Source organism: Burkholderia sp. 9120 (assembly GCF_000745015.1).
GTDB lineage: Bacteria > Pseudomonadota > Gammaproteobacteria > Burkholderiales > Burkholderiaceae > Paraburkholderia.
Window position 1 is genome coordinate 172,714 of sequence record NZ_JQNA01000001.1, and the last position, 57,083, is coordinate 229,796.

Consider the following 57,083-nt stretch of genomic DNA (forward strand, 5'->3'; position numbering starts at 1 on the left):
CGCCCATACGCACCTCGTCGATGTCAAAGAAAACCGGATCAAACTGATAAAAGATTGACCCCGACATCAAGCAAGCGTTGCAAACCGTACCGCCACAATTCGCCGCACCGGTCAAAGAAAACCACGACGGCGCGCGCAGCGCCGCCGGAAGAATGACTGCTGTGCCACAAGAGCGGAATGTGTGAGGGCACGGATTCCAGATGAGCCACTACCGTGACTGTGCGGGGGACCCGCTTAAGGATTAGCGGTGTGAGCGGCTTTCTCTTGCCAATAGACCACCATGAAATCAAGGAGAGGCCAACACCCCACGATCACAGCCCAAAGCCCCGCAAAGCCTAAACCGCCATAACAGCCTTCTTCCTCTCAGCCCGCTGCATAAGATAGTTAGCGACAACAACCCCAACCGTAACCACAGCAATAAACAGAGTAGCCAGCGCATTCATCTCAGGATTAAGCCCAAGCCGAACCCGAGAGAAGACGACGAGAGGCAAGGTAGTCGACCCAGGCCCGGACAAGAACGCAGACAGCACGAGATCATCGATCGAGAGAGTGAAGGACAGCAACCACCCGGAAACGAGTGCCTGAGAGATCAACGGCAGGGTAATAAAAAAGAACACCCGAATCGGCGTAGCCCCAAGATCAAGCGCGGCCTCTTCGAGAGAGGGATGCAACTCCTTAACCCGTGACTGCACGATGATCGCGACATAGGAGATACACAGCATGACATGGCCGATCCAGATGGTGAAGACCCCGCGCCCGGCGGGCCACCCCAACCACTTGGCCATCTCGATGAACAGCAACAGCAGCGAGATCCCCTGAATGACCTCAGGAATAACCAGAGGCGCATTGATCATCCCGGTATAGAGCGTAAACCCACGAAACCGCCCCATACGGGCCAACACAAACCCAGCCCAGGTGCCAATAACCACCGAAGCAAACGCCGTCATCAAAGCCACCCGCAACGACAACCACGCCGCCGCGATCAGTTCATCGTCCTGCAACAAAGCCGCATACCACCGCGTAGAAAACCGCGTCCAGACGGTGACCAACTGCGACTCGTTGAACGAATAGACGACAAGACTAACAATCGGAATATACAAAAACAGAAACCCAATCCCGAGGAACACAAACAGCAAAATCCGGTTCGGCTTCATCAGCGCCTTTCCTCCATCGCCTTCGCCTGCGCGTATTGGAAGAACGCCATCGGCACCAGCAGCAACAACACCATCGCACACGTCACAGCGGACGCCATCGGCCAATCGGCATTGTCGAAGAACTCATTCCACATCACTCGCCCGATCATCAGCGTGTTCGCGCCACCGAGCAGTTCAGGAATCACATACTCCCCCACCGCCGGAATGAACACCAGCAAACAGCCCGCGATAATCCCGTTCTTCGACAGCGGCAAGGTAATCTGCCAGAACGCCTTCCACGGTTTCGCGCCGAGATCGTAGGCCGCCTCGAGCAGCGTCATGTCCATCTTCACCAGATGCGCGTACAGCGGCATGACGAGAAATGGCAGATACGAATACACCATGCCGATGTAGACAGCCGTATTCGTGTGATACAGCTCGATCGGCGAATGAATCAGGCCGATCGACATCAGGAAGTTATTCAGCAAACCGTTGTTCTTCAGAATCCCGATCCACGCATACACGCGAATCAGAAACGACGTCCAGAACGGCAACATCACGGCCATCATCAGCAGGTTGCGGCTCGCCGGATTCGATCTCGCGATGTAATACGCCATCGGATAACCGATCAGCAGACACAGCAAGGTCGAGATCGCGGCGACCACCACCGAATTCACATAGGTCGCGAAATACAGGCTGTCCGTCAGCAGAAACGCGTAATGCGACAGGTCGAGCGTGATATGAACCGCGCCATCCGCGAAAGTGCTCAGCTCCGTATAGGGCGGAATGCCGAGTTGCAGATCGGCGAAGCTGATCTTCACGACCAGCAGGAACGGCACGAGGAAAAACAGCAGCAGCCAGACGAACGGCCCGGCCACCACGGCGGTGCGGCCGGTCAGATTAAAGCGCCGCACCGGCCAGTTGGCGAGGGAACTGAACGAACGCTTCATGACGTCAGCACCACACCGGCCGACGCGCTCCAGCGCACGTACACTTCGTCGCCCCAGGTGGGCGTGTCGATCTCCGTCAACGCGAGACTGGTCACGTTCGCAATCACCGTTTTGCCGGCTTCGAGCTTGACGTGATAGAGCGAATAGCCGCCCATGTAGGCGATATTCGTGACGACGCCCTTGCCCCAGTTGTACGCGCCCTCGGGCGGCTTGCGCGTGAGCGCGATCCGTTCGGGCCGCACCGAGATGGTCACCGGCATGCCGAGCGGGCCGGTAATGCCGTGGTTCACATACAGACGGCACGGCAGATCCGGCGTGTCGATAAACACGTGATCGGGTTCGTCTTCGACAACATGGCCGTCGAACAGATTGGTCGAGCCGATGAACTCCGCCGAAAAGCGCGTGTTCGGATACTCGTACACCTCATGCGGCGTGCCGAGCTGGATGATCTCGCCTTCGCTCATCACGGCGAGGCGGCTGGCCATGGTCATCGCCTCTTCCTGATCGTGCGTGACCATCATGCAGGTCACGCCGACCTTGTCGAGAATGTTGACCAGTTCGATCTGCGTGCGCTGACGGATCTGCTTGTCGAGCGCGGACATCGGTTCGTCGAGCAGCAGCAGTTTGGGCCGCTTGACCAGCGAGCGCGCCAGCGCCACGCGCTGTTGCTGGCCACCCGAGAGTTGGTTCGGCTTGCGCTTCGCGAAGCGGCCCATCTGCACGAGATCGAGCACGCTTTGCACGCGGTCTTTGAGTTCGGCCTTCGGCACGCCTTCCTGCTTCAGACCGAAGGCGACGTTCGTCTCCACGTTCATGTGCGGAAACAGCGCGTACGACTGGAACATCATGTTGACCGGCCGGCGGTACGGCGGCAATTGCGCGAGGTCTTCGCCGTCGATCAGGATCTTGCCCGACGTAATGGTTTCGAGCCCGGCGAGCATGCGCAGCAAGGTCGACTTGCCGCAACCGGAACTGCCGAGCAGCGCGAACAGTTCGCCCTTCTTCACCGACAGGTTGACCCCTTTGACCGCCACGGATTCGCCGAACTTCTTGACGACGTCGACGATCTGGACGAACTGGTCCGCGGCGTCGCCCGACACGGCGCTCATACTGAGGGACGGCGCGGCATTCCCCGCCGCTGCGCCCGACTGATCACTACTCATCACAATGCTTGACTCCGGCGTTTAACGTACAAAGCCCCCGGTGGATACCGAGGGCTTCATGATGATGCATTACCCGTTCACATTGACGGCGTTTTAGCGGCCGGACTTGAATTCAGTCCACAGCCGCGTTTGCAGACGCTGGATTTCCGGCGGCAGCGGCTTCAGCAGGAACAGGGTCTTGATGACTTCCGGCGACGGATACACGGCCGGGTCGTTCGCCACGTCCTTATCCACGTACTTGCGCGCTTCGAGGTTGGCGCTCGGGTAGTAGACGGCGTTGGTGATCGCGGCGTGCACCTGCGGCGTTTCGATGTAGTTGATCCACTCGAGCGCGGCTTCCTTGTTCTTCGCGTCTTTCGGAATCGCCATCACGTCGAACCACACCGGCGCGCCGCCCTTCGGAATGTAGTACTCGATCCTGAACGCCTTCTTCGCTTCGACCGCGCGATGCTTGGCGATCACGACGTCGCCCGACCAGCCGTACGCGAAGCACACGTCGCCGCCGACCAGGTCGTTGATATAGCCCGACGAATTGAACTGCGTGATGTACGGACGGATCTTCTTCATCATCTCGAGCGCGGCGCGATAGTCGGCCGGGTTCGTGCTCATCGGATCTTTACCGATGTAGTGCAGCGCGGCGGCGAACATCTGGTCCGGCGCGTCGAGCACGGACACGCCGCAAGCCTTCAGCTTCGAGATGTTTTCGGGTTTGAAGAGCACGTCCCAGCTATCCAGCGGCACGTTCTTGCCGAGAATCTGCTGCGCCTTCGTGACGTTGTAGCCAAGGCCGGTCGTGCCGTACGCCCAGGGCACCGTGTACTTGTTGCCCGGATCCGCGCCGGCTACGAGCGCCATCAGCGACGGGTCGAGGTATTTGAGGTTCGGCAGTTTCGATTTGTCGAGCGGGGCGAAGATGCCCGCAGCAATCTGCTTGCCGGCGTAATTGCTGGTCGGCACGACGATGTCGTAGCCGGAATTGCCGGTGAGGAGCTTGGCTTGCAGCGTGTCGTCGCTGTCGTAGTTGTCGTACTTGACCTGAACGCCGGTCTGCTTGCTGAAGTTCGGAATGGTGTCCTTGGCGATGTAATCGGACCAGTTATACACGTTCAACTGCGTATCTTTCGCAGCGGCCGTCAACCACGGCGTTGCGCACAAGACCAGCGCCGCCACCTGCCCCACTACCCGTCTTTTCATTCCGTTCTCCGATCCTGACCGGCCTGAGCCGACCGTCATCTCTCACGCCGCGGCACCGCGCGCACGGCTCCCCTGAAAAACCCGAAAACTACCATTAATTATTGCGCGCTCCAAAAAAAATCCCGGGCTGTCGCGCAAACGGTACAGCGCAAGCCGTACCGCTGGAAAATTGGCCGCAATTTTAGCGGGTTATTCGCGCCTGTCTACCCGAAAAAAACACCGTCGGCCGGGCGCTGTCAGCTTGTTGTCAAACTGGCGCTTCCGGCCTGCGCCGCGTGCGGATCGGCAGCGGCGAGGCACGGCCGTTTTGCGCGAATCCTATGCTGTCCGGCTAACGTTGCGGCCAGCGTCAGCCGCGGCGCGTACGACGGTGCACAATAGCTGACGAAGCGTCGAAGCGCAGCGCACCGCGCGATGTGCGCTCCGGCAGGATCGCGTCGCGTGCCGCCAGCGAACGGGCACGTGGCTTGCACAGGCATGCAGTCTTGAACCTCGGGTATCGATGAACACCAATCCGTCCGCATTGCGTCCAAACCGCCGCCGGCGTCTGCCGGGCGATGGGCCGGTACGTCCCGCTCACTGGTTCTCTTTCGTCGGCGCGGGCGCGCTGATCGCGGTCGGCTATATCGATCCCGGTAACTGGGCCACCGCGCTGGGCGCCGGCGCGGGCTACGGTTATCAGTTGCTCAGTATCGTGTTGCTGGCCAGTCTGATTGGCATGCTGATGCAATGGCTATCGTCGCGCCTTGGCGTGGTAACCGGGCGCGACCTCGCGCAGATCTGCCGCGAACGCTCGAGCCCGCGCGGCACGCTGTTGCTCTGGCTGACCAGCGAGATCGCGATCATTGCCTGCGACGTCGCCGAGGTGGTGGGCAGCGCCGTGGCGTTGCAACTGCTGCTCGGCGTCTCGCTGACGGTCGGCGTGCTGATGTCGGCGGTCTGCACGTTCGCGTTGCTCGCGATTCAGCAGAAAGGCGGCCGCAAACTCGAAGCGGTGATCGCCGCACTGATTGGTTTCGTCGGGCTGTGCTTCGTGGTCGAACTGGCGCTCGCGCGGCCCGACTGGCATGCCGCGTTAGCCGGCACCGCACCGAGTCTCGAACTGCTGCGCAATGCCGGCATGGTGTGGCTGGCGGCGGGCATCGTCGGCGCGACGGTCATGCCGCATAACCTTTATCTGCATTCGGCGCTCGTCAAGCACCACGCGCCCGACAGCAGCGACGCGCAGATCAAGGCCGCGCTGCACGTAGTCAATCTCGACACCATCGGCTCGCTGAGCTTCGCGTTCGTGATCAACGCGGCGTTGCTGATCGTGGCGGCCGCCGTGTTCTATTCGAGCGGTCATCGCGACGTCACGGATCTCGCGGATGCCCACCGGCTGATCGCGCCGCTCGTCGGCACGCACTGGGCCAGCATTCTGTTCGCGGCGGCGTTGCTCGCGTGCGGGTTGAGCGCCACCGTGACCGGCACGCTGGCGGGTCAGACGGTCATGGAAGGCTTCCTGCAAATCCGCCTGCCGCGCTGGAAGCGCGCGTTGCTGACCCGCGCGCTCGCGATCGGGCCGGCGCTCGTCGCCGTGGGTCTGTTCGGCCAGCATGGCTCGAATCAGTTGCTGGTGGCGAGCCAGGTGGTGTTGAGCCTGCAACTGCCGCTCGCGGTCGTGCCGCTGATCCGCTACACATCTGACGCGGAACTCATGCGCGGCTGGCACGTGCGCGGCACGCGGCTTGCGTTGGCGTGGTTGTCCGCCGCTTTTATCGTGGTGCTCAACGTCGCGTTGCTGTGGCAGCTGGCGTTGGGCGCGTGACGATGTTTTGTCGCAGGTTGTCGCATCTACCTGGTAATGAAGTGATTTTGTAAGTATTCTCGAATAAGTGGTCGTGACCGGTTTGCTGGCCCTTCGAGGCGGTGCGCCGGTTATGCATCCTGTTTCGACGCGGCTGCCGGGTTTCTACGGCAGCCGTTTTTGTGCCGCCAGCGTCCCACTACATCACCGTTTCCCCCTTGGAACAATCGCCTATGCGCTTTCCCGCCACGCTGCTGTTCCTGCTAATCGCGTGCGCCGCTGGCTGGTCCGGCGACGCCCGCGCGACGGTCGCCATGCTGCAACCGGCCCGCGTGGCCGCGGCGAACGAGCCGCTGCAGATCACTCTGCTCTATTCCGCCGACGACGCCAAACCGCTCACCGTCACCGTCCCGCCGACGCTGCGCGTGACGCTGAGCGCGGCCGAACAGTCGCCCCAGCCGCTCGATCTGCAACGCGAGCCCGGCGTGCCCGACACGCTGCATCTGCAGCCCGGCCAGTTCCGCAAGGTGCGCTTCTCCGCGCCGTGGCCGCAATACGCGCGCGGCGAGGTCCGGATCGACCCGGTGGGCTTCGATGCGTCGCCGGCGCTCGTGGCCATCAATCGCGGGCCGCAGCAGGACGCGATCGCCCAGGCGGAGCGCTCGGAAAGCCACGCCAGCACCCCGGCGCAGGCCGCCGCGACCGCTGCGTTGGTGGACGGTCCGACAGGCGACGCCATGTCGCCACCGGGCGACTCGCTGGCCACGACCGGCCGCAGCGTGCTTTCGCACGTGTCCTACTACGAGCCGATGTACTTCGCCGCCGGCCATAACGGCGACACCAACGCCCGGCTGCAACTGAGCTTCAAATACCGGCTTCGCATCCCCGACGATCTGCGCTCGAAGGCTTTCACCGACAACCTGTATTTCGCGTACACGCAGACTTCGATCTGGGATCTCTCCGCCGATTCGCGGCCGTTCCGCGACACCACCTATTCGCCGCAACTGTTCTACTACGTGCCGGACACCGGCTGGCGCAGTTCCTGGTTCACCCGCATGGGGTTCGCGGCGGGCTTCGCGCATGAATCGAACGGCAAGGCCGGCGCCGACTCGCGCAGCATCAACCTGCCCTTCATCCGGCCGACATGGGAATTCGGCGATCTGACGGCCAACCATCTGACGGTGTCGCCGCGCTTCTACTACTACATCGGCACCAGCAACAACCCCGATATCGCCGACTATCGCGGCTACGTGGACCTGCTGATCAAATACGGCAGCCCGGACGGCTGGCAACTGGCCACCACGCTGCGCAAAGGCACCAAACACTGGTACGGCAGCGTCGATTCGCAATTGACCTACCCGCTCGCGAAACTGCTGGGCAACGCGTGGGGCGGCTATCTGTGGGTGGGGTATTTCAACGGCTACGGCGAGGACTTGCTGGACTACAACAATCGCCAGCACTGGATGGCGCGGATCGGCTACAGCATCGCGCGTTGAGGTTCACCCGCGCCGCCGTGTATTGCGGCGGTCCCGCGGATGCTGCCAACCGTACGCGAACCGCGGCCACGCGGCCTGGTTCGGCGAGTCGCGGGCCGCGCATCGGTTAACATAGCGGCACTTCGCTTTTCCGCTCAAGGTTTCCGATGGCTTCGAATCTCCACGATCTTCCCGACAGCCCTTGCATCGGCGTCTGTTCCACACTGTTCGACGACGTCTGCAAAGGCTGCGGCCGCACCGCTACTGAAGTCTCCAACTGGGTGTTCCTGAGCGACGAGGAAAAACGCGCGGTGTGGGTGCGTATCGAGCAGGAAGGAACCGCCATGCGGTTCAGGAACGACAAGCTGTAGGCTGCCGCGTCGGCGTGACGGCAACCTGCCGTCGCGCGTTCGCGGCAAAAGTCCGCAGCAAAAGTCCGCAGCGAACTTCGCGGCAAAAATCAGAAGCGCATCCCGACGCCCAGTCCCACTACCACCGGATCGATATTCAAGCGTCCGAGCGACTGACCTCCGAGCGACGCGTCCGTGTGCATCCAGATCTTCTTGATGTCGGCATTGACGAACAGCGACCTGGTCACCTGCACGTCCACGCCGGCCTGCAGCGCCGGGCCGAAGCTGTGATTGGTGACCGAAATCGGCGCTGCGCCGGCATGCAAACCGTCGTTATAGAACAGCGTGTAGTTGATACCCGCGCCGACATACGGACGGATCTTGCCCGCGTGGTTGAAGTGATATTGCAGCAGCAGCGTGGGCGGCAACACGTTCACGCCGCCCAGGTTGCCGAGGCTCGACGTCAACTGATGCCGCGACGTGCCGAGAATCAGCTCGACGCCCAGGTAGTCGCGGATCATGTAGGTGAAATCCAGTTCCGGCACGATTGCGTTGTTGACGCCCACGTTGAGCGCCTTCAGCGACTGGTTCGTGCCCACGTTCGGCATGATGCTGATGGCGCGCAGACGCACCAGCACGTCGCCGGCGTGAATGCCGCTCATCTCGTCGTCGCCGGCGGCATGCGCCTGCGTGGTCATGACGCTTGCGCCAAGCAGGCTCGCCGCGATCGCGAAGGCCCGGATTCTGTTTCTGTGTGAGAGCTTCATCTGCTTCCCCGAATGTTGTTTGCGTGCGGGGATTGTCGAAGTTCTCGCCACAAAACACGTTGATACGCATCAACCGAGCGAAAACGCCCATCGCCCTGCGACAGCTGGTCGCGTTGCGCCCGTCAGCAAAAGCTCGATCAGATCGTGAACGCTGCGAATCGCGGTGCCGAACGGCAACGCTTCGCGGCCGCGAAAGAACAGGCCGTTGGCCACGTCGCCACGCAATGCCGCCGCGAGTCGCGTGTCGATGCAGAAGTGGCCGAACTTCTCGATACCGTCGCGCCAGCCGCACGCGCTGAGGCATTCGAGCGCGGTCGGACACGCGTGTTTGAGCGCGCCGACCCGCTCGCGGATCTTGTTTTCATGGCGCAGATAGCGCATCAGCCAAGGGGTTTTCACCGCGCGCGCGGGCAGCCCCGTCACGCTCACGAATTCGACGATGTCGTCGGGCGTCGCTTCGGCGAGTACGCGCTTGAAATTCGGATGCGCGTCGCCTTCCTCGGTGACGGCGAACGGTGTGCCGAGCTGCACGCCGCTCGCGCCCGCGTTCAGCAGGTCGCGCACGGCCTCGTGACTATTGATGCCGCCCGCGAGAATCAGCGGCACCTCGCGACGTTGCAAGCCGAGCGTCGTGAAGACCGTGTCGAGTTCATCGAGAATCCGGTGAAAGTCGAAGCGCGGGTCCTGCATGTCGGCCACGTTGTTGACGCCGAGATGGCCGCCCGCATGCGCCGGATGTTCGATCACCACGGCGTCGGGCAAGCGGCCTTTTTTCATCCATTTTTTCAGGATCAGCGCGACGCCGCGGCTGTCCGACAGGATCGGGATCAGCGCGATGTCGTGGCCTTGCGTCATGTCGGGCAGATCGAGCGGCAGGCCCGCGCCCATCACGATCGCGTCGGCGCCGTTCTCGCAGGCGGTGCGCACGTAGTCGGCTTGCGCGCTGACCGCTTTCATCACGTTCACGGCGATCATGCCGCGGCCTTTGCTGAGCGCTTTGGCGGCGTGGATTTCGCGTGCCAGCGCGGTGAGGTTGGCCTGTTCGAGCGTGGCGCGGTCGGGCGACTGGCGGCATTGTTCGACCAGATCGCGATGATGATGCCGCAGGTCGATACTGGCGATGGTGCCTAGCGCGCCTTCACGGGCGACGCTGCCGGCCAGCCGGTGAGCGGAGATGCCGACGCCCATGCCGCCCTGCACGATCGGCAGTAACGAGCGGCCACGGAGAGTGAGCGGAGGGAATGCGTGAGAGGTGAACATGACGGGCCCGATGGCGGATGGTCGAACTGGCGATCATCGTCGGTGCGGGCCGGGAGGCGTTGTTTCAGGTCAAGGCGTGACGGGATGGCGTGGGATGGTGGCGGGGTTTGTTGATGCGGGTCAGGTGTGAGCGTTATTGCGTGGCAGTCACTATGTATTCTCGTCCGCAGACCAAACCCAGTTTGTCTCTCCCCAACTACTTCCCGCAAAGACCGGCATGATTTCCCCCGCTTCGAAATAGCGACGGCTTCCCGCCTTCGCGGGCGTCTGCCACCAACCCGCCTCGGGGCATGGGCTACCGCCCCGCACGCTACGGCGGCCCGGTTCCCGCGTCACCGGCTGAGGAACGATGGTCGGCGTAGCCGGAATTGGCGGGGCGTCTGGCAGATCAAAGCGGGCCTCCCACGCGCGTGCGTTCTTGCTGTCCGCGTTCTGCAACTGCGGGTCGTACCAGTGCAGTCCATCCGGCTTCGGGTTGCGCAGCACACGCAACACCTTGTTGACGAACACATAGGGTTCCGGCAACCCTTCTTCGGGTGCCCCCAGGCGTGGGATCGGACCGGCACGCACGAGCGTGCAGTGATTGATGCGCTCGATCTGGATGTCGGCGCGATCCAATGCTGCACGCAGCGCAGCGTCGCCGCCAAGGCGTTCAACGAATACGTCGCCCATCAGCGTGTACCAGTTGATGCTTTTGATGAAACCCCAACGACCTACTTTTGCACCGGGGTGCAGGTAGTTATATACAGCCTTTAAATTATAGGGTTCGCCTTCATAGGAGGTCGGGTCATATTCTTCTCTGCCAAAGTGCGCGCAGGCATCTACCTCGATACCGCTGAACCGCTCAGCAATTGCCCACTCCTGAGCCTGCCAGTTGTGATAGTTGTACGCCGTCACGGCGGACAATCCACCGTAGCCGCCACAAACGTCTAACTGCTCACACACGTATCGCAGAAACTGCTCGTATTGTTCTTGTCCTTCAGGGCAAGTCACCAGTTCCATCGGAACGCTAAATTTCAGATACGAAATTTCTTTTTCTTCGCCTTTGGCTACTTTGAAGCCTTCCGGAGATTCGTAATCCATCGGACTTGCACGTCCAGTTAGCGTCGCAATCTGGTAGTCCGGTGCGGTCAGGGGATTCGGTGCGCTGGACCGCATCACGCTGACCTGTTCATATTCCGGTGAATCGATGATGACCTTGCGGATTTTTTCGATACCCTTCGCTGTTTTTTTGCTGAACTTCGCCAGGTCCTCGTCTTTGCCGGAAATCAGGTGTTCGCCGAACAACTCATCGAAGCGGTCGAAACACGCGAGCAGCCCGCGTCGCCCTTCCGGTTTCGAGCCGCCAGCAAAGTACACCGTCCCGATCACGCCCGGTTTCACCGCAAAACTATTGTCGGCCAAGCGGACACTCAGATCTTCGAGGTAGCGCGCGTAGGCTGCGAACGGCGTCAATACGACTGGTTTCGTCACTTCGATATTGCTCATGCTCAGATTTCTCACCAATATTAGCTGTGGCTACGCTCACGCAGCGGCAGCGGATACACCGAGCGCGACAGCCAGCGCCGCGACGACTGCGCCTGAGGCTGTTGCGACAATTGCCGCGAGCGCGAGCAGGATCGCCAACAGGACTTCCGCGAGCACGATGACGACTACGACGCCCGCAACGATGGCTACCACAGCCACCAGCCCCTTGATGAACGACGTGCCGATCTGCGTCCAGTTGACTTGCTTCAGCAGGTCCCACGTCATGTCGGTTGTTCGCGCGATTGCTTCCCAGCCGGCTTTTAATTGCGAAGTTGTGTAACGGTGAATCTCGTTGCCTTTCTCGTCCACCCATCGCCATGTAGCGCTTGATTTATCGACGACCCACTGCCCTGCCGTGAGTGCCCACGGCGCATGCTGCTGCAACCACGCGTGCATTTCAGCCGACAGGAAATCCGCACCGCCATTCAGTGCATCCCACACGGCTGCGACTGTCACTTCGCCGGCTTCTTCGGCCCGTCGAACCCAGGCTTCGTACCATGCGGGCTCCGGAATCGGCTCCCTGCTTCGGATCGGTGCGCGCAGCTGTCGTTCACGTCGCTTCTGTCGCAATTCAGCTTCACGCTGTTCCGGCGACATGGCGAGCGCTCGTACGCGGGCCTTTTCAAGATCGCCGTGACAGTCGCTCACGTCGATCACGGTCATGCGATGCGTGTATTCCCCCGGTGCTCCCGCAATTTTTCGATAGGCATCTTCTTGACTTGAACCCCAACTGTCGCCGGGAAACTTGACTTCAACCAGCCGCAACGAATTATCGATGTGCGGATTGCCTTGATGATCGATTGGGCTGCGTCCCGGCCAACGGTCCGCCGCAGTTCTCACGATGATCACGTCCGGCCGGCGCAAGTAGCCGGGCACCAGCCCTTTCGGGAACGGACTCGTGCTATGGCGACGGCCCGGGCCTTTATCCACACTGGCGCTAAGAAATGGGATAGGGGCATTTTCGCCGTTCGATGCGAAATTCGGCCACATATCAAAGCTGACCTCCACTTTGTACTGCCAGCGGAAATCCGCCAGTTTTTCATCGATACGAATTGCTTCGGTCATCACGATTTGCTTGAGCATTGAGATCGTGTTCGAACCGTCCGGCAGTCTGACGTTGATGATATCCGGGGCCTTCAGTGAATATTCGATCTTCTCCTGCAAATAGCCCTCCGTATCCGGCGGCAACTCGGCATACGTCTTCCTGTCCTCGTTGACTGTCGTGCAGGTCGCGATCGTTTCCATCGTGGCCGACATGTGTCAGCCCTCCAAGTAGTCGTGTTGAACGGATGGTTAACCGCCGCCCGCGCGTTGCCACGCTCGACTTGAGCCGGCTCCGGTTTCACGGCTTATAGCGGCACGTGGTGCTCTGAATCGTCCGTCCGGCAGACGTCTTGAGCGAATACGGCAGACGTGGAGACACAATTGAGCACGTACAGGTAATCACGGCCAATTTGCGCAATTTTACGTATTACGATCGTGCGAAGGCAATCAGACAACTGTGATAATTTGCAAAGGGCAACCCAATTCAATGCGGAACGAATATCGAGGCAATTATTGAATTGCACAGGCATTTAATCTGCCTATTTCGGTGATTAAACGGCCGGCTTTTCAGACGCGCGCAGCATTCGACAATGCGTTTTCTTCGAGACGCTGCGGCTTACGACAGACAGGGAGCGCGAACGAACCGACTCCGGAAATCGGTTGGTGGTGCACGCCGTTCAAGCGCGATGGAGGGCGATATTGGAATGCAAGATATTCACATCAGTGACGACACCAGCAGTTCTTATGCTGACACGATCTCGTCACCGTGCATTGCGCAAGGCAGGCTTGATATTGCGAAGGGAGCGATTGCCCGGCAATCGACATGTCAACCCTTGTCCTAACGGGACAAGGGTCGACATGACCGGACGTTTTAAGACAGTTACTGCACGCCCTGGCTCACCAGGAAGTCTTCATAGTTGCCACCGAAGTCATTCAAGGTGCCATTCGTCTTCACTTCGATGATCCGGTTCGCCAGCCCGCTCACGAACTCACGGTCGTGCGAGACGAAAATCAGCGTGCCTTCGAACTTATCCAGCGCGATCTGCAGCGACTCGATCGACTCCATGTCCATGTGGTTGGTCGGCTCGTCCATCATCAGCACGTTGTGGCGGCCCAGCATCAGCTTGCCCCAGATCATGCGGCCCTTCTCGCCACCCGAGAGCACCTTCACCGACTTGCGGATGTCGTCGGCATTGAACAGCAGCCGGCCGAGCGTGCCGCGCACCATCTGCTCGTCATCGCCTTCCTGACGATAGCCGTCGATCCAGTCCATCAGCGTCAGGTCGTCCGGAAACTCTTCGTACGTATCTTGCGGCATGTAGCCGACATTCGCGTTTTCGGCCCACTTCACCGTGCCGTGATCGAGCGTCAGTTTGCCGAGCAGCGAGCGCAGCAGCGTGGTCTTGCCCGCGCCGTTCTCGCCGATGATCGCGATCCGCTCGCCCGGCTGCACGCTGACGCTGAAGTCGTTGAAAATGGTGCGCTCGTATTTCTTCGAGATCTTCTCCGCCACCACCGCGATGTTATGCAGCTTCTTTTCGTACTCGAAGCGGATGAACGGATTCTGACGCGACGACGGCTTGAATTCCTCGATCTTGATCTTGTCGATCATCTTCATCCGGCTGGTCGCCTGACGCGCCTTCGACTTGTTCGCCGAGAAGCGGCGCACGAAGTCCTGCAGGTCGGCCACGCGTTCCTTCGCCTTCGTGTTGGCATTCTGCTGACGCTCGCGCGCCTGCGTGCTGGCCAGCATGTAATCGTCGTAATTGCCCGGATAGACCTTCAGCGTGCCGAAGTCCATGTCGGCCATGTGCGTGCAGACCTGGTTCAGAAAGTGACGATCGTGCGAGATGATGATCATCGTCGAGTTGTACTGGTTGAGCACGTCTTCCAGCCAACGGATCGAGTTGATGTCCAGGTTGTTGGTCGGCTCGTCCAGCAGCAGCACGTCCGGCTTCGAGAACAGCGCCTGCGCGAGCAGCACGCGCAGTTTCCAGCCCGGCGCCACCTTGCTCATCGGACCGTTGTGGTCCTCGATCGCGATGCCGATGCCGAGCAGCAGTTCACCCGCGCGCGCTTCGGCGGTGTAGCCGTCGTACTCGGAGAACTTCGCTTCGAGTTCGGCCGCGTGCATGTAGTCGTCGTCGGTCGCATCGGGGTTCGCGTAGATCGCGTCGCGCTCGGTCATGGCGGCCCACATTTCGGCGTGGCCCATCATCACGACGTCGAGCACGCGCACGTCTTCGTACGCGAACTGGTCCTGGCGCAATTTACCGAGGCGGATGTTCGGCTCGAGCATTACGTTGCCGGAGCTCGGTTCCAGGTCGGAACCCAGAATCTTCATGAAGGTCGATTTACCGCAGCCGTTCGCACCAATCAGGCCATAGCGGTTCCCTCCCCCGAATTTGACCGAGATATTCTCGAAGAGGGGCTTTGGCCCGAATTGCATGGTGATATTGGCGGTAGACAGCACGGCGCGTCCCTTTGAATGTGATATCGGCGAAAAACCCAATATTTTAGCAGGTTATCGCGAATTCAACCCGCACGCGCGCCGCGTTACTGTCGCTGGACGCCGCGCGGCGTTTGCAACACGTCGATGAAGGCCGACAGATCGGCCTCGCCGAGCCCCATCGCCGCACCCAGCCGCAGCAATTGCTGGACCGTCGACGACACCGGCATCGGCGTGCCGGTCTCGTACGCGGTCGCGGCCACCGTGTCGATATCTTTCTGAAAGGTCCGGAACGCGCCGATCGGCGCGAGCCCGCCTTGCGTCATGCGCGGCACGAAAATCTGCAGCAGCACGGAGTCGGCCCAGCCGCCGGCGAGGCCTTCGGTGAGCTTGGCGGCGTCGATGCCGCTGCGTTGCGCAAGGCTCACGGCTTCGGCGATCGCCGCGAGCGTGGCGGTGACGATGGTCTGGTTGCACAGCTTGGTGGTCTGGCCCGCGCCGACGTCGCCCATGTGGGTGACGCGCGCCGCGTACGCGCTGAGCAGCGGTTTGACCGCTTCTACGTCGGCCTCGGCGCCGCCGGCCATGATGGCCAGCGTGCCGGCGTTCGCGCCGGCCACACCGCCGGAGACGGGGGCGTCGATCCAGCCGATGCGTTCGTGGAGCGCCTGAGTCGACGCGAGCGCCACCGGGGCGTCGCCGGCCGCGCCTGATGACGCGGCCGCCACCGCGCTCTCGCGAGTCGCCGCACCCGCCGCACGCTGCGCGAAAGCGCGCGTCGCGGCCGGCGGAATGCTGGAGTGATCGACGATCCAGCGCACGCGACTCGGCCCGGACGTCTGAACGGCGCTCAACAATCCGTCTGCGCCGAACACCGTCTCTTCCACCGCCGCCGCATCCGCGACACACAGCAGCACCGCCTCACAGCGCGCCGCCAGTTCGCGCGGCGTATCGACCACGTTCGCGCCGTCCGCGATCAATGCTTCGGCCTTGGCCCGCGTGCGATTCCAGACATACACGGTATGTTCCGCGCGCAGCAGATGCCGGATCATCGGCGCGCCCATCAGGCCGGGACCGCAAAAACCAATTTCCACGTTCGAACCTCGTCGGCTGTCAGATTGAGTTGCGCGGACATGATAACGGCCGCGCGAAGCCGCCGGATATCGGGCACGCGATGTGCGATATGACTCGCTCATGCGGGTCGATACGCGCATGACCCGTTGCCTATACTTTTTGAACACCAACGAAGAGAGAAAGGAGGCAGTCCATGTCCGAACACGTCTACAAGCAGATCGAGCTGACCGGCTCATCGACCAAATCGATCGACGACGCCATCAGCACCGCCATCGCCAAAGCGTCGAAGACGCTGCGCCATCTGCACTGGTTCGAAGTCACGGAAACGCGGGGCCAGATCGAGAACGACAAGGTCGCTTACTGGCAGGTGACCATCAAGGTGGGCTTGCGCATCGATTGAGACGCGTGCACGGTGTGTTGATGTAACCCGGGCGTCAAGGCTGAAGCCGATATCACAGGGCAAAAAAAAGCTGCGTCCGTACTGGACGCAGCGCCTTAAAGCAGCGGTTGCTGAGACCGCCGCCTGGTCGATCGAAATACGCTGAAACGCGCGTTGAGACGTGCCATGAAGCGCGCGTTGAAACTCACGTTGAAACGCGGCTTACTTCGGCAGCGTCCCGTCCACGCCTTCCACATACCAGTTCAGGCGTTGCAGTTCCGGATCGGCGAGCGTCTTGCCGGCCGGCACCTTCACCGCGCCGGACTGATCCTTGATCGGACCCGTGAACACGTCCCACTTGCCGCCCGCCAGTTCGTCGCGCTTCGCCGCGACCTGCTTCTGCGCGTCAGCCGAAATCACGCCGGTGTTCAGATCCTCCAGGTTGACGGCTTTCTGCGGAATGCCCCACCACACCGGATCGTTCTTCCACTTGCCGTCCAGCACCTGCTGGATCGCCGCGTTGTAGTACACGCCCCAGTGCGCAACCACCGAGCCGAGATGCGCGTCTGGACCGAACTTCTTCATGTCCGAATCCCAGCCGAACGCATGCACGTGCTTTTCCGATGCGGTCGCGAGCGTCGCGCTCGAATCGGTGTTCTGCAGCAGCACGTCGGCGCCCTGGCCAATCAGCGTTTCAGCCGCCTGCTTTTCCTTGCCCGGATCGAACCAGCTGTTGATCCAGATAACCTTGGTATGCACCTTCGGATTCACCGAACGCGCGCCGAGCGTGTACGCGTTGATGTTGCGGATCACTTCCGGAATCGGCACCGACGCGACGAAGCCCAGCGTGTTGGTCTTCGTCACATAGCCGGCGGCGACGCCCGCCAGATACGCGCCCTGGTACATGCGCACGTCGTAGGTGCCGAAGTTCGGCGCCTTCTTGTAGCCGGTCGCGTGCAGGAACACCGTGTCCGGGAAATCCTTCGCGACCTTCAGTTCGAAATCCTGATAGCCGAAGCTCGAGCCGATGATGATCTTGTTGCCCTTGTTCGCGAGATCGCGGAACACACGCTCGGAGTCGGCCGATTCGGGCACGTTCTCGATGCGGGTGATCTTGATCTTGTTGCCGAACTTCGCTTCCGCTTCCTTCGAGCCCTGGTCGTGCGCGTAGGTCCAGCCGGCGTCGCCCGGATTGCCGAGGTAGACGAACGCGACGCCCGGTACATCGGCGGCCTGCGCGGTTTGCGCGAGCGGTGCGGCGAGCGCCAGCGAGGCCGCGCCCCACGCGAATGCGGTCAGCAGATTTCTTCTCTTCATGTTTTCTCCTGTCGTGTTTATCGAATGATCTGGAAACGGATGGTCGAAACCTGGTCGGTCAGCCTGCCGAGAAAAACGGTTTGCCCAGCGACGCGGGTGCGTTCAGCCGGATCGTGTTCGGATTGCGCGAAATCAGCACCAGCACGACGACGGTCGCGACGTACGGCAGCATCGCGAGAAATTGCGTGGGCACCGGCACGCCGATCGCCTGCGCGTAAAACTGCAGCCCCGTGACGGCGCCGAACAGCAGCGCGCCGATCAGCAGACGGCCCGGGCGCCACGTCGCGAACACGACCAGCGCGAGCGCGATCCAGCCGCGTCCGGAGGTCAGGTTCTCCTGCCACAGGTGCAGATTGACGATCGAGTAATAACCGCCCGCGAGCCCGGCCATGCCGCCGCCGAACGCCACTGCGCCGTAACGCACGCCGACCACCGGAAAACCGACTGAATGCGCGACTTGCGGCGACTCGCCGACCGAGCGCAGCACGAGGCCCGCACGCGTGCGATACAGGAACCAGCCGATCACCGCGAACATCAGGAACGCGAGGTAATCGAGCGGCGTGAGGCTGAATAGCGCGGGGCCGAGCACCGGAATCTTCGAGAGACCGGGAATGGTCCACGTGTCGATGGTCGCGCGCACCGCCGCCGACGTGTACGGCTTGCCGACATACGCCGACAGGCCGATGCCGAAGATCGTCAGCGACAGGCCGGTCGCGACCTGGTTGGCGAGCATGGTGAGCGTGAGGAAGGCGAACAGCAGCGACATCGCGAGCCCGGCGCCGATCGCGGCGAGCACGCCGAGCCACGGGTTGCCGGTGATCGCGGTGACGGCGTAGCCGCTCACGGCGCCCATCAGCATCATGCCTTCCACACCGAGGTTGAGAACGCCCGACTTCTCGGCGACGAGTTCGCCCGCGCCCGCAAACATCAGCGGAATCGCGGCGGTGACGGCGCTCGAGGTGAGCGCGCTGGCTTGGTTGATATCCATGGCAATCCGGCAGGAGTCAGTATCTAGGTCGTGAGCTGATTTAGTGAGCTTGCGCGGCGAGAGATCGGCGGCGCACACGGTAGTTCACGAACAGGTCGGCGCCCAGCAGGCAGAACAGCAACAGCCCCTGGAATACGCCGGAGAGCGCCTGCGGCAATTGCATCGAGGTCTGCACGGCCTCCCCGCCGAGATACAGCAAGGCCATCAACAGACTCGCGAGCACGATGCCGACCGGATGCAGCCGTCCGACGAACACCACGATGATCGCGGTGAAGCCGTAGCCCGGCGACCACGTCGCCTGAAGCTGGCCGATCGGACCGGCGATCTCGCCCATGCCGGCCAGACCCGCGAGGCCGCCGCTGATCAGCAGCGAGGTCCAGATGGTTTTCTTGTCGGAGAAACCGGCGTAGCGCGCGGCGAGCGGCGCGAGACCGCCGACGTTCATCCGGTAGCCCGCGAAGCTCTTGCGCATGAACAGCCACACGAGCGGAATCGCGACCAGCGTGACGAATACCGACGCGTTCAGCCGTGTGCCGCGAAACCATTTCCAGTGCCAGTCGCCGGAGAACGTGGGGAACAGCGCGTCGCCGCTGAACATTTCCGACAGCGGGAAATTCATCCCCTGCGGATCGCGCCACGGACCGCTCACGAGATAGATCAGCAGTTGCGTGGCGACATACGTGAGCATCAGGCTGACGAGAATTTCGTTAGTGTTGAAGCGGCTTTTCAGCAGCGCGGGAATCGCCGCCCACGCCATGCCGCCGAGCACGCCAGCAATCATCATGGTCGGCAGAATCCACCAGCCGGTGGCCTGATCGAAATAGATCGCGACGCCGCTCGCGGCAATACCGCCGAGCAGCATCTGCCCTTCGGCGCCGATGTTCCACACATTGGCGCGATAGCCGATCGCGAGACCGAGGCCGATCAGGCACAACGGCGACGCCTTCAGCAGCAGCTCCGACCAGCCGTTCACGCTGGACAGCGGCTCGATGAAAAACGCGTGCATGGCTTCGAGCGGATCACGGCCGACGAGGCTGAAGATCAGAAAGCCGATCGCGAGCGTGAGCAACGCGGCGATCAGCGGTACGGCGAGCTGCATCGTCCGCGAGGGTGTCGTGCGAGCTTCGAGTCGGTACGGAAGAATCATGGGGTGCGTGTCGTGGTCGTTCAGGTTCTGGTTTTATGGAGCGAACTTTCTGGCGTTGGCTTTGGCGCTAGCGTAGGCATCGCGCTCGCGCTCAGGCATGCGCCGGCTGTTCCGCCGACGGCGCCGCGCCTTCGCGGCCGCCGAACAGGCCCGCCATCCAGCGGCCGATTTCCTCGGCATTGGTCGCGCCGGTGGCGCGCACCGGCGAGAGCCGCCCGCCCGCGAGCACCGCGATGCGGTCGCAGATATCGAACAACTCCTCCAGTTCCTCCGAGATCACCAGAATCGCCACGCCGCGCGCCGACAGATCGAGCAACTGCTGACGAATGAACGCCGCCGCGCCGACGTCGACGCCCCAGGTGGGCTGCGCGACCACCAGTACCTTGGGCGCCTGCAGAATCTCGCGGCCCATGATGTACTTCTGCAGATTGCCGCCCGACAGACTTTGCGCGAGCGCTTCGGCACCGCCGCAACGCACGTCGAACGCGTCGATGCAGCGTTTGGCGAACGCACGCATCGCGCCCGCGTTGATCCAGCCCGACTTCACCATCTGCTGCCGATGCGCGGTGAGCAGCGCGTTTTCCGATAACGTCATGGCCGGCACCGCGCCGCGGCCCAGCCGCTCTTCCGGCACGAAACCGAAACCGAGCGCGCGCCGGCCGCCCGCGCCGAGGCGCCCGGCCGCTTTGCCGCAAATCGTCACCGCGTCGGCGCGCACGCCCCGCTTTTCGCCCGACAGCGCCGACAGCAGTTCCGCCTGACCATTGCCCGACACTCCCGCGACGCCGAAGATCTCGCCGGCATGTACGCCGAACGACACGTTGTCGAGCGAGGTGCCGAACGGGTCGTCGCTCTCCACCGACAGCGTCTTGACGTCGAGCAGCACCGGACCCGGATTGTGTTCACGGCGCGTGTAATCGGGCAGCGAATGACCCACCATCAACTGCGCGAGCGACGCGTGCGTTTCGCCCTTCGGCTTCACATGTCCCGTCACGCGACCGCCGCGCATCACCGTGGCGGTGTCGCACAGCTCCTGGATTTCGTCGAGCTTGTGGCTGATGTAGAGGATGCTGCAACCTTCGGCCGCGAGACGCCTGAGCGTCGCGAACAGCTTGCGGACCGCTTGCGGCGTGAGCACGGAAGTCGGTTCATCCATGATCAGCAGACGCGGATTCTGCAGCAGACAGCGCACAATCTCGACGCGTTGCCGCTCACCCACCGTCAGGCTATGCACGTGACGCTGCGGGTCGATGTCGAGGCCGTAGTCGGCCGAGACTTCGCGAATCCGTTTTGAGAGCGTCTTCAGATCGAAGGGTTCGTCTAACGCGAGCGCAATGTTTTCGCCGACCGTGAGCGTCTCGAACAGCGAAAAATGCTGGAACACCATGCCGATGCCGAGCTTGCGCGCCGCCGCCGGACTGGCGATCTCGACCGCCTGACCTTCCCAGCGAATCTCACCCGCGTCGGGTCGCACCGCGCCGTAGATGATTTTCATCAGCGTGCTTTTGCCGGCGCCGTTTTCGCCGAGCACGGCATGGATTTCACCCGGCGCGACGATCAACGTGACGTCGTCATTGGCTCGCACGGCCGGATACTGTTTGGTGATGCCCTGAAGCATCAACCGGGGCGCCGCCTGTTCCGGCCTGGTTGCCGGCTGCGCGGCGGCGCCGTCGCTATGAAAAGAGTCGCTCATGTGATTCCGTAGTACGTCAGTGACTGCCGGTTACAGCGCGGCCGGCCGCCTTGCCGGCAGACGATCCGTCACCTTAACCGGATGACAATACCTAATTCGACCCACTCAGTCGAGCCATCAAAATTCCCCGCAAACCCACGCCACTGCGCGATCTGCGGGTATCCCTCCCTTGACGTGAACCCGAGTTCATATTAAAACGCATATACCCCCATGCCCGCCTGATCAGCCAGAACATATATTTCGGAGAAGTCATGAGTCAGCAACGCGAGGCGATCGATACGTATCTATTACGCGTCTTGCACACCCTGTTGATGGAACGCAGCGTCACGCGCGCGGCCGTCAAATTGAATCAATCGCAACCTGCCATCAGCGCGGCGCTGCGCCGTTTGCGCGACATCACCGGCGACCCGCTGCTGGTGCGCGGCAAGTCCGGCATGGTGCCGACCGAATACGGTCTGCGCCTGCTCGAACCGGTGCAGAACGCGCTGCGCGAAATCGAACGCATCAAGTTCCAGCAGCACAACTTCGACCCCGCGACCTCGATCCGTTGTTACCGGATCGGCTGCCCGGACTACCTGAACGTGCTGTTCGTGCCGACGGTGGTGGAACGCTTCCGTCAGGCCGCGCCGAACGCGACGCTGGAGTTTCATTCGCTCGGGCCCGCTTTCGACTACGAACTTGCGCTCGAAGACGGCAAGCTCGACACCGTGGTCGGCAACTGGCCGGAACCGCCGGAGCAACTGCACCTGTCGAACCTGTTCGTCGATCAGATCGTCTGCCTGATGAGCAACACGCATCCGTTCGCCAAACGCGGCGGGTTGACGCTCGACCAGTACCTGAATGCACCGCATCTTGCGCCGACTCCGTATTCGGTGGGCCAACGCGGCGCGATCGACGTGCACCTCGCACGCGAACGGCTCAAGCGTCATGTGGTCGTGACCCTGCCGTACTTCAATCTGGCGCCGTACGTGCTGATCAAGTCCGATCTGATCTTCACGACGACGCGCCTGTTTGCCGACTACTACGCCAAGTTCCTGCCGCTCACCGTGGTGCCCGCGCCACTCGATTTCCCGCCGATGCAGTACTACCAGCTGTGGCACGAGCGCGTGCATTATTCCGACGAAGTGCGCTGGTTGCGCAGTCTGGTCGCCGAAGCGACCAGGACCTTGATCGACAAGCCGTAAAGCGTTGTTTGGCGGGTTATCGGCAGCCGTTTGATGGCGGCCGCCGGCAACTCCGCTTTTCTCTTTTCCCTTCTCTTTTCCCTTCTCTTTTCCCTTCTATTACGCCGCTGCCTCGTACAGGGTCTTCGCCAGCCGGTTGTGCTGCTCGATGACCGGCCCGAGTTCCAGCGTCGCCAACTGGCCGTCCTTCACCACCACCTTGCCGCCGATCACGCTATAGCTCACCTGCGACGGCGCGCAGAACACCAGCGCCGCAACCGGGTCATGCAACGCACCGGCAAACAGCGGCTGCTTCAGATCGAACGACACGAAGTCCGCCGCCATGCCCGGCGCCAACGCGCCGATGTCGTCGCGATTGAGCACCTTCGCGCCGCCCAGCGTGGCGATTTCCAGCGCTTCGCGCGCGGTCATCGCATCCGGTCCGAAGCCGACCCGCTGCAACAGCAACGCCTGACGCACCTCCGCGATCATCTGCGCGCCGTCGTTCGACGCCGAACCGTCGACGCCGAGACCCACCGGCACGCCCGCGAGACGCATCCGCTTGATCGGCGCGATGCCCGACGCGAGCCGCATGTTCGAGCACGGGCAATGCGCGACGCCGGTGCCAGTCCGCGCGAACAGTTCGATGCCCGCATCGTCGAGTTGCACGCAGTGCGCATGCCACACGTCGTGACCGACCCAGCCGAGGTCTTCGGCATACTCCGCCGGCGTCATGCCGAACTTCTCGCGGCTATACGCGATGTCGTTGACGTTCTCCGCCAGGTGCGTATGCATCGACACGCCGTAGTGGCGCGCCATCACCGCCGACTCGCGCATCAGATCGCGGCTCACCGAGAACGGCGAACACGGCGCGACCACCACGCGCAGCATCGCGTAACGCCCTTCGTCGTGATACGTCTCGATCAGGCGCTGCGTGTCCTTCAGAATGTCCGCTTCACGTTCGACCACCGAATCCGGCGGCAGACCGCCGTCCTTCTGCCCCACGCTCATGCTGCCGCGCGCCGCGTGAAAACGCATGCCGATCCGGCGCGCCGCGACGATACTGTCGTCGAGACGGCTGCCGTTCGGGTAGATATACAAATGGTCGCTCGAGGTCGTGCAACCGGACAGCAACAGCTCGGCCATGGCCGTCAGCGTCGAGACTTCGATCATCTCCGGCGTGAGGTTCGCCCACACCTTGTAGAGGTTCGTCAGCCAGCCGAACAGCTCGGCGTTCTGCGCGGCGGGAATCGCCCGCGTCAAACTCTGATACATGTGATGGTGCGTGTTCACGAGCCCCGGGATCACCAGATGCCCACGCATGTCCAGCACTTCGTCGGCCGTTTGCGGCAGCTCCGCCGTCGGTCCGACCGCGACGATGCGGTTGTCCTCGATATACAGGCCGCCGTCGCGCAGTTCGCGCCGGGCGCCGTCCATCGTGACCAGCACGTCCGCGTGCTTCACCAGCATCGTTTTCTTCGGCTTGCCAGCCGTCTGTTCCATCGTCATTCGTTTCTCCGCTTTAATGCTTCCGTGCAAAGTCGTCCGAACGCGATGTGACGGCACGCTACCGTGCCGTCGCGTCCCGTCGAACGCCGTTGGCCCGGTTACCCAGCGTATTACGCCGTCTTCGGGTTGTGTGCCGCGCTCGAGCCGCCTTCGGCCCGGGTCTGTTGCAGCGCACGGGTGTAACCTTCGACGGCCAAAATAATGCTGACAACTCACGCCAAAGCGATACCCAAGTTCAGGCTGTCGATATAGTGGGCCTTTTTTGGCCCCGGTACGATCGAAACGACCGGCAACAATCGACCGAATCGACTCGCCGTGGCTTTCAGCAGGCTGTCTGTCATGCGCCAGGTATTATCTTTCCTATCTCGGGCGCGCTGAGCGGAACAACCTTTTTACAATGGCTGCCACGGCGCTCGCTTCAATTCGCCGACGGGTATGTAGCCACTGACGTGGAGCCTCGATCCGCCGCAAACGTATCTGGATCGGGCTGCCGCCGAAACCTCGCATTCACATAAGGAAAATTGCGAATGGGAAAGCTCACTACCCATGTGCTCGACACCGCGAACGGCCGTCCCGGCGCGGGCATCAAGGTCGAACTCTTCGCGCTCTCAGGCGACACCCGCCGCGCGCTCAAAACCACCACCACCAATGACGACGGCCGCTGCGACAAGCCGCTGCTCGAGGGCGACGCGCTAGTCCCGGGCGAATACGAACTCGTGTTCGGCGCCGGCGATTACTTCGCGTCGATCGGCACGAAGGTGCCGGAGCCGCGTTTCGTCGATCGTGTCGTGTTGCGCTTCGGCGTGGCCGATGCCGGCGCGCACTATCACGTGCCGCTGCTGGTGTCGCCGTGGTCGTACAGCACGTATCGGGGCAGCTAAGGAACGTCTGCCGCGAGACCCGGAGGAGACCCGGTCGAGATCGCGCCCTGACGTTCACGCTCGATTGCATTGCGCAGATGCCTGCCGGGATGCCGGAACGGATCTCACCGCAAGCACCCGCGAAACGCAATCGAAGAACGCTGACGGCTCGACCGGCCTGATCCGATCCGACACGAAGACACATTAAAAACGACGCTGTGCGAACTGAGCGCATCGCGTCTTTCACCCCGCAGTCTGCGCAGTGACGTCATTTCCGCCGACGACCCGATAGCCGGGTCCCCGAAGGCGCCCGTCGTCGTTGCGCGTACAACGAATCAGAAGTGGAGGAGTTCATGGAAGGATTTATCACCGACTGGTTGAATCTGGCGATTCGCTGGTTTCACGTCATCGCCGCGATCGCCTGGATCGGCGAGTCGTTCTATTTCGTCGCACTCGACAACAGTCTGAAACCGCCAACCGACCCGAACCAGCGCAAGCGCGGTGTGTTCGGCGAGCTGTGGCACGTGCATGGCGGCGGCTTCTACAACATGCAGAAGTACACCGTCGCGCCGCCGGAAATGCCGGAAGATCTGCACTGGTCGAAGTGGCCGTCGTACACGACGTGGCTGTCGGGCTTCGGTCTGTTCACCGTGCTGTATCTGTTCTCGCCGTCCACGTATCTGATCGACAAGAACGTGATGGACATGGGCCCGGTGGTCGCCGTGGCGTCGGCACTCGGCTTCCTCGCCGCCGGCTGGATCGTCTACGACTCGCTGTGCCGCATTCTGGGCAATAAAGACAAGGTGCTGGGCATCTGCGTCGGCGTGTACGTGCTGATCGCGGCATGGCTCGCTTGCCACATCTTCGCGGGCCGCGCGGCGTACCTGATCATGGGTGCGATGCTGGCGACGATCATGTCGGCGAACGTGTTCTTCGTGATCATTCCGGGTCAGCGCAAGATGGTCGACGCGATGCTCAAGGGCGACACGCCGAACCCGATCTACGGCAAGCGCGGCAAGCAGCGTTCGGTGCACAACACGTATTTCACGCTGCCGGTGGTGTTCGCGATGCTGTCGAACCACTACGCGATGACGTACACGCATCCGTACAACTGGGCCGTGCTGCTGATCATCATGCTGGCCGGTGCGCTGATTCGCCAGTTCTTCGTGATGCGTCACCGTGGCCAGGTGCTGTGGTATCTGCCGCTGGTCGGCATCGTGCTGATGTTCTGCGCCCTCTTCTGGACCATGCCGAAGCCGGTCGTGCCGCAAGCGCAAGCCGCGAACGCACCGACCGTGAAGATCGCCGACATCGCGCCGGTGTTGCAGCAACGCTGCGTGGCGTGCCACTCCGCGCATCCGACGATGATGGGCAGCGCGCCGGCCGGCGTGCTGCTGGATACGCCGGATGAAATCTCGCAGAACGCACAGCGGATTTATCAGCAGGCGGTGACGTTGAAGGCAATGCCGCTCGGCAACGTGACGCACATGACCGACGACGAGCGGATGAAGATCGCCGCGTGGTTCGAAGGCGGCGCTGCGAAGTAATGAGTTTGGCCGGGCTTCGCGCCCGGTGTGCAGCTGGTTGGCTGGACAGGAAGCGGGCTTTTCGCGTGAGCGGAAAGCCCGCTTTTTTTCGTTTCCGGCAGGCAGGAAATTGTTGAAGCGTCGACAGCGCGCCTGAAAATGTGTCCCACAGGCTACAAAATATAGATATTCTAACAATTTGTAGCCCAAAGGCAACAAGCCATATCAAACACGTTGTGTCCCATGAGCTACAATAAATGCTAAATCTGGAGAAAGTGACGCCCCAAGGCTACAAATGACTAATCTCGCCGACGTATCCGACATGCTCAAGGCCGTGCGCCATGAAAGCAGTCTCTCGCAGAAGGAACTGGCACACCGCGCGGGCGTTGCACGCACCACGGTCGCCCGTATGGAAACGCTCGCCAAAAACGATATGAGCGTCTCCGTGCTCGTGCGCCTGCTCGAAGCGGCGGGCTACGACCTCAAGTTCGTGGCGCATGGGCATGGGCGCACGCTTGAAGACATCCTCGCCGAGCAACGCTCGCCGGACGCGAATCCATGAAGCTCGACGTTCAGGTATTGGGCAAGCACGTCGCCACGCTCTATCGCGAGCGCGACGACTACGTTCTCAAGTACGACCGCGACGCGAACGCGACCGACTTCGTCAGCCTGACCATGCCGGTGCGCGAAGAAGCCTGGCGCTGGCCGCGCGATCTGCATCCGTTCTTCCGGCAGAACCTGCCCGAGGGCTATCTGCTGAATCTGATCCGCGAGCAATTCGGTCCGCTGCTCGACGGCACCGATCTGTCGCTGCTGGCCGTGGTCGGCGCCATGGGCATTGGCCGCGTCACCGTGACACCCGAAGGTGTCGCGCCGGGCACCGATCTGCAAGCGCTCGACGTCCAGCACATTCTCCACGGCGACAACACCGCCGGGCATTTCGCGCGACTCGTGCGCGACTATGCGCGCGCGGCCATCTCGGGTGCCGTGCCGAAGTTCATCGCTCCTCAGGACGCCGTCAGCGTGTCCACGCCAATGACGCTCGGCAAACCGACTATTCGCACGAGCCGCCACATCGTCAAAGGTTCGGACGACAGCACGCCGTTTCTCGGCTTCAACGAGTTCTACTCGATGCGCGTGCTGGACCGACTCGGCGTCGCGCCCGTTGCACGCACGCAGATGTCGGACGATGGCCGCGCGCTGATCGTCGAGCGCTTCGATGTCGACGCGCAGGGACTGCCCGCCTATGGTGTCGAAGATCTGTGTGGACTGTTGGGCCTGCCGCCGCATGAGAAATACAACTCGACCAGCGAAAAACTGCTCAACGCCGCGCGAGCGTATCTGCTCGATCGCGACACCTCGCGACAGCAACTCGAACATCTAGGCTGGCATCTGTTGACGAACTACGTGGTGCGCAACGCCGACTGCCATACCAAGAACATCGCGCTCTTCTATACCTCGGTCGACGACGTTGCCTTCACGCCGGTCTACGACATCGTCACCACGCAGGCTTATCCGCGCTTCGCAGCCAATCCGCCGGGCTTGCCGATCGACGGTCGCAAGACCTGGGCGGCCGGCAAAACGCTGGAGCGTTTTTTCAGCACGCGCATGGGCATCGCGCCGCGGCAATACGCGCAAATGGTCGAAGCGTTGTGCGACTCGGCGGTGAGCGTCGGCTATGAATTGATCGACGCGGCGCGTAACGAAACGCAGTGGCATAACGTGGCGAAACAGATGCTGCATGCGTGGGACGACGGAATGTCCTCCTTGCGCTCGCCGAAGAAGAGCCTGCAATTCAAAGGGCTCAAACCCGCGATCGACGCAGCGGGGTTTTCCGCACCGGAGCCGGCGCAACGGGCGCGTGAAGTGATCGGACGTTCACCGCTTCTCGGCGAGCGTCATTAGGCGGCTGAAAGGCTGCCGCCAATGCAAAAAGCCCACGGCGTACACCGTGGGCTTTTTGCACATCGAGTTGCCTGTCGCAACACTCAGGCAACATTCAGGCAGCCATCAACCTCAAACCGCCACCGCGCTCAACGCATCTTCCGTGAGCCACAGCGATTCGGCCAGATCCTGCTCATTGAGGTTGAGCCCATCCCCACCGCGATCGACCACGATAAAGTCACTCACGTCGCCCAAAGCGATCAGCGGATGGTGCCATACGCCTTTCGCGTAGTTGACACCCTGCCAGCCGCTCGTCACGAACGCGCGAATCGCCGACTCGTCCAGCTCGCCCGCCGGCGCCACCACGACCAGATACGGCTTGTCGTTGAGCGGCACGAAGGCCTGGCTACCCAGCGGATGACGTTCGAGCATCTTCACTTCGAACGGCAGCGTGCGCGGCTGGCCGCGAAACAGGTTCACGAGCGTGCGGCCGTTCTCGTCGGTCACGTCTACTTTCGCGAGATCGTGAAAGCGGATCGTCGTACCGAGGTTGATCGGAATCTGCTTCGCGCCTTCGAGTTCGATCACGTCGCCGAACGCGGCGAACGCTTCTTTCGTCAACGGTTCGATCGCGAGTGTTTTCATGATGCGAGCGTGCCCCACAGACGCAGACGCGAGACGCCGCCGTCCGGAATGATGTTGAAGCGCACGTGCGTCACCGGACCCAGCGCCGCGATTTCGCTTTCGAAGTAATGCTGGTTGTCCATCTTCAGCTTCTGTTCGCCCAGCAATACCGGCCAGAACATGGCTTGCGTGATCAGCGAGCTGTCGGTGCCGCCCGTCACGTACGCGGCCTGGATCGAGCAGCGATCCGGATAGTTACCCTTGAAGTGCGCCGTGTCGACTTCGATCTTCCTGATGACGCCCGGTTGCGCCAGCGCGACGATCGCCCAGTCGTTGCCCGGCTCGCGACGGCGGCGCGTTTCCCAACCGTCGCCCATGTTCACGCCACGGCCCGGCATCAGGATCGTCGATGCAGCGCCGAAGTGCTGGTTATTCGCCGCGACCAGGTACGCGCCGTTTTCCATCGCGGCCAGGTCGAACTGATCGGTGCGGCTCGCGCCGGCCCAATCCACTTGCGGCTGACCGTACACCCGCAGACGCGCGATCCCGCCGTCCGGATAGATGTTGACGCGCAAATGCGTGTACGCGTTCGTATCGCTGACTTCGTGATAGTGGTGGCTATTGCCTTGCAACGAGGTCGACGGAACGATCTCGGTCCATTGGGTCGACTGGTTCGGCACGCCGTCCACCACGCGCGCGGCTTCCACCGAAGCGGCCGGCGGGAAGTTGCCGGTGAAGTGGCTGGTGTCGAGGTCGAGACCCTTGATCACGCCCGGACGCGCCAGCTTCACGACGCACCAGTCGTAGCCGTTCGCGCGCTTGCGGCGGGTTTCCCAGCCGTCCATCCACTTGCCGTGGTCGTCGTACTTGCCCGGAATGAAAACGGCCGGCTCCGGATTCAGCATGCGTTCCTTCGGCGCGAAGAAATCGTCGCTGGTCTCGAGCGCCTGTGCGCCCAGACGCGGGTCCGCCAGATTCACATAACGGCGCGTGAATTCCGGTGCATTGGGGTCGAGAATCGGGAGTGCCATCTTTGTCTTCCTTAATGTTTGTTAGTGCTGAAAAAACGCTTCGGATCGGGGTCCGCGACGCGTGAATGAAGCGTCACGCGTCGATCAGGTCGTCGAGCCGGAAACGTGCGATGCGGTAGATCTGATCGAGGCTCGCGCGCAATTCGTCGGCGCGGCTGTTGTTCACGCGCGCCTCGAAGTTCGCGATGATGCCGTGGCGGTCGAAGCCGCGCACCGCGAGGATGAACGGAAAACCGAACTTCTCGCGATAGGCGCCGTTCAGTGCGACCAGTTTGTCGAACTCTTCCTGGGTGCACTGCGCGAGGCCCGCGCCGCTCTGCTCACGCGTGGATTCGGCGGTCAGCTCACCGCGTACCGCGGCTTTGCCGGCGAGCTCCGGGTGGGCGTTGATCAGCGCCAGTTGTTTCTCTTCGCCCGCGTTCTCGACGAGCGACGACATCTTGCGGTGCAACTCGTCGATGCTGGCGAACGGCCGTTGCTGCGCGGCGAGTTCCGCGACCCACGGCGAGTGCTCGAAAATACCGGACAGCGCTGCGACGAACGCGTCGGTCGAGGTGCTGTTGAGTTGGTCCAGAGTGTATTGCATCGCCTTCATGCCGCAGCCCCGCGGTTGTTTTGTTGGTAAGGGTGATGTTCGCGCCAGTGGCGCGCTATATCGACGCGCCGCGTCACCCACACGCGATCGTGCTGTTCGATGTGATCGAGAAACTTTTGCAGTGCGCGGAACCGCCCAGGGCGTCCGAGCAGACGGCAGTGCATGCCGATCGACAGCATCTTCGGCGCTTCGTCGCCCTCTTCGTACAGCACGTCGAATGCGTCGCGCAGATAGGTGAAGAAGTGGTCCGCCGTGTTGAAGCCTTGCGGGCTCGCGAAGCGCATGTCGTTAGTGTCGAGCGTGTACGGCAGGATCAGTTGCGGCACCTTCGCGCCGCCCGTGACTTCGACGTCCATCCAGAACGGCAGGTCGTCGCCGTAATTGTCCGAGTCGTACAGGAAGCCGCCGTGTTCGGCCACCAGACGATGCGTGTTCGGGCTGTCGCGCCCGGTGTACCAGCCGAGCGGACGCTCGCCGGTCACGCGTTCGATCGCTTCCATGCCGAGGCGCATGTGCTCCGCCTCTTTCTCCGGCGCCATGTCCTGGTAGTGAATCCAGCGATAGCCGTGGCAGGCGATCTCATGGCCGAGTTCGACGAACGCGCGCGCCACTTCCGGATTGCGTTCGATCGCCATGCCGACGCCGAACACCGTGAGCGGCAGGCCGCGCTTTTCGAATTCGCGCAGAATCCGCCAGACGCCCGCGCGCGAGCCGTATTCGTAGATCGACTCCATGCTCATGTGACGCGCCGGGTATGCCGCGGCGCCGACGATCTCCGACAGAAACTGCTCCGATCCGGGGTCTCCGTGCAAGACGCAGTTTTCACCGCCTTCTTCGTAATTCAGAACGAATTGCACCGCGACACGCGCCTGACCCGGCCAGTTGGCCTGCACCGGGTGGCGGCCGTAGCCGATCAGATCGCGTGGGTAGTTCGGGTCGAGTGGCATGGTTTGACGAATGCGTGGTGACGGTACGTAAAATTCGCGTGGGGTTGTTTGGCGTGGGTTGGCGCGCGCTTCGGCCGACAGGTTGTGGCTGCAACTTTTGCCTGCAGGTCATAGCTGCAATGCACGGCGGCACGGGCGGAAACCCACTCAAAGCAGCGCCGGCAGCAGCGGCAGAAAGCTTGTCGCGACCCCAGCGCGGAGTGGGACCAGTGTAGCGAAAACACCCGGGTGCGCCCATACACCCGGGCAGATAGTGCGTGTCAGACTGAATGTATGTGCGAGCCCGGTTTTGTAGCGTTTACCCGCAGAAAATCAACGCTTTGCGCATTTTCTTGCGGGTTCGCGGCAGAACTTCCGCCAGACCCGCGCGGCACGCGCGGATTCGGGTCGACATCGGTCGGACTGAAGGATTCCAGCGCGCCGTCATAACGCTTGGCGAGCGGCCGCGCGTAGTCGCCACGCTTGGCCGTCGACAGGCGCAGCGCAATCAGCGCCTCCGTCCACTTCACGGCCGCCGTTACGCCTTCGATAACCGGTGCGCCCAGCGCGTCTTCGATCTCCGCGCACAATTCGGCCATGCCGGCGCAGCCCAGCACGATCGCGTCCGAACCGTCCTCGGCGAGCGCGCGCCGGCATTCGTCGAGGATGATGCGGCGCGCCGCCGAACCCGGCTTGTCGAGATCGAGCACGGCGACGTCGGTGGCCCGGACGTTGCGGCAAAAACGCTTCATGCCGTAACGCTCGGCGAGATGCCACGCCATTCCGCAAGTGCGCGCCAGTGTCGTCACCACCGAAAAGCCCGGCGCCAGCACGCTCGCCGCGTGCATCGCCGCTTCCGCGATGCCGATCACCGGACCGCGCGCCACCTCGCGCGCGGCGTACAGACCGGGATCGCCAAAGCAGGCGATCACGTAGCCGTCGCAACCTTCACGTTCGCCGGCCATGACTTCGGCCAGCAAGCCCGGCGTTGCGAGCGCTTCGTCGTAATAGCCTTCGATCGACGGCGGTCCCATGGTGGGATTCACCGCGATCACTTCGGTGCCCGGCGCGGCGACGTCGCGCGCGCAGCGACCCATCGCGTCGGTCATTCGCTGGGTCGTGTTCGGGTTGATCAGTTTGATACGCATATCGACTCCTGTTGCCTGCAGCGTCAAGACTCAGCGTGCGAGCACGCGATAGAACAGCGCAGCCAGCCCCGCGCCGATGAACCACGAGAAATTCGCCATACCGTCGAGCGCCGGCACCATCACGCAGAGCACTGCGATCAGCGCGGCCGGCAGCAACGCAGCCACGGCGCGGTAATTAACGCCGTTGCGATACCAGTACGAACCGGTGGGCGCGACCGTGTAGAGATCGTCGAGCACGATCTTCTGGCGCTTCACGAGGTAGTAATCGACGATCAGGACGCCGTACAAAGGTCCGATGAAACTGCCGAGGACGTCGAGCGTGTAGTGGATCACGGCCGGGTTGTTGAACAGATTCCACGGCGTGATGAAAATCGACGCCACCGCCGCCAGCATGCCGCCCATGCGCCAGCTGATCAGCCGCGGCGCGACGTTCGAAAAGTCGAACGCCGGCGAGACAAAGTTCGCGACGATGTTGATGCCGATCGTCGCGATCGTGAACGTCAACGCGCCGAGAATCACCGCGGTCGGATAGTCGATCCGGCCGACGGTTTCGACCGGATCCGTGATCAGCTCGCCGAACACCGGCAGCGTGGCCGCGGTCGTGATCACCGTTACCAGCGAGAAGGCCAGAAAATTGACCGGCAGTCCCCAGAAGTTGCCGCGCTGCACGCTGCGAAAGCTTTTGCCATAGCGCGAGAAGTCGCCGAAATTCAGCATCGGCCCGGAGAAGTACGACACCACCAGCGAGATCGCCGTGATCATCACCGGTACCACCGCCATGCCGTGATACTTCACGCCGCCCAGGTTGATGCCGATGTTGCGCCATCCCGCGCGATACACCATGTAGCCCGCGAGCATGAACATCACGATGTAGACGGCGGGACCGGCGAAGTCGATGAACTTCTTGATGGTCTCCATGCCATGCCAGAACACCAGCGCCTGCAACACCCACAGCAGCATGAAACCGCTCCAGCCAAGCGTCGACAGTCCCATGAAACCGTGGTGATGAACGTCCGCATACGGCAGCAGTTGCGGGACGAATTTCAGCACCACGATCACCAGTGCGCTCGACGCGAGGTAGGTCTGAATGCCGTACCACGCGACCGCGATCAGGCCGCGAATCACCGCGGGAATATTCGCGCCGAGCACGCCGAAGGTCGCGCGGCACGCCACCGGATACGGCACGCCGTTCGCCTGGCTCGGCCTCGCGATCAGGTTGCACAACACGTTGACGATCGTAATGCCCACCAGCAGCGCGATCAGCACTTGCCAGCTCGTCAGGCCGAGCGCGAACAGACTGCCCGCGAACACATAACCGCCGACGCTGTGCACGTCCGACATCCAGAACGCGAAGATGTTGTACGCGCCCCAGGTCTGGTGGCGCAACGGCGCGAGGTCTTCGTTGTAGAGCCGCTCGCTGTAGCCTGCGGGTATCGACGGATCGCCGGACGCGCCGTCTTCTCCGAATGCGTGAACTGCTGGAGCGCCGGGCGCTGCACTGAACTGAGCCATGATTCCTCCTTGGGATAGGGACCGTCGATAGCGAATCGAAGGACGTTGCATCGGCCATGCCAACCGCGCGCTCCCCGCTCACTCGGGAGCGAGGAAGCCGGCACTGTCTGGCCGCGCCGCGGGTGTCTCCGTACTGACGTACTTAGGGTTATCGCCTCGCCTGCCACCGCGGATGGCCGGCGCTGCGTCGCTGCTCGAGTTCCGTCTCCCGGCGACGGACACGCGTGCGCAAGCCGGCAGCGCTCACGACGAGCCGCCTTGCAACACCTGATTCGGTTCAGTTCAATTCAGTGCGGCGCGCACCACGAACGGGCGCGCATCGGCCGCCTGCCTCAGCCTGGCGCGGACTTGCTTCTGGACTTGCCGTTGGACGACTCTTTCGACGCGCTATCGAGCGCGCCGAACACTTCAAGCAGATCGGCCGCGCCGCGTGCGGGGCGCTCCAGCATCTTCAACTCGACGCTTTGCAAATGGCGCGACATCAGGGCCGCCGCCTCTTTGGCATCGCCGGCGTCGAGCGCGGCGAGAATTGCTTCGTGGTCTTCGAACGAACACGGGCTGCGTCCGAGCGACTCGTACAACGCCGAAATCAGCGTGGAGCGCGCCACCAGTCCGTTCAAACAATCGCATAGTACGGCGTTGCCGGTGAGGCCGGCCAACTCGGTATGAAACTCGCCCGACAGGCGGATCCACGCCGGAAAATCACGGGTTTCGAACGCTTTGCGTTCACGACCGATCATGCCGCCGATGTTCTTCAGACGCCGCATGCCGTGGCCGTTGCAAATCTTTTCCACCACCGCCAGTTCGATGATGCGGCGCATCTCGAACACTTCATGCACTTCCTGCAGCGACGGACTCGCGACGAACGCACCGCGATTCGGTTCGAGATCGACGAGGTGGTCGGTCGCCAACTGCGCGAGCGCTTGCCGGATCGGGCCGCGCTTCACGTTGAATACTTCGCACAACTGGGCTTCGGTCAGCTTGGCGCCCGGCGCGAGCCGATGCTCGAGGATCGCGGCGCGGATGCGCTCGGCGATCGCTTCAGGCTTCGAACTGTTGACGGCCGCGGGATCTGTGTCGGACATGATGTGCGTCTCGGTATGTTGGTCATCATAGGATGGACATAAAGATTGTCAACAATTTTTATCTTGAATATCGACAATCGTGAGGAAGGTGCGGGGCTGCAGGGTAATGCGTATGGCGGTAAGGCCTGTTCGGCTTCAGTATCAGTTTAAATAGGCGGCTGGATGGCTGTCTATTGGCGGCTGTTTTTGTCAACAAAATCGCGGGACATTCACGGTCTGGCTGCAGCGCTGGGCGCTTAAAAACCTGACAGTTAGTTGCGTTGCCAACCTAAAAAAAGCGGGCCAAACGCCCGCTTCCCTACTCCACGCGGCCTCACCTTCAGGCCAGCATCGGATACCCCGACAAGTTCAGTTTGAAGCCGTGCGCATCCGCGACGAGGTGGGCGTCCGCCCCCACCGGCAACGTCAGCATGTTGTGGACATGCCCGAATTGCAGCCCGGTGACGACCGGAATGCCGATCACCGAGCGCACTTGCTCGATCATCGCGTGCAGGTCGTAACCGTTGTCGTAGTCGTAGGCTTTGCCGCCGGAGAAGTCGCCCAGCACGAGCGCCTGTTGCTGCGCGAGAATGCCGGACAGATGCAGTTGATAGATCATCCGCTCGACCCGGAACGGCTGCTCGTTCACATCTTCCAGAAACAGGATGCCGCCTTGCACCGGCGGCATGTAAGGCGTGCCGATCAGCGACGTCAACACCGCCAGATTGCCGCCCCACAACATGCCTGAGACGTTGACCGCGTGCGCTTGCGGCGTAGTGCCGGTCACGGTCATGGTCGGCTTCGTCAGCGCCGACCAGAAGTGCTGCATGGTGAATTCGCTGAGTTCTTCGGCGCCGAAATCGCTCGTGATCATCGGGCCACCGAAGGTCTTCACACCGGCGCGCGCCAGCAGCGCAAGCTGGATCGCGGTGAAATCGCTATGTCCCACCAGCGCGACCGGCTGATCGGTCAGCCGCCGTTGCAGCCCTTCGTAGTCGAGACCGTGCAGTATCCGCGCCGCGCCGTAGCCACCACGCACCGCCAGCACAATGTCAGGCAGCGCACGCGCCGGATCGGCGAGCCGGTTCAGATCGGCCGCGCGCTCGCCGTCGGTGCCGGCGAACCGCTGATAGCGACGCTTCGTCACCTCCGCGCCCTCGACGCGATGCCCTTGCGCATGAAAGCGCTGCAACGCGCGATGCACCGCTTCCGGATCATGGGGATAGCCGGACGGCGCGATCAGTTCGATGGTGCGATGGACGGTCATGGGCGAAGTCCGTTCGATGTTGTTGTGTTAGAGCGACTCAGCCGAGCCTGGTGTGCTGCTTGTGCTAGTTGTGCTGGCTTCGGCCTCGGCCCGCGCCGCCGCACGCGCTTCCCGGCTTGCGCGCCGGCGTTCGGCGAAGAACGATTTGAGCGCGTCACCGCATTCGGTTTCGAGCACGCCGCCAGTCACCGACGTGTGATGATTCAATTGCGGATTCGCAAACGCATCGACGACACTGCCGCACGCGCCGGTTTTCGGATCACGCGCGCCGAACACGACGCGGGCAATGCGCGCGTGCATGATCGCGCCCGCGCACATCAGACACGGTTCGAGCGTGACGTAGAGCTCGCAACCCGGCAGGCGGTAGTTCTCGACAGTCTGCGCAGCGGCGCGCAACGCGACCATTTCGGCATGCGCCGACGGATCGTGCGCGCCGATCGGATGATTGAAACCGGTGGCGATGACGTCGTCGCCGCGCACGAGCACGGCGCCGACCGGCACTTCGCCGGCTGCGCGCGCCTGTTCGGCGGCGGCCTGGGCGAGCGCCATGAAGCGGCGATCGCGTTCGGAGATGGGTGGAGTCGACACGGCCAAGGCGTCGTCAAGCTCGGGGACGCTATTGGCCGAAGGTGTGGCCGAGGCACAGCCAGTCAGCGGCCCGCTCACCGCGAACCCGCATCAGCCGCATTGAGATTACCGGCGCGCTCAGACAGGCGCTCGGCAATACGCCGGCAGTATTCCCGTGGCAGCACCAGCGGCCCGCCGCGCAGCGACTCGAGCGCCATGTCGAGCGCCAGCATGCGCGCCTGCAAACGGCAACGGGTGGTGGGGTCGCTCACGGCATTCAGCTCCGCTTGCAGGTCGCGCAACGCGCGCAACTGCTCGACAGCGGGCGGCACGAAACCCGCGTTTTTCAGAATCCGGTTGGCGACGCGCACCTCCTCCGGGACCAGTGCATCGTCCCCGAGCGGCAGCGGCGCACCTGCGCCCGGCAAAGCATCGAACTCGCCACGCGCGGCTGCGGCGGCAATACGCTGTTCGACTAGCGCGTCAAGCAATTTCATCTGCAATCCACTACGTTGCGGCCCGAGCATTCTATCAGGGAGCCGGCGACGGTTTCGGCTCGCGGACCGACGAAACCCCCTGGTTTTCAGATTCCATGTATTTCAGGGGCATAGCGGTGTGGTCGAGACGGCAGCGATCGCGGAGACGCCGCACGCGCCGTCAAACCACGCCGGCCAGACGCCAGCGCGCGAGCACGACATGCCGGGTGCGCCCGAGCAAACTGTGCATCAGTGCAAACTCACGCACGTTCCAACTGACGGGTTCGATGGGACGTGTCGCCGCCCAAGGCATGCCGTAGGCGAGCGTGACGTGCGGCGTATAGGACACCGCCGGAGATACCGCAGCCTCCCCCACACGCGCGTTTGGCAGCGCCGCCACGAGTGCATCGTGAAGCGCATGCAAACCGGCCACGCCCTCGCCGCCTCCCAGCACCAAGGGTCCCGGCCGGGGCCGCGTCGCGAAGCTGACCACCGAATCGAACTCGACGGTAAAAGGCTCCATGCGAATGGATGCCGCCGCCTGCATCGCCGCGTCGACGTGCGCCTGCGGCAGACCGCCCGCGAAATTGCCAAGGTGCTGCAACGTGACGTGCAAACGACCCGCCGCAAGCGGCTTGCTGCGCACGCGCGCTTCAACGCAAAGCTGTTGCGCGAACTTCGCGATGCCGGTTGCCGTATTGGGATCGGGGAAAACAGCGAAAAACAGGCCGTCTGTCGGCGTGGGCGGCGCCTCGAGCCCAGGCAGCCAGAATTGTTCAGGCATGGTGGTCCTGACCCGGTAAAGCCGGCATGACGGTAAATCTCCGTTGATTGAGAGTGTCTGGATGCGAGCCGCCGATCAAGCCGCTGAGCGCGCACTTGAGACGGCCAAAAACCGCTTGCGCAAGTCAGCGGCTTACGTACAATACTGTACATCCATACAGTATTGGCGGCAACGTGGAATTGCTTAAGAAGCTGGAGATATTGGCCGACGCAGCGAAATACGACGCCTCGTGCGCGAGCAGCGGCGCGCCTAAACGCGGATCTCGTGCGGTAGACGGTCTGGGCGCCAGTACCGGCGCCGGCATTTGTCATAGTTTTACGCCAGACGGGCGCTGCGTCTCGCTGCTGAAAATCCTCCTCACCAACTTCTGTCTGTACGACTGCCAATACTGCGTCAACCGGCGTTCGAGCAATGTGCCTCGCGCGCGCTTCACGCCGGAGCAGGTCGTCACCCTTACGCTAGATTTTTATCGGCGCAATTACATCGATGGTCTGTTTCTCAGCTCCGGCATCATCCGGTCGGCGAACTACACCATGGAGCAGCTTGTACGCGTCGCGCAATCGCTGCGTGAGGACCATCAGTTTCGCGGCTATATTCATTTGAAGACGATTCCAGACGCCGATCCGCAGTTGATTGCGCACGCCGGGCGTTACGCCGACCGTTTGAGCGTGAACATTGAGTTACCGACCGACGCTGGCCTCGCGCGACTTGCGCCGGAAAAGAACGTCCGCACCATCAAGCTTGCCATGGGGACGATCCGTCTCGCGCAGGAAGCGGCCCACAGTGAAACCGGCGCGCCCAGCTTTGCGCCTGCCGGGCAAAGCACGCAGATGATCGTCGGCGCCGATCAGACGAACGACAGCACGATTCTGCAAACCGCCGGCACGCTCTACAGCGCCTACAAGTTGAAGCGGGTGTACTACTCGGCTTTCAGCCCGATTCCGGACAGCCCTTCCGCGTTACCCGCCCAGGCACCGCCGTTGCTGCGCGAACATCGGCTTTATCAGGCCGATTTTCTGTTGCGCGTCTATGGTTTCAGCGTCGAGGAACTGTTCGAAAAGCCAGGTAATCTGTCACTTGACATCGATCCTAAGCTCGCGTGGGCGCTCGCCCATCGCGAACAATTTCCGGTCGATCTAAACCGTGCGCCGCTCCGCATGATCGCGCGCGTGCCGGGCATCGGGCTACGCAACGCAAAACGGCTGGTCGAATTGCGGCGTTCGCGGCGTGTGCGCTATGAAGACCTCGTGCGCCTGCATTGTCCGCTACAGAAGATCACGCCATTCGTCGTGACGCAGGACTATCGTGCGGCAATGCACGATGCGTCGTCCGCGCAATTGCGCCGGGCCTTGACAGCGCCGCCGGTACAACTGGCGCTGCTTTGATTCAGCATCATGCATACCGTTCTGATCGACGACCACTTCGCCGCCTGGCGCGCAGCGTCCCTCAAAGCGTTGAATCAAGGCCTGACTCCGGAGGCGATCGAATGGCGCGTCAAGCAGACGCCCGAGTCGCCGCAAACTCAGGCGTTGTTCGATTACAGCGAGGTTAGCGACGTCGCGCCGTCGCCCACTCGCGGCGTGCAGGTGTCGAAGGAATTGGCGGCACTTTTGCGAGACGCCGCGCTGTTTCGCGATCCGCAGCGCTGGGCGTTTTTATACAAAGTGCTGTGGCGCTGGCAACAAGACGACCGCACGGTCGCGTCGCCGGCCGACGCGGATGGCGCGCGGCTCAATCGCATGGCAAAAAGCGTGCGTCGCGCGCAGCACGACATGATCGCCTATGTACGGTTTCGCAGGCAGACAGCGGCCGCGGCGCACGCCCCCGAATACATCGCGTGGTACGAACCGGAGCACGACGTGCTCGGCTGGGCCGCCGAACATTTTGCCCAACGAATGGGGCGCTCGACATGGATGATCGCGACGCCGCACGGCGCCGCGTTCTGGGACGGCAGTCAACTTCATCTGGAACAGCGGCGAGCGCTGCCGGGCGAGCAGCACGGCAAAGCGGTGGACGACGCCGAAGCGCTTTGGCTTGCCTACTACCGCAGCACGTTCAATCCGGCGCGGCTGAACGAAGCCGCACTCGAACAGCACATGCCGGTGCGTTTCTGGAAGGGCTTGCCGGAGGGTCAACTGATACCCGCCATGATCAGCGAGGCGAAAAGTGGCGCGCGTCGCGTGGCGCAAGCGGGCAGCGTCGGCGCGCTCAGCGGCAAATCGATTCCGATTGAAGCGGAATTCGCGCAACCGGCTCGGGATCCACCCTCATCGCTCGAGTCTTGCCGGCGTTGCGAACTATGGCGCCACGCGACCCAGGCAGTTGGCAGCTCAGGGCCACGCGACGCCCGAATCGTGCTGATCGGCGAGCAGCCCGGCGATCAGGAAGATCTGGCCGGCCAGCCGTTCGTCGGGCCGGCGGGTCAGTTACTCGAAATCGCGATCGCGCGCGCGGGTTTGTCGCGCGCGCAGCTTTATCTGACTAACGCGGTCAAACATTTCAAGTGGGAACCGCGCGGCAAACGCAGATTGCACAAAACGCCCGGGCAGCAAGAAATCGCCGCCTGCGGGTATTGGCTCGAGCGGGAATTGCTGGCGGTGCGCCCAGTCGTGATCGTCGCGCTCGGCGCCACGGCGCTTAACGCGTTGCTGCAACGAAAAGTCAGCCTGAGGGACTATACCGGCGCACCTTTTGAAGTGGCGGGCGCGTGGGCCATCGCGACCTGGCATCCGTCGTTCGCGCTAAGGCAGCAGAGCGACGCGGCTCGCGACAAGCTGCTGGAGGAGATCAGCACCGCACTCATGGGCGCGCGTCGGCTAGCAGAGGAATCCGTCGCCTCCAGCGCGCGAACGCGACACGAATATCCAGAAAATTAAGCGTCAAAGTCAAACAGAACTCCGCATGGGCCGTTATCTTCCGGCATGCGTTCATTGCCAGATCAGTCCGCGCAGCCAAAACAAAAGAGCACCGGCAACATACACCACCGTGGAAATCGACATCGGCAAATCAGGCAGAAAAATAAGGAGCGAGATGGGAAGAATGAAAATCCCAATATTGAAGGCGATCAAACTCCATTTGATATAAAAGTCCCGCTTTTTTTTCGCACGCGTGAGCGCGAGTTCGTTATTTTTCGCCTCCTCCGCGGTCACACTAGCTGGCGGCCTGAAGTCGCGCGTGTTGAACATCTTCGCGTAGAGCGCACCCATTACACATAAATAAAAGCACGCGCAGCAGAGCGCACTCAATGCCATGATCGCGGACTTCACATGAAAGTCCAACATGCCACCGATCATTACGCCAACGCGCGGTATGTGCGAGAAGCTCCTCGACCCGAGTTCATCCTCTTTGACAATACAAACAGCGGCAAAGTACAGACCCGAGAAGCCAAAAAGAATCGAACACAGCAGCGGCATTCCATCTTCTACCGCGTCGTCCTTATTTGGAAATTTCCTGTCAAGTGGCGGCGAAGCCTTGCTCATAACGCCTCTTCTTATAAGACGTGATTACACTTGACGCAACGATTCAATGGATGGCTTTGGCAGTAATCCGCGCCGCACCCCGCGCAATGTCTGGACTTCGAATTCGGTTTGAATTGATGCGTATTATTCGGCATATCGCACGTCAGCAATATGGGGTTGCCGATGCCGATAAATCCCAGGTTGGCGAACTCCACTTGCAGCGCGTGCGTCACTGAGGCAGTCAGCCGTTCCTCCAGTTGCGCCGGCGTTTCGCCCTGCTCCAAACTGTCAAAATCGACGGCCAGCGCACGTGTCTTCAACGCATTTATCAAGACTGCGACGGCCTCCGCCAGAACTTCCTCATCGAACGTGCCTCCTGGCTTCATCGTGGTGCCCTCCCGAACGGGATTTGTCGAGCGTAGATCGATAACCTTCAGGTGCTTGTCAGCAATGAATTGCCATTCAATGACGAGTGCGTCCACGACCATGGCGTCGGTGAGCACACCGGACAGTCTTGTCCCCGTTGGAACGTGATGTTTCTTTAGCTATCCCGAGAACGTAGGCGGCATATCGAAGTCTGTCAAGGCTCATCGGTACGGGTTTGTGATACCCCGCACAGTTCCCGCATCCGGATTCGCCGTCAGCCGCAACCTCACCCTCAACGGCTGACGCATATCCGCCGGCGGCGCGCCCGAAATCGGATGCACGGTCAACAACTGCTGCAAGGTCGCATCGGCCTTCGGATCGCCGAGCGAGTCGAACTGCACCTGCGTGACCGCCCCATTCGCGCCGATCCATGCGCGGACCACCAGCGCGGGCGGCGGCGCATCGGCCTTCGCGTTCAGCACCCGGTCTTCGAGAAACTGATGGAACTGGTTGGCCGCGTCGTCGTTCGCTTCGAGCGATGCCTGAAACTGCTGGCCCACACGCTGCGCGTAATCGATCCACGGCTGCGGCACATCGAGCGTCTGCGCCGCGGCCAGCGCGCTCCAGAACAGCGTACATATAACAGCGACCCTGCGCGTCCATCCAGACAACTTGCAGCGGGTATTGCAGTCGATATTGCGCTTCATGACGATTCCCGGTTAGTCCGGATCCATGGGAAGGTAGAGACGCGAACCGCCGCGCTGCACGAGCAGCGCGACCGTGCCATGCGCCGCGCCGATTTCGGCGATCAGCGCGTCGATCGTCGCGACCGGCGTGCCGTTGACCGACAGCACGATATCACCGGGTTTCAGGCCGACACGCGCCGCCTGACCGCTGGCCTGTTCGACCAGCAGACCACGGTCGACGCCGAACTGCTGCTGTTCCGGTCCATTCAGCGGCCGCAAGCTCAAGCCGATACGCGCCGGCCCCTTGGGGTTCGCGCTCGATACAACACCGCTGTCGAGCGCGCCCACCGCAACCTGAATATGCGTCCTGGCCCCCGCGCGCCAGACGAGTAGATCGGCCGTCTGCCCCGGATTCATTCTGGCGATGGTGCCGAGCAGATCGACGGGATCGGCCACCGCCTCGCCATCCACGCCGAGCACGACATCGCCGGCGAGCAGTCCCGCCTGCGCGCCGGGTCCGCCGGCCTCCACCATACTGATCAGCGCGCCGTCCGGTTGCGCCAGTCCGAACGAACGCGCGAGCGCCTGGCTCACTTCCTGCAACGCGACCCCGAGCCGTCCGCGCGTGACCTTGCCGGTCTTGAGCAGTTGCTCCTTCACGTCGAGCGCCACGTCGATCGGAATCGCAAACGACAATCCCTGATACCCGCCCGTCTTCGAATAGATCATCGAGTTGATCGCGATCACGCGGCCGTTCAGGTCGAACAGCGGGCCGCCCGAGTTGCCCGGATTGATCGGCACGTCGGTCTGAATGAACGGGATATAGCTCTCGCCCGGCAGCGACCGCGACTTCGCGCTGACGATACCTTGCGTCACCGTATTCGCGAATCCGTACGGCGAACCGATCGCCATCACCCAATCGCCGACCTCGGTGCGCGCCGGATTACCGGTGACGACGGCCGGCAGATTGCGGGCGTCGATACGGATCACCGCGACGTCCGACAGCGCGTCGCTGCCGATCACCGTGCCTTTGAACTGGCGCTTGTCGGTCAGCTTCACGTCGACGGTCGTCGCGTCGCCGACCACGTGCCGGTTGGTCAGAATCACGCCATCCGGACTCACGATAAATCCCGAGCCGAGACTCACCTCTTCGCGATTGCCGATCACGCGCCGCGCGAGGAACGGGGCAAGCGGATTGCCTGGCGCGATACCGGGCGGCAGTTGAATGCCCATCTGCGTGACTTCGCGCGTGACGCTGATGTTGACCACCGCCTGACCATAGCGTTTGACGAGCGCGGCGAAATTCGGCACCGTCAGCGAGGCGCTGTTTGATGTGCCGTTCGATGCGCCCTTATCCGCCGCGCCCGGATTGGCGGCCCAGACCGCGGTGCCCACGCACATCGACATCAGCACGACACCGCCCCGCGCTATCCGCGTCTTCACCGCAGCCCCCATACGTCAGCCACGTCGACGAGCGAAGAGAATCAGCGCGCGCAGTTCATCCATCGAGAAACGGCCGTCCAGCGCGATGGTGCCCATCTGCCAGTCAGGACAGTCGCGCAACGCATCCCACGCGACCCAGCCGCCCCGGCTGCGCAAAATCCGATGCGCGGTCGATTCGATCACCTTCGCGTCGATTTCGACCACGTCGTCCATCTTGTCCGACGCCATCATGCGTATTCTCCCTGCTGTTTTGCCGCGTTATTCCGGACCGGTCGCCACCATCGCCGCCGGCCCGGGCCGAGCGCGGCATTGACCTCTACGTCTCGTCCCACAACAGCACTTTGACGCGGCTGCGTGATCTCCTCGTTGCAGCGCGACGCTTGCGCTCGACCTTGCTGAAAAGCGCGTCGCCGCCAGACTCATCGACGCCGTCACGCACGGCGTCCTCACTCGACGAAGCGTCGTCCTGCCGCTCGTCCGCGCCGAACTCGCGCATCGGGTCATGCATCATTTCGGCGGCACCGCGACCGGCGCGGCGGGACGTTGCGGCGTCACCGAATTGCCCCAGTTCGTGCCGAACCGGTTACGTTCGGTGGACAGATTGAACGTGCCGAGCCGGTTCGACGGCGCGTTAGCCGCGGCTTCCGCCGCCGTCTGCGACGCACCGGCCTGCACCGTCGACTTCGGCTTCAGTTGTGAGCTCAGGCAGTCGTACGACAGCGCACGCTGGCCGTCCACTTCGGCATCCACGCACACCGGCGTCGTCGCCGACGCCGCTGCGCCGGAGGAACTCGCACGCGGCGCGCCGCCTTGCGCATAGACTGCGCCGGCCGATACCGATACCGATGCCAACGCAACGAGCACCACCACGATCAATCGACGCAGATTCATTGCTCTCTCCAGTCGGCGACACCCTGCGCGTTCGCGCACCGCTGCGCCGCTTCGCGCGAAATACCCGCGCGAAGTGCGCTTCAACACAAACCTGCTCTGCCGGCCGCGTCGATCACTGCGCCGCGGCCAGCGCCTTCTTCAACACGTCCTCGTTGATCGGCGTATTGCCGGCCAGCTTCGCGACATAAGCCTGAACGTTCTGCTGCAAACGTTGCGCGCGCAACGTCGTGCGGATCGACTCCTTGACGTCGGCCAGCGGACGCAGCGTCGCGGCCTTCACCTCGATCAGTTTGACGACGTGAAACCCGGTCGGCGTCTGGACCGGCGCGGACACCTGACCGGGTTTGAGCGCGTCGGCGGCCTGACGGATCGCGGGCAACAGCATCGTCTCGGGCACGACACCCATGTCGCCGCCGTTCGCCGCGCTGGTCTTGTCCTGCGAATTCGCTTTGGCGAGCGCGGCAAAATCGCCGCTACGCGCGCGGCCGGCGAGATCGGCCGCCTGCTTGCGGATTTTCTCGAGCGTCGCCGCGTCCGAATTAGCCGGTGCATCGAGGTAGATCTGCGCGAGATGCAGCGCGCGCGGCGCAGTGAACGCCGACTGATTCTGGTCGTACGCCGACTGGATTTCCGCGTCGGACGGATAATCCGCCGGCGGCGCATTCACCGAAGCCAGATAGCTGCGAACCACCACATCGCGCTGCGCCTGCTCGAGCGCCGTGCGCACTTGCGGCTGCTTGTCCCAGCCCTTCGCCTTGGCTTCGGCGAGCACCGCTTTCTGCGCCAGCGTCGAGCGCACGAGTTGGTCCATCGCGCCGGGGTCCGCCGCGAGCCGCGTGCGCCCGTCGGGATTCAGCGACTTCAGCAGCGCTTCAATATCGGCCTGCGTGACCGACGCCTGCGGCGCGTTGGCGATCACATCGCTTTGCGCCATCGCGACGAGCGGCATCATCGACACAAGCCATCCTGCCAGTACGAATTTCTTCACCATGACTCCTGCTGTTACCTGAATGCTGTCATCACCGGCACGCGCCCCGGTTGGGACGTGCCCTCTGCACGGGCGGCCAGAATCGCGACCTACGATTCAGCCGACCGGTTCATTGCTGCATGCCCGCCCAACTGCACGACGACCGGCTGAATCATGTCGCGCGGCGGTGCTTTGCCGATGCCTTTGCCGACCACCACCAGGTGAAGATCGGCTTCGATTTCCGGCAGGCAACGCGGCGCGCATTCGATCCGCTCGATGCGCCCGCGTGCGTCGAGCCAGGTCTTCAGCCGCAAGACCCATGGCTCGTTGTCCGCCACCGCGCTTGCCTGTTGTTCGAGCGACGCGCGAAGCCGGCAGGCGGCGCCATCCGCGCCGTCGAGCGCCGAATGCAGCCGCCGCGCAACCCGTTCCGCGTAATGCACCCACGCGACCGGCGCGTCGCCGACCGCCACCGCATCCGGTTTCACGCGCAGGTTGCCGCCGAGAACCGACAGCAGCGCCGCGCCGAACGCCTTCATGCGACCCGCGAGGTTCATTGCGCGAGCGCGCTCTCACGCGTGCCGTTTTCGCGCACTGCCGAGTCCGTGCCATCGCCAACGGATGCGGCGCCTGCGGTTGCCGTCGTCCGCGCATCCGTCTGCTGCTCCGCCAACGCCGGACGGTTACGCAGATGCAGCAGAAGCTCCTGAATCAGACGGTCCCAGAGTTCGATCGTCGAGCGCAGATAGCGCCCGGTCACGCCGCCCGCGACGATCACGTCCATCTCCAGCGCCAGAAAAGGCCCGTGGTCGGCGAGACGCGCAAAACGCTTCGTGCGGTTCCAGCTCGCCACCAGTTCCATCGGCAAGTCACCTTGCACCTGCAGCACGCAGCTATGGGTGTAATCCAGATAGCGGACCGCGGCCGGATCGGTCGCCGCAGTGGCGTCCTGCGCGGCGTTGCCGAAGCGCACCGAAAAGCCGACGCCCTGGCTCGCGCTCATCAGTTGCACCGCGCCGTTCTGTTCGGCCACGGTCACGCGATAGCCGGCCGCCTTCAGGATTTCCGCCAGTCGATCGATGCTCACCGCTTCGATCAATTCGCCGCCCGGCAATTGCTCGGCCACGGCCTTGGTCTGTTTGTCGCTCATGTCGATGCTCCTACGTCGATTAGGTTGCTAACGGCCCGTTCCGGGCAGTGTTTTTTTGTGTTCTCGCGCTGCCTGTGTCATTGCGCGGCGGCAGATCCCGAAGCCGCGTCCTGAGATGCAGACACCGCTGCCGATGCCGCTACCGACCGCGCCGCCGGATCGTATTTGCCGCTGTAAAGCGCGTCGCCGTAACGCTGTTCGATCTCGTCGTATTTCACACGCGAGCCTTGTGCGAACGGCTGACGCGACGCGAAGAACGAGCCGAAACCGACATGCTCATAAGCGTCCAGAATGTCATGCCCCACGCGATACAGATCCGCGTTCTTCGCCTGACACATCTGCAGGCGCGTATCGCGCAGCTTCGCGTCGTTCTGCAGTTGCGCGCGTTGCGCGTCGCGTGCTCGCGAGACCGTCAGCAGGTCCTCATAAGACGACTTGTATTTCGCGAGCTGCTGGGCGTCCTGCGCATGACTGCTCTTCTCCACCGACAGCGCCCGCTCGGCCGCTGCCTCGCCGCTCGATTTGCCACTCGCGGCCGCAAGCTGCGCCTGCGCGTCCTTCAACTGTGCCTGCGCCGCATCGCGCTGCTGCTCGGCGGCGGTTTTGTCGGCCTGAAGCTGCGCCTGATTGTCCTGAAGCTGACGCAGCGTTTGCACCGTGGAACGTAATTGCGTGCGCAACTTGTCTTCCATGCTCTGCGCGTTGGCACTGCCGCCCACGAACATGAAAGCGCCGGCAAGCGCCGCGGCAATCAGGCCATAACGAACTGTTTTCATCCCGACTCCCGTCAGAAGCGCGCGTTGAGCTCGATCTGCAGCACGTCGATCGAAACCGGCGGCCCGTAGACTTCCTTCGCGCTGAGATAGCGTGCCGACAGCCACGTATCGCGCGCCACCGCATACGACGCGCCGAGAATGTAGCCGCGCGCATTGGTGCCGCCCAGATGGAAGTCCGGATCGTTGAACGCGTCGAGCGTGGCGTCCGGCTGCAGATACTTGTAGGCGACCGAGAAATTCCACTGACCCTTGGTGCTCGGGTCCGGCTCACCGAACGTCACTTTCGCGAGGTAGCCGTTCGGGCCGCTGCGATAGTCGGACTGGCTCGCATTGACCGTGGTCGCCTCGTAGTTGTTCACCGGCAGCGACGCCGCGCCGAACGCCTTGTTGGTGTTGTAGGCCAGATTGCGGACGAACTCGCCGTCCAGTCTCACCTTGACGCGATCGGCCAAGACCGTGTCCCATTGCGCCTTGATGTCGAGCAGACGATAGTTGTACGCGAGCCCGAAGAGTTGCGGCTCGGGCGTCATGCCCGGCGCGAGATTCGGGTTCTGCACGATGTTGCGCAACGCCACCAGCGTGTTGCCGCCCTGCAGGAACGCGGGCGCTTCGTTGTCGGTGCTGCAGTTCGTCGCGCCGAGGTACAGCGCGCAAGGCGACGACAGCGTGCCGCGCATGTTCTGGTAGTCGTAGTAGGCCAGCGCGCCCTTCAAGCGGTTCTGCTGGTTGATCTTCCATTCCGCGCCGACCTGCGCGCCGAACATCCACCTGGTGTCGCTGCCCACCTTGCTGGTGCTGTTCGACGGGAAGTTTTCCGACGTGTACTGAATCGGGAACACGCCGAAGGTGCCGAACAGCGTCACGTCCGGATTGATCGGCAATGCGTGACGGAAGCTCGCGGCCAGACCGTCCATTTCGAGGTCATTGGAGAACAGCAGGTCCGACGTGAAGAACGGATTGTCGAAGCGACCCGCCACGACGTTCAGCCACGAGTTCGGCTGATAGCGGAAAAACGCCTTGTTCAGCCAGATGTTCTTCTTCGCGAAGCCGCCGCCCGCGGTGGCGGTGGTCGACACGGGACCGTTGTCGTTGCCGCTCGCGAGCTGGATGCCCGCGCTGAATTCGTCCGACAGCAGCGCGGTCACGCCGAGACGCGCGCGATAGCGTTCGAGGTTGTTGCGGTTCTGCGTGGTGTTCTGCGTCGGCAATTGCGTCGTGTTGGTATTGCCGTTGATATCGAAACCGCCGCCCTGATTGATCGCCGCGAAGTTCGTTACGTTGTTCGCGTTGCGGCTGCCATAGAAGTGGAATTCGTCACGCACGCGCAGATCGCCGTCCAGTTTGATGCGCGACACCCAGTCGGGGAACGTGTTGGGTTGCGCCCAGTTCTCCGCCTTCGCTTGCGCGACCACTTCCTGCTTCACCTGATCGCGAATCTGGTCGCGCACGACCTGCGGCACGTACGGCACCGCGACGTCGCCCGGTTGCGTCGGCGCATTGACGACCGCCATGCCTGCCGCACCCGCCACGCCCGCCACGCCCGCCCCCGCCACCGTGCGCCCGGATGCCGCCTTGGCCTGCGCCGTTTCCACGCGTGCTTCGCGGATCAGGTCGTTGGCGTTCTGCTGCGTCAGCACGCCGCGCTTGACGAGCAGGTTGATCAGGTTGATCACCGTGCTCTCGGTCGGCGCTGCTGCGCCCGTCGCGGCCTGCGTTTCGAGCGACTGCGCGTGCGCACCCGTCGCGCACGACAGGCCCAGCGTGACCAGCGCCACGCTCAGGCGCGTGCCGGTCGTCGTCGATCCTCCGCCGCCGTAGCCGCGACCCCGTAGCTTCATTTTCCGAATCATCAATGCTCTCCGCGTAACCGCTGTTCTTTTGCCGGCATCGTCCGTGTGCGGACCTGCCACGTGTTTGCTGTGCTTGCGCCGCGTGGATGCGTGCGTGTGTGTCTGTCTGTGCCTGATCTTTGTCTTTGCCCGTGCCGCTTGCAGCCCGCTTGTGGCCAGCTTGTAGCCCCGCTATGCGCCCGTTATCCCGGCTTGCGCCCCTGCAGCTTCACCAGCACCGGATACGCCGTAGCGGGCGGCGGCGGCTCGTCGACCTTGCCGAGCGCCTCGACCGCCGCGACGACGGCGGCGTCGATCTTCGGATCGCCGGTGGTCTGCGCGATCGTCACCTTCGTGATGCGGCCCGACGGCTCCATCCACAGATTCAGGCTGCCGGTGAAGCGCACGCCGCCGACGTCCTGCACGCCCTTGTCCTGCTCGACCGCGCGCTGCAGCGTGTAGACCATGTACTGCGCGTAGCTCGCATTGCCGAAGCGTCCAACGTTGCCGCCGCTGCCCACGTTCCCCGAGCCGTCGCCCGCGCCGATGTTGAAACTGTCGGTGCCCGCCTGAGCCGGCGCGTTCATCGTCATCTGCTTCGGCTGGTTGTCCGACGGCCTGGGCGCTTCCGACGGCTTAGGCGCGACCGTCGGCTTATCCACCGGCGTCTTGACCTCGTCCTTCACTTTCTCCGGCGGCGGTTTCTGCGGCGGCGGAGGTGGCGGCGGCAACGGAATCACCGTCGTCACCTGCGGCGCGCTGATGCGTTTCACGCCCGTCGTATCGCCGGCGAAATGCCAGATCAGCGCACCGAGCGCCACCAGCGCCAGCACGATCGCGACCGGCTTGATGAAGCGGCCCGGACCCTTGCCGGAAGGGCCGCCGTTATAGGTCATTTCCATCGCGTCGCCCTAGCCGCCCTGCTTCGCTTTGCCGGTCACGAGACCGACCTGCGACAGATCGAGGCGCCGGAGCAGATCGAGTACATCCATGACCCGCTGATACGCCACGGCGGAATCGCCCTTGAGGACGATCGGCACATCCGGATTGCTCGCCTTCTCGGTGCGCAGCCGGCTCTCGAGTTCGTCCATCGTGACGGGGTACGCATCCAGAAAGATCTGCCCCGAATCGGACACGGTGATCGCCTTGGTCTTCGGCTTGGCGAGACTCGCCGACGAACTCGCCTTGGGCAGATCCACCTTGATCCCCTGCACCGAAGCGGTCGTCATGATGATGAAGATGATCAACAGCACGTACGCCAGATCGAGCATCGGCGTGATGTTGATGTCGTCGTACGGCTTGTCGTCGTCCTGAACCTGCATGGTGATCTCCCGTGTGCGTTCAGTCGGCCAGCAGCGCGTGGTCCGGACTGCGATGCGCTTCGGCCAGCCGCGTGACGAATTCGTCGACGAACACCTGCATGTTCGCGGTCACGTTCTTGTTGCGGATCAGCAGGTAGTTGTAGCCAAACAGCGCCGGAATCGCGACGAACAGACCGGTGACCGTGGCCAGCAGCGCGGCGGCGATACCCGGTGCGATCGCGTTGACGTTGACGTCGCCGGCGGCCGCGATCGCGGCGAAGGTGATCATCACGCCGACCACCGTGCCGAGCAGACCGAGAAACGGCCCGCCGGAAATGGCGATGGTCAGCAGCACCATCGACTTCGACAGACGCTGGTTTTCGCGCACGAGCGTGGCGTCCATCGACGCGCGGATCGCCTCGATCGACTCGCTGGTGATCACCGCGCGGCCGTTGTCGTCGACGCGGCTATGAATTTCGGCGACGCCCGCGCGGTACAGCCGGTACAGCGACGACTGGCGCAGGCGTTGACCCTCTTCGCTGGTTTCCTTCACGTGCGCGAGGCCGACCAGGTGACGGCCCGCCACTTCGCGAAAGCGTTCGACGAAGTAGTTGTTGGCACGGTCGACAAGGCCGACGTAGCGCCCCTTGTTCCACATCACGACCCACGAGACGACGGCCATGGCCAGCAGAATGCCGATCACCACCCACGCATCGACCGTCACCGACTGGACGATCACGCCGAAGTAGCCGAAGCCGAAACCCGACTGCTTTTCATCCGCGCCGTAGTTGATCAGCTTCGATTCCGAGCCTTGCGCCAGCGCGTCGAGCGCGATCAGCTCCGGTGAGCGGGCAATCTTCGACAGACGCAATTCGTCGAGCGAACCCTTGAAGTTGGCGAAGCCGGCGGGCGCGCCGGTCACGTCGCCGGCCACCGCGGCAGCGCTGGTCAGTGCGGGCAATGCCGCGGCGATCTGCGCGGCCTGTTTGCCGTTCACGTACACGGTGAGGTTCTTGCCGTCGGCGGTGACGGCGAGATGAGCCCATTGATTGACCGTCAATGCAGCGGCGGCGGATGTGCGAACCGGCGCCGCGGCGCCGTCGATCTCGGCGAACGGCACGCCGTTGTCGAGGCCGATCAGCAAAGCGTTCGCGCCGTCGCGGCGGCTATACAGCAGCGTATTGGCCGCCAGCGCCGACGGCTTGAGCCACACGCTGAACGTGAAGCTGCCGCCCGCGCTCACGTTCAGCGACGGCGTGGCCGGCAGATTCAACGCCGTGCTGCCGTCGAACTGCGCGCCCTTGCCGACGATGCCGTCTTCGACGGTTCGCAGCGGCGCGTTCTGCGCATGGTTCGCGTACGCGGTCGCGTCTTTCGGCGGCGAGCCGGACGGACTGTCGAAGTGATACACCAGCGTGTAATCCGGATCGAAAGTTTGCGACGGCTTGCTGCCGTCGGGCGCCTTCTTGTTGCCGTAGTACATCCAGATCGATTCCGCCGAGCCGGCCGGCATCTTCGTGATATCGACCCAGATGAGCGCGACGCCCAGCACCGCGTCGTACTGTTCGATGTCGAAGTTCAACGGCGTCTTGTCGTCGGCCGCGACGAAACGGATGTCGGCGCCGTTATCGGCCAGTCCATCGAACTGGAAATTGCCCGAGTGCAGCCGGATCAGCAACGGCACGCGACCGGCCGACTCCGTCAGGTTGGCCCCTTTCGGACCGGCGTCGATCGTGATCGCCTTGCGGTACGACCAGTCGTTTTGCCACCACGCGTTGGCGACGCCGGGCATCACGCCCAGCAGCGTCAGTAACAGGAGAAACAAGGCTCGCTTCACAATCCACTCCCCAAATGAACCGTGCCGGCAACGCGGCAAGGCACGAACAGAAAAGATCCTTCAGAAACCGAGGCGCACATAGAAATCAAAGCGCGGGCTGTACTGCTTCGTGTAGATACCGGCTTTCAGCGGCCAGCCCGCTTCGAAATCCGCGCTCGCATACTTGAACAGTTGCACCCGTGTCCCCACGCCGACGCTGAGCAGGTTGAAGCTCGCCGTCTGCTCCGGCAGCGGGCTGAGCAGCCACAGGTGCGCTGCGTCGACGAACGCATGAAAACGCCATTCGTTGATGCGGCTGCCGGCCGCGCCGCCGAGGTATTTCGTCAGCGACGGGCTGCGCAATTCGAGTGAGCCGATCACGCCGCTGTCCGCCGTGTCTTCCGCCTGCATGTAGCCGCGCACGCTGTTCATGCCGCCGGCCGCGAACTGCTCGCTCGACACCAGCGGCGAGTTCGCCAGTTGCGCGGTCACGTGCGCGTTGGCCTGCATGTCGTTGGCAAAATGCTGCGTGTGATTGACGTCGAATTTGGCGTAGAGAAAATCGGGCGTCGCGTTGTAGCGCTTGTTGTCCCACGCGCCCGCGTCGCTGCCGATACCGCGAATATTCGTGGTCAGCGACGCGGAAAACGCCGTTTGCGAGTTCTTCAGGCTGAGCTGGCCGGTGTATGAGAGCGTGACCGGCACGTAGGTCAGCGGCGACATGGACATCTGTCCGCCCAGACTGACGTTCTCGTCGTAATGCTTGCGATCGATCTCGATGCTCACCGACTGCGCGTAGGTGTCCGACGCCGGCAACGCATAGATCGCCGTGAAGCCGTAGGTCGTTCCCTTGCCGAGCACGTTGGTGCCGCCGATCGACGCCACATTGCTATCCGAATGAACCACCGTGGCCAGCAGGCTCCAGTTCGAATTCTTCAGCGGCGCCAGATACGAAAACGAGTACACGCGCGCGTCGTCCGGATGCTGCGGCGCGATCACATAGGTGCCCGAGACCACGTGGCCCAGTTGCCACAGGTTCGAATAGCTCAGCGTGGCGCTGGTGCGCAGCAGCGAGGTGCCCGGGCTGTTGTCGTTGTTCAGGTCGAGCGTGCCGTGCAGCGGACTGTGATCGTCCACTTTCAGATCGACGTCCACGGTCTGCGGCATGGCGCCCGGTTTCAGCACCGGAATTACCTGGCGGTCGGCCGTGCGGTTCAGATCGGTGAGCTGCTGCTGCGCGACGCCGAAGTCGGGCACGCTGCCTTCCGCGAGCGCCGGCACCGCGTCGCGAATGTTCTGCGGCGAGGAGTACTGCGCGCCTTCCACGCGCAGCCGGCCCACTTTCGCTTCCACGACCTGCAACACGATCACGCCGTTTTTGACCTGCTGCTGCGGCAACTCGACGACCACCGATTGATAGCCGCGATCCTGATAGACCTTCTGCAACGCATCGCGCGCCGCGTTGACGTCCGCCAGTGTCTTGCCGGGTCCTTCGAACGGATAGACCGCCTTTTCAATGTCGAGGCTCGGCAAGGTCGTATTGCCGCGCACGATAAATTCGTTCAGGTCGAATGTTTGCGGCGCGGCCGACGCGGACGTTGGCGCCGCCGCGCTCTGCGCATGCGCACCGGCCGCGAAACCCAGGCCACCGACGAATACCACGCTCATCGCGCCCATCGTGCCGATCGCGCCAGATACGCAGCGCCGCCGCGTGGCGCGTCTGCGTTGAGCCCATTCCCCGTTGGACTCCCCGCTCGAACCCTCGGGTGATATCCCTATCCCGTTCACTCTTGGCGGCATGCGCCATTCCCCTTTATTCATTCGGATCGTTGCCGCATCGGCGAGCCCCAATTCTTCGAGCCCGCTAGCACAGTTTCATTTCAGAAATGTTACTTTTAGTTGGCCATCCTAATCGTACGGCGGGTACTACTGGTCTCCGTCGCGATGATTCTTCAATCCAGCAAATCAATCCTTATCGCGCGTCCCTATCATCAAGACGAAACGAGCACGCCTAACCCGCAGGGCATATTTAAAAATTTTGCGATTTAGCCTTCCCGGGCCTGCGATTCGTCTTCCTCGCGTGGCCGTGTCTGCCAGAAGCCGCCCTTCATCGTCGCGATGGACGGCGTTTCCGCCCACTCCCGTGGACTCAGAATTTCGGCGCGCAGAATATTGGGCAGCACCTGGACATCGAATACTTCGTCCACGCCGTTGTAGAACTCCACGATCCCCAACACTTCGCCGCTGCGGCTATCCAGTGCCGCCACACCGGCCACCAGTTCATCCGTCCCACTCTCGATCGGCAAGCCCTGCGGCCCGCGCTTATCGCGCAGTTTCGACAGACCCACGAACATCACGCCGCGGTATTCGGCCAGACCGTGCACGAAGCCGGGCAAGCTCGCCACGACGCGTCGCGCGCCGTTGTGCACATCGATTTCAAGCACTTGACCCCGGCCGCCTTCGAGCACATAAAGGCGACCGTCGATCAAACGCGGCGAGTGCGGCATGGACAGTCCCGACGCGACGATTCGCCCCGACGGCACTTCCATCACGATGCCGCCGCTCGCCATGCCCGCGCGCCAACCGAACGGCGTGCTGGTGTGGCCGAGCGCCGTCGCATAGCGCACCTTGCCGTCGTGATAGGCCATACCGTTCAGATGGCAGCGATCGTCGGGGCCGAACTCCTTGACGAACGGCGGCTGCCAGATCGGCGTGAAATTGAAGTAACCGTCGATCACGCTAATGCACGAGTAGCGCGTATTGACCGCGAGCACGATCTGCTTGTCGAACACCATGTCGTGCAGATCGAGATCGCCCGTGTAATACGTCATGCGCGGCACGAAGATCGCGTCGTAGTAATCGGGACGAGCCGGATAAAGCGGCGCGAGCGACGGCAGATTGGCGAACACCATTAACTCGTGCATGGTGGCCACGGCGAGGCGGTTGCCGCTCACCGTCATGCCCATCGAACGCGGCAACCGACACGCGGACAACGTGGGCACGCCGTTTTCCACGCCGAGCAACGCAACGCCCGAGGGCCGGCGGCTGATCGCGAGAGAACATTGCAGCGACGCGAGCACATCGAGAAAGCGCCCCGTGTCGCGCAAATTGATGAATGGCGAGTCGGCGTCCGTCGCCACGGCGGGCGGCGATTGATCGCTCGCCGGATCCGGCTCACCTTCCGACTGATATTCCCCGAGGCGTTCCACGTTATTTATCCCAAGCTCTCGCGCTGCTTTTTATAAAGACCCGTCGCGACAGGCGCGCAGGCATCGCGCCCCGTACGGATTCATCGCTTCATGTGACCTGTCGACAGCGGCGTCCAGGTCCATTCGAGCGTTCCTTATTCCTAGACGGAAACAACCGGCCAATCCCGCAAACTATTTTTTGCACGTGGGATTCAAGCGGGATTCAAACGGGGTTCAGCAGAAAAATGCGGCCTGCATATTAATGATTGAACACAGTCCATCGTCGCTCGTGGATGCGTAATTTTTTGTGACATACGCAGAACATTCGTGTGAAGGAATCCTCGACGCCCCGAGAAACACGACGCAACGTGCGGGATAGACCGCGTCGCAACGTCCTATCAAATACAGGGACGACATCAGCGAGGAGATCCATGTTGATCACCACCATGCTTCTGCGACGGCTCGTCGCCAGGCTGACCGGCGCGCGCGGCGAGACGGCGGAGCGCAGTCCTCCGGGCGATCCGCAGGCCGGGAGCGACACCGCAGGCTCGCGGCGTTTGCGCTGGCGCATGCCGTGGCT

Annotated in this window: 56 protein-coding genes (2 of these 56 only partly in view); 12 read left to right on the forward strand and 44 right to left on the reverse strand. The window is 62.7% G+C overall.

Translation table 11 applies throughout. The features are described 5' to 3' along the window. The 5 genes from FA94_RS00745 to FA94_RS00765 all read right to left on the reverse strand — a co-directional run. Window positions 1-7 carry the 5' end (the start) of a LysR family transcriptional regulator gene (locus FA94_RS00745; protein WP_081935783.1) on the reverse strand. It extends 968 nt beyond the left edge of the window, so only the first 7 of its 975 coding nucleotides appear in the window; the start codon lies at window positions 5-7; its stop codon lies off the left edge, out of view. Window positions 8-335: 328 nt separating this feature from the next. After that, window positions 336-1,154, reverse strand: coding sequence for an ABC transporter permease subunit (locus tag FA94_RS00750; protein WP_035545931.1), 819 nt, complete (start codon window positions 1,152-1,154; stop codon window positions 336-338). Further along, entirely contained in the window at window positions 1,154-2,083 is a 930-nt protein-coding gene (locus FA94_RS00755) for an ABC transporter permease subunit (RefSeq protein ID WP_035545934.1), read from the reverse strand. The genes FA94_RS00750 and FA94_RS00755 overlap by 1 nt, the downstream gene beginning before the upstream one ends. Continuing rightward, the gene (locus tag FA94_RS00760) at window positions 2,080-3,246 is read right to left on the reverse strand and encodes a polyamine ABC transporter ATP-binding protein (RefSeq protein ID WP_035545936.1); all 1,167 of its coding nucleotides are present in this window, start codon (window positions 3,244-3,246) and stop codon (window positions 2,080-2,082) included. Before FA94_RS00760 ends, FA94_RS00755 begins: the two co-directional genes overlap by 4 nt. A 93-nt stretch (window positions 3,247-3,339) precedes the next feature. Further along, window positions 3,340-4,440, reverse strand: a complete 1,101-nt coding sequence (locus tag FA94_RS00765; RefSeq protein ID WP_035545938.1) for a polyamine ABC transporter substrate-binding protein — start codon at window positions 4,438-4,440, stop codon at window positions 3,340-3,342. Between the two features lie 502 nt (window positions 4,441-4,942). On the opposite strand from FA94_RS00765, the gene FA94_RS00770 reads away from it, so the two are divergent. The 3 genes from FA94_RS00770 to FA94_RS00780 all read left to right on the forward strand — a co-directional run bounded on the left by FA94_RS00770 (window position 4,943) and on the right by FA94_RS00780 (window position 8,072). Next, on the forward strand, window positions 4,943-6,247 hold the full coding sequence (locus FA94_RS00770; protein WP_035545939.1) for an Nramp family divalent metal transporter: 1,305 nt from the start codon (window positions 4,943-4,945) through the stop codon (window positions 6,245-6,247). 212 nt (window positions 6,248-6,459) lie between these two features. Next, entirely contained in the window at window positions 6,460-7,722 is a 1,263-nt protein-coding gene (locus FA94_RS00775) for a phospholipase A (RefSeq protein WP_035545940.1), read from the forward strand. Between the two features lie 146 nt (window positions 7,723-7,868). Beyond that, window positions 7,869-8,072 (forward strand): DUF1289 domain-containing protein, encoded by a 204-nt coding sequence (locus tag FA94_RS00780; RefSeq protein ID WP_035545942.1) that lies wholly within the window; start codon window positions 7,869-7,871, stop codon window positions 8,070-8,072. A gap of 89 nt (window positions 8,073-8,161) precedes the next feature. On the opposite strand, the gene FA94_RS00785 is transcribed toward FA94_RS00780, so the two are convergent. From FA94_RS00785 to FA94_RS00810, 6 genes are all read right to left on the reverse strand, one after another. Next, window positions 8,162-8,818, reverse strand: a complete 657-nt coding sequence (locus tag FA94_RS00785) for an OmpW/AlkL family protein (RefSeq protein ID WP_035545945.1) — start codon at window positions 8,816-8,818, stop codon at window positions 8,162-8,164. Between the two features lie 69 nt (window positions 8,819-8,887). Next, window positions 8,888-10,078 carry an NAD(P)H-dependent flavin oxidoreductase gene (locus tag FA94_RS00790; protein WP_035545947.1) on the reverse strand — a complete coding sequence of 397 codons (1,191 nt, stop codon included), beginning with the start codon at window positions 10,076-10,078 and terminating at the stop codon, window positions 8,888-8,890. A 150-nt stretch (window positions 10,079-10,228) separates the two neighbouring features. Continuing rightward, window positions 10,229-11,566 (reverse strand): type VI immunity family protein, encoded by a 1,338-nt coding sequence (locus FA94_RS00795; protein WP_035545948.1) that lies wholly within the window; start codon window positions 11,564-11,566, stop codon window positions 10,229-10,231. Window positions 11,567-11,602: 36 nt separating this feature from the next. Then, a complete protein-coding gene (locus FA94_RS00800) occupies window positions 11,603-12,862 on the reverse strand; it encodes a VRR-NUC domain-containing protein (protein WP_035545949.1) in 1,260 nt (419 codons plus the stop codon). 667 nt (window positions 12,863-13,529) lie between these two features. After that, window positions 13,530-15,122: an ABC-F family ATPase gene (locus FA94_RS00805; RefSeq protein WP_035545951.1), complete on the reverse strand. Its 1,593-nt coding sequence runs from the start codon at window positions 15,120-15,122 to the stop codon at window positions 13,530-13,532. Between the two features lie 83 nt (window positions 15,123-15,205). Then, window positions 15,206-16,192, reverse strand: a complete 987-nt coding sequence (locus tag FA94_RS00810; RefSeq protein WP_035545953.1) for an NAD(P)-dependent oxidoreductase — start codon at window positions 16,190-16,192, stop codon at window positions 15,206-15,208. 173 nt (window positions 16,193-16,365) lie between these two features. Between FA94_RS00810 and FA94_RS00815 the strand changes: the two genes are divergently transcribed. Further along, complete coding sequence (locus FA94_RS00815; RefSeq protein ID WP_035545955.1) at window positions 16,366-16,572, forward strand: dodecin; 207 nt, start codon at window positions 16,366-16,368, stop codon at window positions 16,570-16,572. A gap of 201 nt (window positions 16,573-16,773) precedes the next feature. On the opposite strand, the gene FA94_RS00820 is transcribed toward FA94_RS00815, so the two are convergent. From FA94_RS00820 to FA94_RS00835, 4 genes are all read right to left on the reverse strand, one after another. Further along, entirely contained in the window at window positions 16,774-17,868 is a 1,095-nt protein-coding gene (locus FA94_RS00820; protein ID WP_035545957.1) for a BMP family ABC transporter substrate-binding protein, read from the reverse strand. A 58-nt stretch (window positions 17,869-17,926) separates the two neighbouring features. Beyond that, window positions 17,927-18,856, reverse strand: a complete 930-nt coding sequence (locus FA94_RS00825; RefSeq protein ID WP_035545959.1) for an ABC transporter permease — start codon at window positions 18,854-18,856, stop codon at window positions 17,927-17,929. Between the two features lie 40 nt (window positions 18,857-18,896). Then, a complete protein-coding gene (locus FA94_RS00830; protein WP_035545961.1) occupies window positions 18,897-20,003 on the reverse strand; it encodes an ABC transporter permease in 1,107 nt (368 codons plus the stop codon). 91 nt (window positions 20,004-20,094) lie between these two features. Next, complete coding sequence (locus tag FA94_RS00835) at window positions 20,095-21,696, reverse strand: ABC transporter ATP-binding protein (protein ID WP_035545963.1); 1,602 nt, start codon at window positions 21,694-21,696, stop codon at window positions 20,095-20,097. A 251-nt stretch (window positions 21,697-21,947) separates the two neighbouring features. Between FA94_RS00835 and FA94_RS00840 the strand changes: the two genes are divergently transcribed. Beyond that, entirely contained in the window at window positions 21,948-22,880 is a 933-nt protein-coding gene (locus tag FA94_RS00840; protein ID WP_035545966.1) for a LysR substrate-binding domain-containing protein, read from the forward strand. A 99-nt stretch (window positions 22,881-22,979) separates the two neighbouring features. Here the strand turns inward: FA94_RS00840 and FA94_RS00845 are convergent, their stop codons facing one another. Next, on the reverse strand, window positions 22,980-24,368 hold the full coding sequence (locus FA94_RS00845) for an 8-oxoguanine deaminase (RefSeq protein ID WP_035545967.1): 1,389 nt from the start codon (window positions 24,366-24,368) through the stop codon (window positions 22,980-22,982). Between the two features lie 527 nt (window positions 24,369-24,895). Between FA94_RS00845 and uraH the strand changes: the two genes are divergently transcribed. From uraH to FA94_RS00865, 4 genes are all read left to right on the forward strand, one after another. Continuing rightward, window positions 24,896-25,249, forward strand: coding sequence for a hydroxyisourate hydrolase (uraH, locus tag FA94_RS00850; RefSeq protein ID WP_035545968.1), 354 nt, complete (start codon window positions 24,896-24,898; stop codon window positions 25,247-25,249). A gap of 332 nt (window positions 25,250-25,581) precedes the next feature. Beyond that, window positions 25,582-26,775 (forward strand): urate hydroxylase PuuD, encoded by a 1,194-nt coding sequence (locus FA94_RS00855; RefSeq protein WP_035545969.1) that lies wholly within the window; start codon window positions 25,582-25,584, stop codon window positions 26,773-26,775. 274 nt (window positions 26,776-27,049) lie between these two features. Next, complete coding sequence (locus FA94_RS00860) at window positions 27,050-27,316, forward strand: helix-turn-helix domain-containing protein (RefSeq protein WP_035545971.1); 267 nt, start codon at window positions 27,050-27,052, stop codon at window positions 27,314-27,316. Continuing rightward, window positions 27,313-28,659: a type II toxin-antitoxin system HipA family toxin gene (locus FA94_RS00865; protein WP_035545973.1), complete on the forward strand. Its 1,347-nt coding sequence runs from the start codon at window positions 27,313-27,315 to the stop codon at window positions 28,657-28,659. The genes FA94_RS00860 and FA94_RS00865 overlap by 4 nt, the downstream gene beginning before the upstream one ends. A gap of 111 nt (window positions 28,660-28,770) precedes the next feature. On the opposite strand, the gene FA94_RS00870 is transcribed toward FA94_RS00865, so the two are convergent. From FA94_RS00870 to FA94_RS00920, 11 genes are all read right to left on the reverse strand, one after another. Further along, on the reverse strand, window positions 28,771-29,283 hold the full coding sequence (locus FA94_RS00870; protein ID WP_035545975.1) for an ureidoglycolate lyase: 513 nt from the start codon (window positions 29,281-29,283) through the stop codon (window positions 28,771-28,773). Then, window positions 29,280-30,293 (reverse strand): allantoicase, encoded by a 1,014-nt coding sequence (alc, locus tag FA94_RS00875; RefSeq protein ID WP_035545977.1) that lies wholly within the window; start codon window positions 30,291-30,293, stop codon window positions 29,280-29,282. The genes FA94_RS00870 and alc overlap by 4 nt, the downstream gene beginning before the upstream one ends. A gap of 73 nt (window positions 30,294-30,366) precedes the next feature. After that, entirely contained in the window at window positions 30,367-30,888 is a 522-nt protein-coding gene (uraD, locus tag FA94_RS00880) for a 2-oxo-4-hydroxy-4-carboxy-5-ureidoimidazoline decarboxylase (RefSeq protein WP_035545979.1), read from the reverse strand. After that, window positions 30,885-31,835, reverse strand: coding sequence for an allantoinase PuuE (puuE, locus tag FA94_RS00885; RefSeq protein ID WP_035545981.1), 951 nt, complete (start codon window positions 31,833-31,835; stop codon window positions 30,885-30,887). The genes uraD and puuE overlap by 4 nt, the downstream gene beginning before the upstream one ends. A 260-nt stretch (window positions 31,836-32,095) precedes the next feature. After that, entirely contained in the window at window positions 32,096-32,962 is an 867-nt protein-coding gene (locus FA94_RS00890) for an aspartate/glutamate racemase family protein (RefSeq protein ID WP_035545983.1), read from the reverse strand. Window positions 32,963-32,992: 30 nt separating this feature from the next. Next, complete coding sequence (locus FA94_RS00895) at window positions 32,993-34,474, reverse strand: NCS1 family nucleobase:cation symporter-1 (protein ID WP_035545985.1); 1,482 nt, start codon at window positions 34,472-34,474, stop codon at window positions 32,993-32,995. 332 nt (window positions 34,475-34,806) lie between these two features. Next, the gene (locus FA94_RS00900) at window positions 34,807-35,559 is read right to left on the reverse strand and encodes a GntR family transcriptional regulator (RefSeq protein WP_035545987.1); all 753 of its coding nucleotides are present in this window, start codon (window positions 35,557-35,559) and stop codon (window positions 34,807-34,809) included. Between the two features lie 319 nt (window positions 35,560-35,878). After that, complete coding sequence (gene ldcA, locus FA94_RS00905) at window positions 35,879-36,805, reverse strand: muramoyltetrapeptide carboxypeptidase (RefSeq protein WP_035545989.1); 927 nt, start codon at window positions 36,803-36,805, stop codon at window positions 35,879-35,881. Between the two features lie 27 nt (window positions 36,806-36,832). After that, on the reverse strand, window positions 36,833-37,399 hold the full coding sequence (gene tadA / locus FA94_RS00910; protein ID WP_408304685.1) for a tRNA adenosine(34) deaminase TadA: 567 nt from the start codon (window positions 37,397-37,399) through the stop codon (window positions 36,833-36,835). A gap of 68 nt (window positions 37,400-37,467) precedes the next feature. Further along, window positions 37,468-37,869: a DnaJ family domain-containing protein gene (locus FA94_RS00915; protein ID WP_035545992.1), complete on the reverse strand. Its 402-nt coding sequence runs from the start codon at window positions 37,867-37,869 to the stop codon at window positions 37,468-37,470. A gap of 160 nt (window positions 37,870-38,029) precedes the next feature. Continuing rightward, on the reverse strand, window positions 38,030-38,632 hold the full coding sequence (locus FA94_RS00920) for a 2'-5' RNA ligase family protein (protein WP_035545994.1): 603 nt from the start codon (window positions 38,630-38,632) through the stop codon (window positions 38,030-38,032). A 173-nt stretch (window positions 38,633-38,805) separates the two neighbouring features. On the opposite strand from FA94_RS00920, the gene FA94_RS00925 reads away from it, so the two are divergent. Both FA94_RS00925 and FA94_RS00930 read left to right on the forward strand, forming a co-directional pair. Further along, complete coding sequence (locus FA94_RS00925; protein ID WP_035545995.1) at window positions 38,806-40,017, forward strand: putative DNA modification/repair radical SAM protein; 1,212 nt, start codon at window positions 38,806-38,808, stop codon at window positions 40,015-40,017. 9 nt (window positions 40,018-40,026) lie between these two features. Next, window positions 40,027-41,508, forward strand: a complete 1,482-nt coding sequence (locus FA94_RS00930) for a UdgX family uracil-DNA binding protein (RefSeq protein WP_035545996.1) — start codon at window positions 40,027-40,029, stop codon at window positions 41,506-41,508. Between the two features lie 51 nt (window positions 41,509-41,559). Here the strand turns inward: FA94_RS00930 and FA94_RS00935 are convergent, their stop codons facing one another. The 17 genes from FA94_RS00935 to FA94_RS01015 all read right to left on the reverse strand — a co-directional run bounded on the left by FA94_RS00935 (window position 41,560) and on the right by FA94_RS01015 (window position 56,524). Beyond that, on the reverse strand, window positions 41,560-42,111 hold the full coding sequence (locus FA94_RS00935) for a hypothetical protein (protein WP_156126477.1): 552 nt from the start codon (window positions 42,109-42,111) through the stop codon (window positions 41,560-41,562). 11 nt (window positions 42,112-42,122) lie between these two features. Next, window positions 42,123-42,593, reverse strand: a complete 471-nt coding sequence (locus FA94_RS00940; RefSeq protein WP_035545999.1) for a hypothetical protein — start codon at window positions 42,591-42,593, stop codon at window positions 42,123-42,125. 84 nt (window positions 42,594-42,677) lie between these two features. Continuing rightward, entirely contained in the window at window positions 42,678-43,163 is a 486-nt protein-coding gene (locus FA94_RS00945; protein WP_231584815.1) for a YbaB/EbfC family DNA-binding protein, read from the reverse strand. A 12-nt stretch (window positions 43,164-43,175) separates the two neighbouring features. Further along, complete coding sequence (locus tag FA94_RS00950) at window positions 43,176-44,585, reverse strand: Do family serine endopeptidase (protein WP_408304681.1); 1,410 nt, start codon at window positions 44,583-44,585, stop codon at window positions 43,176-43,178. Window positions 44,586-44,600: 15 nt separating this feature from the next. Next, on the reverse strand, window positions 44,601-44,816 hold the full coding sequence (locus FA94_RS00955; protein ID WP_231584816.1) for a hypothetical protein: 216 nt from the start codon (window positions 44,814-44,816) through the stop codon (window positions 44,601-44,603). 85 nt (window positions 44,817-44,901) lie between these two features. After that, on the reverse strand, window positions 44,902-45,096 hold the full coding sequence (locus FA94_RS00960) for a hypothetical protein (protein WP_156126479.1): 195 nt from the start codon (window positions 45,094-45,096) through the stop codon (window positions 44,902-44,904). Beyond that, window positions 45,093-45,476, reverse strand: coding sequence for a hypothetical protein (locus FA94_RS00965; protein WP_035546006.1), 384 nt, complete (start codon window positions 45,474-45,476; stop codon window positions 45,093-45,095). The genes FA94_RS00960 and FA94_RS00965 overlap by 4 nt, the downstream gene beginning before the upstream one ends. A gap of 112 nt (window positions 45,477-45,588) precedes the next feature. Further along, complete coding sequence (locus FA94_RS00970; protein WP_035546007.1) at window positions 45,589-46,467, reverse strand: peptidylprolyl isomerase; 879 nt, start codon at window positions 46,465-46,467, stop codon at window positions 45,589-45,591. An 86-nt stretch (window positions 46,468-46,553) separates the two neighbouring features. After that, window positions 46,554-47,000 carry a hypothetical protein gene (locus FA94_RS00975; RefSeq protein WP_051980246.1) on the reverse strand — a complete coding sequence of 149 codons (447 nt, stop codon included), beginning with the start codon at window positions 46,998-47,000 and terminating at the stop codon, window positions 46,554-46,556. Then, complete coding sequence (locus FA94_RS00980) at window positions 46,997-47,593, reverse strand: YbjN domain-containing protein (RefSeq protein ID WP_081935624.1); 597 nt, start codon at window positions 47,591-47,593, stop codon at window positions 46,997-46,999. The genes FA94_RS00975 and FA94_RS00980 overlap by 4 nt, the downstream gene beginning before the upstream one ends. Before the next feature lie 77 nt (window positions 47,594-47,670). Continuing rightward, complete coding sequence (locus FA94_RS00985; RefSeq protein ID WP_035546008.1) at window positions 47,671-48,369, reverse strand: hypothetical protein; 699 nt, start codon at window positions 48,367-48,369, stop codon at window positions 47,671-47,673. Between the two features lie 11 nt (window positions 48,370-48,380). Next, window positions 48,381-50,219, reverse strand: coding sequence for a putative porin (locus FA94_RS00990; protein WP_081935625.1), 1,839 nt, complete (start codon window positions 50,217-50,219; stop codon window positions 48,381-48,383). 182 nt (window positions 50,220-50,401) lie between these two features. Further along, complete coding sequence (locus tag FA94_RS00995; RefSeq protein ID WP_051980248.1) at window positions 50,402-51,100, reverse strand: TonB C-terminal domain-containing protein; 699 nt, start codon at window positions 51,098-51,100, stop codon at window positions 50,402-50,404. Window positions 51,101-51,109: 9 nt separating this feature from the next. Beyond that, on the reverse strand, window positions 51,110-51,520 hold the full coding sequence (locus FA94_RS01000) for an ExbD/TolR family protein (protein ID WP_035546011.1): 411 nt from the start codon (window positions 51,518-51,520) through the stop codon (window positions 51,110-51,112). A gap of 19 nt (window positions 51,521-51,539) precedes the next feature. Beyond that, on the reverse strand, window positions 51,540-53,291 hold the full coding sequence (locus FA94_RS01005; RefSeq protein ID WP_231584873.1) for a DUF2341 domain-containing protein: 1,752 nt from the start codon (window positions 53,289-53,291) through the stop codon (window positions 51,540-51,542). A 105-nt stretch (window positions 53,292-53,396) separates the two neighbouring features. Then, window positions 53,397-54,983 (reverse strand): ShlB/FhaC/HecB family hemolysin secretion/activation protein, encoded by a 1,587-nt coding sequence (locus FA94_RS01010; RefSeq protein WP_231584818.1) that lies wholly within the window; start codon window positions 54,981-54,983, stop codon window positions 53,397-53,399. Window positions 54,984-55,360: 377 nt separating this feature from the next. Then, window positions 55,361-56,524 carry a TIGR03032 family protein gene (locus tag FA94_RS01015; protein WP_035546014.1) on the reverse strand — a complete coding sequence of 388 codons (1,164 nt, stop codon included), beginning with the start codon at window positions 56,522-56,524 and terminating at the stop codon, window positions 55,361-55,363. A 410-nt stretch (window positions 56,525-56,934) separates the two neighbouring features. Between FA94_RS01015 and FA94_RS01020 the strand changes: the two genes are divergently transcribed. Beyond that, window positions 56,935-57,083, forward strand: partial view of a hypothetical protein gene (locus FA94_RS01020; protein WP_035546016.1) — the 5' end (the start) only. Its footprint extends 436 nt past the window's final position; the window shows 149 of its 585 coding nt (coding positions 1-149); its start codon is at window positions 56,935-56,937; the stop codon falls past the right edge of the window.

Excerpts from the sequence above, each read along its gene's own strand:
- FA94_RS00935 (WP_156126477.1), bottom strand. The coding sequence starts at position 42,111 with ATGAGCAAGGCTTCGCCGCCACTTGACAGGAAATTTCCAAATAAGGAC.
- FA94_RS00915 (WP_035545992.1), bottom strand. The coding sequence starts at position 37,869 with ATGAAATTGCTTGACGCGCTAGTCGAACAGCGTATTGCCGCCGCAGCC.
- FA94_RS00820 (WP_035545957.1), bottom strand. The coding sequence starts at position 17,868 with ATGAAGAGAAGAAATCTGCTGACCGCATTCGCGTGGGGCGCGGCCTCG.
- FA94_RS00955 (WP_231584816.1), bottom strand. The coding sequence starts at position 44,816 with ATGATGGCGTCGGACAAGATGGACGACGTGGTCGAAATCGACGCGAAG.
- FA94_RS00860 (WP_035545971.1), top strand. The coding sequence starts at position 27,050 with ATGACTAATCTCGCCGACGTATCCGACATGCTCAAGGCCGTGCGCCAT.
- FA94_RS00920 (WP_035545994.1), bottom strand. The coding sequence starts at position 38,632 with ATGCCTGAACAATTCTGGCTGCCTGGGCTCGAGGCGCCGCCCACGCCG.
- FA94_RS00825 (WP_035545959.1), bottom strand. The coding sequence starts at position 18,856 with ATGGATATCAACCAAGCCAGCGCGCTCACCTCGAGCGCCGTCACCGCC.
- FA94_RS00780 (WP_035545942.1), top strand. The coding sequence starts at position 7,869 with ATGGCTTCGAATCTCCACGATCTTCCCGACAGCCCTTGCATCGGCGTC.
- ldcA (WP_035545989.1), bottom strand. The coding sequence starts at position 36,805 with ATGACCGTCCATCGCACCATCGAACTGATCGCGCCGTCCGGCTATCCC.
- FA94_RS00770 (WP_035545939.1), top strand. The coding sequence starts at position 4,943 with ATGAACACCAATCCGTCCGCATTGCGTCCAAACCGCCGCCGGCGTCTG.
- uraH (WP_035545968.1), top strand. The coding sequence starts at position 24,896 with ATGGGAAAGCTCACTACCCATGTGCTCGACACCGCGAACGGCCGTCCC.
- FA94_RS00855 (WP_035545969.1), top strand. The coding sequence starts at position 25,582 with ATGGAAGGATTTATCACCGACTGGTTGAATCTGGCGATTCGCTGGTTT.
- FA94_RS00750 (WP_035545931.1), bottom strand. The coding sequence starts at position 1,154 with ATGAAGCCGAACCGGATTTTGCTGTTTGTGTTCCTCGGGATTGGGTTT.
- FA94_RS00795 (WP_035545948.1), bottom strand. The coding sequence starts at position 11,566 with ATGAGCAATATCGAAGTGACGAAACCAGTCGTATTGACGCCGTTCGCA.
- puuE (WP_035545981.1), bottom strand. The coding sequence starts at position 31,835 with ATGCCACTCGACCCGAACTACCCACGCGATCTGATCGGCTACGGCCGC.
- FA94_RS00980 (WP_081935624.1), bottom strand. The coding sequence starts at position 47,593 with ATGAGCGACAAACAGACCAAGGCCGTGGCCGAGCAATTGCCGGGCGGC.
- FA94_RS00835 (WP_035545963.1), bottom strand. The coding sequence starts at position 21,696 with ATGAGCGACTCTTTTCATAGCGACGGCGCCGCCGCGCAGCCGGCAACC.
- FA94_RS00840 (WP_035545966.1), top strand. The coding sequence starts at position 21,948 with ATGAGTCAGCAACGCGAGGCGATCGATACGTATCTATTACGCGTCTTG.
- FA94_RS01010 (WP_231584818.1), bottom strand. The coding sequence starts at position 54,983 with ATGAGCGTGGTATTCGTCGGTGGCCTGGGTTTCGCGGCCGGTGCGCAT.
- FA94_RS00790 (WP_035545947.1), bottom strand. The coding sequence starts at position 10,078 with ATGTTCACCTCTCACGCATTCCCTCCGCTCACTCTCCGTGGCCGCTCG.
- FA94_RS00830 (WP_035545961.1), bottom strand. The coding sequence starts at position 20,003 with ATGATTCTTCCGTACCGACTCGAAGCTCGCACGACACCCTCGCGGACG.
- FA94_RS00760 (WP_035545936.1), bottom strand. The coding sequence starts at position 3,246 with ATGAGTAGTGATCAGTCGGGCGCAGCGGCGGGGAATGCCGCGCCGTCC.
- FA94_RS00865 (WP_035545973.1), top strand. The coding sequence starts at position 27,313 with ATGAAGCTCGACGTTCAGGTATTGGGCAAGCACGTCGCCACGCTCTAT.
- FA94_RS00870 (WP_035545975.1), bottom strand. The coding sequence starts at position 29,283 with ATGAAAACACTCGCGATCGAACCGTTGACGAAAGAAGCGTTCGCCGCG.
- FA94_RS00895 (WP_035545985.1), bottom strand. The coding sequence starts at position 34,474 with ATGGCTCAGTTCAGTGCAGCGCCCGGCGCTCCAGCAGTTCACGCATTC.
- FA94_RS01000 (WP_035546011.1), bottom strand. The coding sequence starts at position 51,520 with ATGCAGGTTCAGGACGACGACAAGCCGTACGACGACATCAACATCACG.
- FA94_RS00900 (WP_035545987.1), bottom strand. The coding sequence starts at position 35,559 with ATGTCCGACACAGATCCCGCGGCCGTCAACAGTTCGAAGCCTGAAGCG.
- FA94_RS00815 (WP_035545955.1), top strand. The coding sequence starts at position 16,366 with ATGTCCGAACACGTCTACAAGCAGATCGAGCTGACCGGCTCATCGACC.
- uraD (WP_035545979.1), bottom strand. The coding sequence starts at position 30,888 with ATGAAGGCGATGCAATACACTCTGGACCAACTCAACAGCACCTCGACC.
- alc (WP_035545977.1), bottom strand. The coding sequence starts at position 30,293 with ATGGCACTCCCGATTCTCGACCCCAATGCACCGGAATTCACGCGCCGT.
- FA94_RS01005 (WP_231584873.1), bottom strand. The coding sequence starts at position 53,291 with ATGCCCGGCGTCGCCAACGCGTGGTGGCAAAACGACTGGTCGTACCGC.
- FA94_RS00965 (WP_035546006.1), bottom strand. The coding sequence starts at position 45,476 with ATGAATCTGCGTCGATTGATCGTGGTGGTGCTCGTTGCGTTGGCATCG.
- FA94_RS00975 (WP_051980246.1), bottom strand. The coding sequence starts at position 47,000 with ATGAACCTCGCGGGTCGCATGAAGGCGTTCGGCGCGGCGCTGCTGTCG.
- FA94_RS00800 (WP_035545949.1), bottom strand. The coding sequence starts at position 12,862 with ATGTCGGCCACGATGGAAACGATCGCGACCTGCACGACAGTCAACGAG.
- FA94_RS00960 (WP_156126479.1), bottom strand. The coding sequence starts at position 45,096 with ATGATGCATGACCCGATGCGCGAGTTCGGCGCGGACGAGCGGCAGGAC.
- FA94_RS00890 (WP_035545983.1), bottom strand. The coding sequence starts at position 32,962 with ATGCGTATCAAACTGATCAACCCGAACACGACCCAGCGAATGACCGAC.
- FA94_RS00970 (WP_035546007.1), bottom strand. The coding sequence starts at position 46,467 with ATGGTGAAGAAATTCGTACTGGCAGGATGGCTTGTGTCGATGATGCCG.
- FA94_RS00945 (WP_231584815.1), bottom strand. The coding sequence starts at position 43,163 with ATGAAGCGCAATATCGACTGCAATACCCGCTGCAAGTTGTCTGGATGG.
- FA94_RS00995 (WP_051980248.1), bottom strand. The coding sequence starts at position 51,100 with ATGGAAATGACCTATAACGGCGGCCCTTCCGGCAAGGGTCCGGGCCGC.
- FA94_RS00930 (WP_035545996.1), top strand. The coding sequence starts at position 40,027 with ATGCATACCGTTCTGATCGACGACCACTTCGCCGCCTGGCGCGCAGCG.
- FA94_RS00765 (WP_035545938.1), bottom strand. The coding sequence starts at position 4,440 with ATGAAAAGACGGGTAGTGGGGCAGGTGGCGGCGCTGGTCTTGTGCGCA.
- FA94_RS00985 (WP_035546008.1), bottom strand. The coding sequence starts at position 48,369 with ATGAAAACAGTTCGTTATGGCCTGATTGCCGCGGCGCTTGCCGGCGCT.
- FA94_RS00775 (WP_035545940.1), top strand. The coding sequence starts at position 6,460 with ATGCGCTTTCCCGCCACGCTGCTGTTCCTGCTAATCGCGTGCGCCGCT.
- FA94_RS00785 (WP_035545945.1), bottom strand. The coding sequence starts at position 8,818 with ATGAAGCTCTCACACAGAAACAGAATCCGGGCCTTCGCGATCGCGGCG.
- FA94_RS00845 (WP_035545967.1), bottom strand. The coding sequence starts at position 24,368 with ATGACGATGGAACAGACGGCTGGCAAGCCGAAGAAAACGATGCTGGTG.
- FA94_RS00990 (WP_081935625.1), bottom strand. The coding sequence starts at position 50,219 with ATGATTCGGAAAATGAAGCTACGGGGTCGCGGCTACGGCGGCGGAGGA.
- FA94_RS00755 (WP_035545934.1), bottom strand. The coding sequence starts at position 2,083 with ATGAAGCGTTCGTTCAGTTCCCTCGCCAACTGGCCGGTGCGGCGCTTT.